At 65.5% G+C, this 57,385-nt stretch carries 49 protein-coding genes and 1 tRNA gene (1 of these 50 cut by a window edge); 29 read left to right on the top strand and 21 right to left on the bottom strand.

The features are described from left to right. Positions 1–1,153 carry the 5' portion of an amidase gene (locus FJU11_RS08370; protein ID WP_141166588.1) on the bottom strand. Its footprint begins 221 nt before the window's first position, so the window shows 1,153 of its 1,374 coding nt (coding positions 1–1,153); the start codon lies at positions 1,151–1,153; its stop codon lies off the left edge, out of view. Beyond that, entirely contained in the window at positions 1,146–1,310 is a 165-nt protein-coding gene (locus FJU11_RS18270) for a hypothetical protein (protein ID WP_181408100.1), read from the bottom strand. Before FJU11_RS18270 ends, FJU11_RS08370 begins: the two co-directional genes overlap by 8 nt. Before the next feature lie 407 nt (positions 1,311–1,717). Between FJU11_RS18270 and FJU11_RS08365 the strand changes: the two genes are divergently transcribed. The 10 genes from FJU11_RS08365 (at position 1,718) to FJU11_RS08320 (ending at position 12,955) form a co-directional block, all read left to right on the top strand. Then, on the top strand, positions 1,718–2,905 hold the full coding sequence (locus FJU11_RS08365) for a nuclear transport factor 2 family protein (RefSeq protein WP_141166587.1): 1,188 nt from the start codon (positions 1,718–1,720) through the stop codon (positions 2,903–2,905). 80 nt (positions 2,906–2,985) lie between these two features. Beyond that, complete coding sequence (locus tag FJU11_RS08360; RefSeq protein ID WP_235890917.1) at positions 2,986–4,227, top strand: extracellular solute-binding protein; 1,242 nt, start codon at positions 2,986–2,988, stop codon at positions 4,225–4,227. A 56-nt stretch (positions 4,228–4,283) separates the two neighbouring features. Further along, positions 4,284–5,315, top strand: a complete 1,032-nt coding sequence (locus FJU11_RS08355) for a carbohydrate ABC transporter permease (protein ID WP_141166586.1) — start codon at positions 4,284–4,286, stop codon at positions 5,313–5,315. Further along, the gene (locus tag FJU11_RS08350; protein WP_141166585.1) at positions 5,315–6,196 is read left to right on the top strand and encodes a carbohydrate ABC transporter permease; all 882 of its coding nucleotides are present in this window, start codon (positions 5,315–5,317) and stop codon (positions 6,194–6,196) included. The genes FJU11_RS08355 and FJU11_RS08350 overlap by 1 nt, the downstream gene beginning before the upstream one ends. A 4-nt stretch (positions 6,197–6,200) precedes the next feature. Next, positions 6,201–7,259: an ABC transporter ATP-binding protein gene (locus FJU11_RS08345; protein ID WP_141166584.1), complete on the top strand. Its 1,059-nt coding sequence runs from the start codon at positions 6,201–6,203 to the stop codon at positions 7,257–7,259. Between the two features lie 116 nt (positions 7,260–7,375). Further along, entirely contained in the window at positions 7,376–8,386 is a 1,011-nt protein-coding gene (locus FJU11_RS08340; RefSeq protein ID WP_141166583.1) for a LacI family DNA-binding transcriptional regulator, read from the top strand. Between the two features lie 220 nt (positions 8,387–8,606). Continuing rightward, a complete protein-coding gene (locus tag FJU11_RS08335) occupies positions 8,607–9,266 on the top strand; it encodes a paraquat-inducible protein A (RefSeq protein WP_141166582.1) in 660 nt (219 codons plus the stop codon). Further along, positions 9,236–9,877, top strand: coding sequence for a paraquat-inducible protein A (locus tag FJU11_RS08330; protein ID WP_210242861.1), 642 nt, complete (start codon positions 9,236–9,238; stop codon positions 9,875–9,877). Before FJU11_RS08335 ends, FJU11_RS08330 begins: the two co-directional genes overlap by 31 nt. Further along, complete coding sequence (locus FJU11_RS08325) at positions 9,874–12,348, top strand: MlaD family protein (protein WP_141166580.1); 2,475 nt, start codon at positions 9,874–9,876, stop codon at positions 12,346–12,348. Before FJU11_RS08330 ends, FJU11_RS08325 begins: the two co-directional genes overlap by 4 nt. Before the next feature lies 1 nt (position 12,349). After that, positions 12,350–12,955, top strand: a complete 606-nt coding sequence (locus tag FJU11_RS08320; RefSeq protein ID WP_181408099.1) for a PqiC family protein — start codon at positions 12,350–12,352, stop codon at positions 12,953–12,955. A gap of 57 nt (positions 12,956–13,012) precedes the next feature. On the opposite strand, the gene FJU11_RS08315 is transcribed toward FJU11_RS08320, so the two are convergent. The 12 genes from FJU11_RS08315 to FJU11_RS08260 form a co-directional block, all read right to left on the bottom strand. Then, positions 13,013–14,023, bottom strand: coding sequence for an ABC transporter substrate-binding protein (locus tag FJU11_RS08315; RefSeq protein ID WP_141166578.1), 1,011 nt, complete (start codon positions 14,021–14,023; stop codon positions 13,013–13,015). Positions 14,024–14,066: 43 nt separating this feature from the next. After that, positions 14,067–14,927, bottom strand: a complete 861-nt coding sequence (locus FJU11_RS08310; protein WP_141166577.1) for an ABC transporter permease — start codon at positions 14,925–14,927, stop codon at positions 14,067–14,069. Then, on the bottom strand, positions 14,924–15,853 hold the full coding sequence (locus FJU11_RS08305) for an ABC transporter permease (protein ID WP_141166576.1): 930 nt from the start codon (positions 15,851–15,853) through the stop codon (positions 14,924–14,926). The genes FJU11_RS08310 and FJU11_RS08305 overlap by 4 nt, the downstream gene beginning before the upstream one ends. Positions 15,854–15,940: 87 nt before the next feature. Continuing rightward, the gene (locus FJU11_RS08300) at positions 15,941–16,807 is read right to left on the bottom strand and encodes an ABC transporter ATP-binding protein (RefSeq protein WP_141166575.1); all 867 of its coding nucleotides are present in this window, start codon (positions 16,805–16,807) and stop codon (positions 15,941–15,943) included. Positions 16,808–16,868: 61 nt separating this feature from the next. Next, positions 16,869–18,326 carry a dihydropyrimidinase gene (hydA, locus tag FJU11_RS08295; RefSeq protein ID WP_141166574.1) on the bottom strand — a complete coding sequence of 486 codons (1,458 nt, stop codon included), beginning with the start codon at positions 18,324–18,326 and terminating at the stop codon, positions 16,869–16,871. 25 nt (positions 18,327–18,351) lie between these two features. Further along, positions 18,352–18,807: an endonuclease domain-containing protein gene (locus FJU11_RS08290; RefSeq protein ID WP_141166573.1), complete on the bottom strand. Its 456-nt coding sequence runs from the start codon at positions 18,805–18,807 to the stop codon at positions 18,352–18,354. A gap of 213 nt (positions 18,808–19,020) precedes the next feature. Beyond that, positions 19,021–20,271 (bottom strand): Zn-dependent hydrolase, encoded by a 1,251-nt coding sequence (locus FJU11_RS08285; RefSeq protein ID WP_141166572.1) that lies wholly within the window; start codon positions 20,269–20,271, stop codon positions 19,021–19,023. Positions 20,272–20,281: 10 nt separating this feature from the next. Continuing rightward, positions 20,282–20,566 (bottom strand): cupin domain-containing protein, encoded by a 285-nt coding sequence (locus FJU11_RS08280; RefSeq protein WP_141166571.1) that lies wholly within the window; start codon positions 20,564–20,566, stop codon positions 20,282–20,284. Positions 20,567–20,599: 33 nt separating this feature from the next. After that, on the bottom strand, positions 20,600–22,090 hold the full coding sequence (locus tag FJU11_RS08275; protein WP_141166570.1) for a CoA-acylating methylmalonate-semialdehyde dehydrogenase: 1,491 nt from the start codon (positions 22,088–22,090) through the stop codon (positions 20,600–20,602). Beyond that, positions 22,091–23,419, bottom strand: coding sequence for an aspartate aminotransferase family protein (locus tag FJU11_RS08270; protein WP_141166569.1), 1,329 nt, complete (start codon positions 23,417–23,419; stop codon positions 22,091–22,093). 192 nt (positions 23,420–23,611) lie between these two features. After that, complete coding sequence (preA, locus tag FJU11_RS08265; protein WP_141166568.1) at positions 23,612–24,922, bottom strand: NAD-dependent dihydropyrimidine dehydrogenase subunit PreA; 1,311 nt, start codon at positions 24,920–24,922, stop codon at positions 23,612–23,614. A 17-nt stretch (positions 24,923–24,939) separates the two neighbouring features. Beyond that, positions 24,940–26,292 (bottom strand): NAD(P)-dependent oxidoreductase, encoded by a 1,353-nt coding sequence (locus FJU11_RS08260; RefSeq protein WP_141166567.1) that lies wholly within the window; start codon positions 26,290–26,292, stop codon positions 24,940–24,942. Between the two features lie 296 nt (positions 26,293–26,588). On the opposite strand from FJU11_RS08260, the gene FJU11_RS08255 reads away from it, so the two are divergent. The 4 genes from FJU11_RS08255 to FJU11_RS08240 all read left to right on the top strand — a co-directional run bounded on the left by FJU11_RS08255 (position 26,589) and on the right by FJU11_RS08240 (position 30,506). After that, positions 26,589–27,272 carry a fumarylacetoacetate hydrolase family protein gene (locus FJU11_RS08255; RefSeq protein ID WP_141166566.1) on the top strand — a complete coding sequence of 228 codons (684 nt, stop codon included), beginning with the start codon at positions 26,589–26,591 and terminating at the stop codon, positions 27,270–27,272. Positions 27,273–27,336: 64 nt separating this feature from the next. Continuing rightward, positions 27,337–28,761 carry a dihydrolipoyl dehydrogenase family protein gene (locus FJU11_RS08250; protein ID WP_141166565.1) on the top strand — a complete coding sequence of 475 codons (1,425 nt, stop codon included), beginning with the start codon at positions 27,337–27,339 and terminating at the stop codon, positions 28,759–28,761. A 98-nt stretch (positions 28,762–28,859) separates the two neighbouring features. Next, complete coding sequence (locus FJU11_RS08245) at positions 28,860–30,341, top strand: sensor histidine kinase (RefSeq protein WP_141166564.1); 1,482 nt, start codon at positions 28,860–28,862, stop codon at positions 30,339–30,341. A gap of 88 nt (positions 30,342–30,429) precedes the next feature. Beyond that, positions 30,430–30,506 (top strand) — tRNA-Arg (locus FJU11_RS08240). Positions 30,507–30,628: 122 nt separating this feature from the next. Here FJU11_RS08240 and FJU11_RS08235 read toward each other — a convergent pair. Next, positions 30,629–31,912, bottom strand: coding sequence for an ATP-binding protein (locus tag FJU11_RS08235; protein ID WP_141166563.1), 1,284 nt, complete (start codon positions 31,910–31,912; stop codon positions 30,629–30,631). Next, positions 31,909–32,634, bottom strand: coding sequence for a response regulator (locus FJU11_RS08230; protein WP_141166562.1), 726 nt, complete (start codon positions 32,632–32,634; stop codon positions 31,909–31,911). Before FJU11_RS08230 ends, FJU11_RS08235 begins: the two co-directional genes overlap by 4 nt. Before the next feature lie 596 nt (positions 32,635–33,230). On the opposite strand from FJU11_RS08230, the gene FJU11_RS18265 reads away from it, so the two are divergent. The 8 genes from FJU11_RS18265 (at position 33,231) to FJU11_RS08190 (ending at position 43,790) form a co-directional block, all read left to right on the top strand. Continuing rightward, a complete protein-coding gene (locus FJU11_RS18265; RefSeq protein WP_181408098.1) occupies positions 33,231–34,142 on the top strand; it encodes a helix-turn-helix transcriptional regulator in 912 nt (303 codons plus the stop codon). 126 nt (positions 34,143–34,268) lie between these two features. Further along, complete coding sequence (locus FJU11_RS08220) at positions 34,269–36,449, top strand: TonB-dependent siderophore receptor (RefSeq protein ID WP_181408097.1); 2,181 nt, start codon at positions 34,269–34,271, stop codon at positions 36,447–36,449. After that, complete coding sequence (locus FJU11_RS08215; RefSeq protein ID WP_141166559.1) at positions 36,443–37,636, top strand: ABC transporter substrate-binding protein; 1,194 nt, start codon at positions 36,443–36,445, stop codon at positions 37,634–37,636. The genes FJU11_RS08220 and FJU11_RS08215 overlap by 7 nt, the downstream gene beginning before the upstream one ends. Beyond that, a complete protein-coding gene (locus FJU11_RS08210) occupies positions 37,633–38,694 on the top strand; it encodes a FecCD family ABC transporter permease (RefSeq protein ID WP_141166558.1) in 1,062 nt (353 codons plus the stop codon). Before FJU11_RS08215 ends, FJU11_RS08210 begins: the two co-directional genes overlap by 4 nt. After that, complete coding sequence (locus tag FJU11_RS08205; protein WP_141166557.1) at positions 38,691–39,482, top strand: ABC transporter ATP-binding protein; 792 nt, start codon at positions 38,691–38,693, stop codon at positions 39,480–39,482. The genes FJU11_RS08210 and FJU11_RS08205 overlap by 4 nt, the downstream gene beginning before the upstream one ends. A gap of 7 nt (positions 39,483–39,489) precedes the next feature. After that, positions 39,490–40,539 (top strand): siderophore-interacting protein, encoded by a 1,050-nt coding sequence (locus tag FJU11_RS08200; protein ID WP_181408096.1) that lies wholly within the window; start codon positions 39,490–39,492, stop codon positions 40,537–40,539. A gap of 41 nt (positions 40,540–40,580) precedes the next feature. Beyond that, positions 40,581–42,329: an ABC transporter ATP-binding protein gene (locus tag FJU11_RS08195; RefSeq protein ID WP_141166643.1), complete on the top strand. Its 1,749-nt coding sequence runs from the start codon at positions 40,581–40,583 to the stop codon at positions 42,327–42,329. Between the two features lie 177 nt (positions 42,330–42,506). Continuing rightward, on the top strand, positions 42,507–43,790 hold the full coding sequence (locus tag FJU11_RS08190; protein ID WP_141166555.1) for a D-tagatose-bisphosphate aldolase, class II, non-catalytic subunit: 1,284 nt from the start codon (positions 42,507–42,509) through the stop codon (positions 43,788–43,790). A gap of 100 nt (positions 43,791–43,890) precedes the next feature. Here the strand turns inward: FJU11_RS08190 and FJU11_RS08185 are convergent, their stop codons facing one another. Then, positions 43,891–44,826, bottom strand: a complete 936-nt coding sequence (locus tag FJU11_RS08185; protein ID WP_141166554.1) for a LysR family transcriptional regulator — start codon at positions 44,824–44,826, stop codon at positions 43,891–43,893. 102 nt (positions 44,827–44,928) lie between these two features. Here FJU11_RS08185 and hglS point away from each other — a divergent pair, with 102 nt between their 5' ends. The 3 genes from hglS (at position 44,929) to FJU11_RS08170 (ending at position 49,342) form a co-directional block, all read left to right on the top strand. Beyond that, positions 44,929–46,323: a 2-oxoadipate dioxygenase/decarboxylase HglS gene (hglS, locus tag FJU11_RS08180; protein WP_141166553.1), complete on the top strand. Its 1,395-nt coding sequence runs from the start codon at positions 44,929–44,931 to the stop codon at positions 46,321–46,323. Positions 46,324–46,433: 110 nt separating this feature from the next. Next, the gene (amaB, locus tag FJU11_RS08175; protein ID WP_141166552.1) at positions 46,434–47,960 is read left to right on the top strand and encodes an L-piperidine-6-carboxylate dehydrogenase; all 1,527 of its coding nucleotides are present in this window, start codon (positions 46,434–46,436) and stop codon (positions 47,958–47,960) included. A 101-nt stretch (positions 47,961–48,061) separates the two neighbouring features. Then, the gene (locus FJU11_RS08170) at positions 48,062–49,342 is read left to right on the top strand and encodes an NAD(P)/FAD-dependent oxidoreductase (RefSeq protein WP_141166551.1); all 1,281 of its coding nucleotides are present in this window, start codon (positions 48,062–48,064) and stop codon (positions 49,340–49,342) included. Between the two features lie 124 nt (positions 49,343–49,466). Here FJU11_RS08170 and FJU11_RS08165 read toward each other — a convergent pair whose 3' ends face one another. Continuing rightward, the gene (locus FJU11_RS08165; protein ID WP_141166550.1) at positions 49,467–50,357 is read right to left on the bottom strand and encodes a PfkB family carbohydrate kinase; all 891 of its coding nucleotides are present in this window, start codon (positions 50,355–50,357) and stop codon (positions 49,467–49,469) included. A 144-nt stretch (positions 50,358–50,501) separates the two neighbouring features. Between FJU11_RS08165 and FJU11_RS08160 the strand changes: the two genes are divergently transcribed. From FJU11_RS08160 to FJU11_RS08150, 3 genes are all read left to right on the top strand, one after another. Further along, positions 50,502–51,503, top strand: a complete 1,002-nt coding sequence (locus FJU11_RS08160) for an SIS domain-containing protein (RefSeq protein WP_141166549.1) — start codon at positions 50,502–50,504, stop codon at positions 51,501–51,503. Between the two features lie 107 nt (positions 51,504–51,610). Continuing rightward, positions 51,611–52,309 (top strand): GntR family transcriptional regulator, encoded by a 699-nt coding sequence (locus FJU11_RS08155; protein ID WP_235890915.1) that lies wholly within the window; start codon positions 51,611–51,613, stop codon positions 52,307–52,309. Positions 52,310–52,313: 4 nt separating this feature from the next. Further along, positions 52,314–53,252, top strand: coding sequence for an ornithine cyclodeaminase (locus tag FJU11_RS08150; RefSeq protein ID WP_141166548.1), 939 nt, complete (start codon positions 52,314–52,316; stop codon positions 53,250–53,252). A 24-nt stretch (positions 53,253–53,276) separates the two neighbouring features. Here FJU11_RS08150 and FJU11_RS08145 read toward each other — a convergent pair whose 3' ends face one another. From FJU11_RS08145 to FJU11_RS08135, 3 genes are read right to left on the bottom strand one after another with little or no spacing between them, the layout of a single operon-like run. Continuing rightward, entirely contained in the window at positions 53,277–54,050 is a 774-nt protein-coding gene (locus FJU11_RS08145; protein WP_141166547.1) for an amino acid ABC transporter ATP-binding protein, read from the bottom strand. Then, positions 54,050–55,012 (bottom strand): amino acid ABC transporter permease, encoded by a 963-nt coding sequence (locus FJU11_RS08140; protein ID WP_141166546.1) that lies wholly within the window; start codon positions 55,010–55,012, stop codon positions 54,050–54,052. The genes FJU11_RS08145 and FJU11_RS08140 overlap by 1 nt, the downstream gene beginning before the upstream one ends. A 35-nt stretch (positions 55,013–55,047) precedes the next feature. Next, a complete protein-coding gene (locus FJU11_RS08135) occupies positions 55,048–55,896 on the bottom strand; it encodes an ABC transporter substrate-binding protein (RefSeq protein ID WP_235890913.1) in 849 nt (282 codons plus the stop codon). A 225-nt stretch (positions 55,897–56,121) separates the two neighbouring features. On the opposite strand from FJU11_RS08135, the gene FJU11_RS08130 reads away from it, so the two are divergent. Beyond that, complete coding sequence (locus FJU11_RS08130) at positions 56,122–57,210, top strand: LacI family DNA-binding transcriptional regulator (protein WP_141166545.1); 1,089 nt, start codon at positions 56,122–56,124, stop codon at positions 57,208–57,210. Positions 57,211–57,385: the final 175 nt, after the last annotated feature.

Genomic DNA, 57,385 nt, shown 5'->3' with positions numbered 1-57,385 from the left:
TGAAATCCGAGAAGCAGGGCGCCGGCCCGAGCGTCGTCGCGGTGATCAGGACGTCCGCCTTCGCGAAGAGCGCATCGACGCGTGCGGCAAGTCCGGCGGAGGCCTCGCGGGCAGCCTCGAGATCGTCTTCGCCGAGGATCGCACCGGTCAGGAGGTTGCCTCGCGCGGCCCGCCCATAGTCGGCAAAGCGGGTCTTCAACCGCTCGCGATGCGAGGCGAAGGCTTCGTGCTGGAGGATGACGCTGCCTGCGGCCTCGAACAGGTCGTAGTCCGGCATGGACACGAGATCGATCGCCGTGCCGAGGCGCGAAAGCGTGCCGGCGGCGTCGTCGAGCGCCGGAAGGAGGGCTCCGTCCGTGGCGGGGTCGCTTTCGACCCATTCGCGCGCGAAGGCGACGCGCAGCCCGCCGATGCTCGTTCCAAGAAGGCTCGACGCCCCGTCGGTCCGTCCCGGTTCGCCCATTGCATCGAGGATCATCGCCGCTTCGGCGACGGAGGCTGCGATCGGGCCGGGCGTGTCGAGGCTTCCAGCGAGTGGGAACACCCCCCTCGACGAAATCCGCCCGCGCGAGGGTTTGAGGCCGACGACGCCGCAATAGGAAGCGGGGCTTCGCACCGATCCGCCGGTGTCGGTGCCGATCGCGAAGCGCACGAGGCCGCCGGCGACGGCGGCCGCCGAGCCCGAGGACGAGCCGCCGGTGATATGGCTCGTATTCCACGGATTGCGCGCCGGCGGATAGGGCTGGTCGAAGGCCGGTCCGGTCAGCGCGAACTCGTAGGTCGCGACCTTGCCGATCGGGATGGCACCGGCTGCACGCAGACGACCGATGGTTTCGGCGTCCGCCTTCGCGATTGCCGGGTCGATGGCGTGCGATCCGCAAAAGCCCGGTTGCCCTGCGACGTCGAAGAGATCCTTCACGGCGAAGGGAATGCCCGTAAGTGGAGGCGTCGGTTCGTCGGCGTGGAGCGTGCGCTGCGCGCAGCCGGCCGCGCTCAGCGCGGCCTGCGTATCGAGATGGACGAAAGCGTCGAGGTCGGGGTCCCGCTTGGCGATCCGGGCAAGGGTCGCCTGCATCAGTTCGACGCACCCGATTTCGCCGGCCCGGAGCATCGCCGCCTGATCGGCGATCGAACGGTCGAGCACCTCATCCATCCTCGTGCTCCACGTAGCGGCGAACGCGTCGCGCATGATCACGAAGTCGTTTCGCCTCGTGCCATGCCGCCTCCAGATCGTCGCGCGGTATCGTGATGCCGTTTGCGGCGAGCGTCTCGATGAACGCTTCCCGGCCGCCTTTCCGTTCGTCCGTCATGGGTGGTCGGTGCCGTCGATATCGGTGGAGGCTGCGTAGCCGGTCCGATCGGCGCATCCATACTCGAAGGACATGTGCATCTTCTTTTCCTCGTGGAAACCATCCGGAAACGGCCGGAACGGTCCCTTTGCCATATCGATACCAGTAGGCGAACGAATTCCAGCTGCCATATCGCAGCATGCTTCGCGTTGAATTCGTATGCAATAGCGCGATGGGTTCGCATGGTCGGATCGGCCGATACGGAGATCCCTTTCGAATGGCGTCGGGATTTATACCGGTATTTCAGCGGGTTGAACAGAACATGCGCATATGTGTGAAGATTCAGCTTGAATACGTATGCAGGTGTGCCATGATCCGAAAAATACCGGGATCGATCGAACCGATACGATACATCAGGGATAGCAAGCATGGCCAAGCAGGACGAGACGTCCGCCTCCGCCGCACCGACGGAAACCGCCTCGAAATCCCGGTCGCGGCCGGGCGGGGACGACGTCCTGCAGAGCGAGCGCCTCGACTTCACGGATCTTGTGCCGGAAAACCGCCCGCGCGCCCAGTCGATGCAGGGCTTCGACGATTGTTACACCGATATCGTCGACTATATCGTGCGCTGCACCCACAAGATCTGGGACGAGCGCGACGTCGGGCTGATCTATACCCATTACACCCATAATTGCGTGCTCTACGGCACGATGGGAACGATGTACAACCGCGAGGACGTGGTGCGCGACACCATCCAGCGGCTCGTCAGCCTGCCCGAACGCCGCGGCATGGCTACCCAGGTGATCTGGAGCGGCGACGACCGCGAGGGGTTCTACACCTCGCATCTCGTCACCGGTTCCGGCCGCCACAGCCAGAACGGGCATTACGGCCCGGCGACCGGGCGGCGATACGCCTCGCGCACCGTCGCCGACTGCATGATCTACGCCAACAAGATCTACCGCGAATGGGTCGTTGCCGACCAGATGGCGATCATCCGCCAGTTGGGCATCGACGTCGACGCGTATGCGACGAAGCTGGCGACTGCGAAGCTTTCCCAAGGGCTTTCCGCGCTCGACATCGGCGAGACCGGCCTGATGCTCGGCCAGTATCCGCCGGCCGAAACCGCCGATACCTCGATCGCCTCGAACGACATCGAACGCACCACGCTCGAATGGCTGCACGCGGTATGGAACCGCAAGATGTTCGGGAGGCTTCGTTCGGTCTATGCGCCGACGGTGATGTATCACGGGCCGCTGATGAAGGAGCTTTACGGCGTGACGTCCGTGACCCATCAGGTCATCGGCCTGATCGGCGCGCTGCCCGACGCCGTCTTCGCGCCGCAGCACATCTGCTCGGTGCCGTGCACGGAAGGCGGCACCAAGGTTGCCGTGCGCTGGATTCTGGAAGGCCATCACCTCGGCTACGGTGGCGTGGAATCGTTCGGCGATCCGACCGGCAAGCAGGTTCAGGTGATGGGCATGTCGCACTTCCACTACAAGGACGGCCGGATCGTCGACGAGTGGACGGTCTACGACGAGCTTTCCATGCTGGTGCAGATCAAGCTGGCGCAGCTTGCCGACGTATCTGCGGCGATGGATCTGACGGACGACTTTTGACGAGGCGCCGGTGTGCGCCGGCGCGTGGCGGACGAAATGCACCGGATAACGGGTGCGGAAAAAACCGACGGAGGGTAACCATGAGACATATGCGTGCTGCGGCCCTTGCCGCATTCGGGTTCATCGCCACTGCCGGCACGGCGTATGCCGGCTGCGGCATCGACCAGGGATCGGTGCGGATCCTTTCGAACGATTTCGACGCGCTCGGCATCATCATCGACGCGGCGAAGGAGTGCGCTGGCGACGGCGTCACCGTCAGCGCCAACATGACGACCGAGCACAAGTCGCTGCAGGTACCCGCGCTGTCCGTCAATCCGGCGCGCTATACCGTCGCGACGATCGCCAACAACTCGATCGCGCCGCTTCTGACCAAGGATCTCATCCGCCCGCTCGACGAATACGTCAAGAAATGGGGCGGCGAACTCGACGACCGCCAGCTGATCCGCGTCGACGGCAAGGTCGTCGCCATCGCGTTCATGATCAACAGCCAGCACCTGTTCATGCGCAAGGACGTGCTGGAGGAGGCGAGCATCAAGGAACCGCCGAAGACCTACGCCGAGATCCTCGCCGCGGCGAAGAAGATCCGCGACAAGGGGATCATGAAGTATCCGCTCGCTGCGACAGATCAGGCCGGATGGTACCTGGCGACCGAATTCGTGAACATCTATCTCGCCACCGGCGGCGATTTCTTCAAGCCCGGCAGCGCCGAGCCCGCGATCGACAACAAGGACGGTCTTGAGACGCTGAAGACGATGAAGGCGCTGACGCAATACATGGCGCCGAACTACATGAGCGTCTCGGCGGACGAGATGAAGAACATGTATCTTTCGGGCAATGTCGCGATCATGAACCAGTGGGGCTCGATGGTTGAGGCGCATACCGACCCGAAAGGTCCGGCGCCGAAGATCGCGGCGAACACCATTCTCGATCCGGCGCCCACGCTGAAGGGTCACGACATTCCGGCCTCCGCGCTCTGGTGGGACGGCTTCGCGATCGCGAAGAACATTTCCGACAAGGACGCCGAAGCTTCGTTCCAGGCGATGATGCATGCGCTGCGCCCTCAGGTGGCGGAGGACCATCCGAAGGCGTCCGTCTGGCTCGCCAAGGGGTTCAACGCGCCGAAATCGGCTCAGGGCATCCTGAAGACGGCGAGCGGCGGCGCGCGGCCTTACCCGATGTCGCCCTATATGGGCCTCATGCATACCGCGCTCGGCAACGAGCTGAGCGACTTCATGCAGGGCAACGAATCTGCGGAAAAGGCACTGAAGGACGTCTCGGCGGCCTATCGGACCGCCGCGCGGGAAACCGGCTTCCTCCAATAGGAAGCCGGCGTTGCGGCCACGCGGGGTGAAGCTCTCGATCCAGGCGGAGGCGTTCGGTGCGACATCGTGATTTCGCAGCCTTCATCGCGCCTTCGCTGATCGCGATGTTCCTGTTCATCGTTCTCCCGGTGGGCTCGATCATGGTCCAGTCGCTCTTCGTCGAGCACGACCAGGTGCTCGTGACGACGAAGAACTGCGGCCCCTTCGGCTGCAAGGAGGAAACCCGCGTCGATACGCAGGCGACCGAAAAGCTGCGCCGGGAAGAGCCGCTCGGCAAGTTCAACGGGCTCGGCACCTATTTCAACCGCGCGCATCTGGCGATCGCCCAGGTCGGACAGATCTTCTCCGGCAATCACGGCTTCGGGGACATCGTCAGCCGGCTCTACGACCTGCCCTTCTACAAAGCGCTGTCCTTCACGCTGGTCTATACCTTCCTGGTCACGCCGCTGTGCATGGTCTCGGGCTTCCTCGTGGCGCTCGGCGTCAACGCGATCCCGCGGATGATCAAGGGGCCGGTGATCTTCCTGTCGCTGCTGCCCTACATCATCACGCCGCTTCTCGGATCGCTCATCCTCTTCTGGATGATCAACACGGACGGCGTCATCGGCGCCACCCTGCAGCTGATCTTCAACGATCCCGAACTTTCGCTGAAGGCTTCGCCGGTGCTCACCTGGGTGACGCTGATCGTCTACGGCGTGTGGCACATGACGCCGTTCGCTTTCGTCGTCTTCTATGCCGGCCTGCAGACGCTGCCGCGCGATACGATCGAAAGCGCGATGATCGACGGCGCGAGCCGGTGGGAGCGCATCCGCAACGTCGTCATTCCGCACCTCCTGCCTCTGGCGACCTTCGTCGCGCTGATCCTGATGATGGACAATTTCCGGGTGTTCGAGCCGATCGTCGGCTTCTCCGCGGCGGCGAACGCGACCTCGCTCTCCTTCGCGATCTACAACGACCTGAACGGGCAGACCGACCAGCTCTTCGGGTCCGCCTCGGCGACGTCCGTGCTGACCATGATCGGCGTCATCATCCTGCTTCTTCCCGTGCTCGTGCGGACCTGGCGGGACTTCAAGGGGAGGGCACGCTGATGGCCGACGCCGTCATGCGCCGCAACACCACGCAGGCGATCGTCGCCACATCGCTTCTTGCGATATGGCTGGTGCTCGCCGCCTTTCCCTTCTTCTGGACGCTGTGGGGCTCGTTCAAGGTCGAGGCGGACTTCTTCAGCCGGCAGAGCTGGTGGAACGCGATCAGCGGTCCGGCGACCATGCTGCAGACCGGCGGCCACTTCACCCTCGACGGCTATCGTGGTGCCTGGATCCAGCGCGAGTTCTGGCGCGCGGCGCTCAACACCGGCATCGTCACCGTCTGCGTGACGACGATCTCGCTCGTCTTCGGCACGCTCGGCGGCTACGCGCTGTCGCGCTCGACGCGGCGATACACGTTCTGGATCCTGATCGCCGCACTCGTCTTCCGCGCCATGCCCCACATCACCCTGGTCGCGGGCTACCTGCTGCCCTTCTTCAAGCTCAACATATGGGGCGTGCTGCCGACGGCGATCGTCGTGCTCGTGGCGATCAACCAGCCCTTCACGATCTGGATGCTGCACAGCTTCTTCATGTCCATCCCGAAGGACCTCGACGAGAGCGCCATGGTCGATGGCTGCACGCGGTTCCAGGCGTTTCGCTGGGTGGTCATTCCGGTCATGTGGCCGGGCGTCATCACGACGGGGCTGTTCAGCTTCCTGCTTTCCTATAATGACTTTGCCGTCACCGCGATGCTGCTCAACCAGGACAACCAGACGATGGTGCCCAAGATCAATTCCTTCCTTGGCACCGTCCAGACGGAGGGCACGATCATGTATGCGGTCGCCGCGGTCGTCTCGGCGACGGTGCCGCTGTTCATGCTCGTCATGTTCTTCCAACGCCAGATCGTCAGCGGCCTGACCGCCGGCGCCGTGAAGGGGTAGCGCAATGGCCGGAATCCAGCTCGTCAACGTCTCGAAGCGTTGGGGCAACGTCACGGGCGTCAGGAATTTCGACCTGACGATCGAGGATCGCGAGTTCCTCGTGCTCCTCGGCCCCTCGGGCTGCGGCAAGTCGACGACGATGCGCATGATCGCCGGCCTCGAGGACGTCAGCGAGGGCGAGATCCGCATCGGCGATCGCGTCGTCAACAAGCTCGAGCCGAAGGACCGCGACATCTCGATGGTCTTCCAGAGCTACGGCCTCTACCCGAACATGACGGTCTACGAGAACATCCGGTTTCCGCTGAAGGTCCGCAAGGTTCCCAAGGAGGAGCAGCACGACCGCGTCATGGCGGCGGCCGAGATGGTCGGGCTCACCGATCTCCTGGAGCGCCGGCCGGCAGCCCTTTCGGGCGGGCAGCGCCAGCGTGTCGCGCTCGGCCGGGCGATCGTGCGCGAACCGACCGTCTTCCTCATGGACGAGCCGCTTTCCAACCTCGACGCCAAGCTGCGCGTTTCCACGCGCGCCCAGATCAAGAACCTGCAATACCGGCTGAAGACGACGACGATCTACGTGACCCACGACCAGATCGAGGCGATGACGCTCGCCGACCGCGTGGTCGTCATGAACAGGGGCGTCATCCAGCAGATCGCCACGCCGACGGAAATCTACGACAACCCCGCGAACACCTTCGTCGCCGGCTTCATCGGCTCGCCTGCGATGAACCTCGTGGAGGGCGACATATCGGACGGCGTCTTCACGACGGAAAACATGCGTCTGGAAGGCCTGCCGCACACCGCTTCCGGGCGGGTCATCCTCGGCTTTCGCGCCGAGGACGCGACGGTGACCGAAGGCGAGGGCGCCATTACGGGAAGCATCTACGCGCTCGAACTGCTCGGCGAAGCTTCGATGGCCGCCGTGCATGTCGGCGGCGAACTGGTGAACATCAAGGCCGGCAAGGCATTCCGTGCCGATATCGGCGACAAACTGACGGCGGACATCAGGCCCCGTCTCTGCCACCTCTTCGATCGCGAGACGGGCGAACGCATCTCCGAGCGGACGTGAGCCGTGCCGACCATGCCGCATGAGCGACGGCGGCGCTTCGCAATCGGGACGGCACCCATGCGCGTGAACGGCGGATCCGGGGATCGGCCCGACCACCAAACCGAGGGGCGCGAAGCGTGATCGCCAAGGCAGTGACATCGGTCGACGTGGCGCGCCGGGCCGGCGTCAGCCAGTCGGCCGTCTCGCGCTTCTTCACGCCCGGCGCTTCGGTCTCCACGAAGACGGCCGACAAGATCCGCAAGGCTTCCGAGGAACTCGGCTACCGGCCGAACGTGCTTGCCCGCTCGCTGATCACCGGGCGCAGCCGCATCATCGCGCTCGTCGTCTACTATTTCGAGAACCACTTCTATCCCGAGGCCGTCGAGAAGTTGTCGATCGCGCTCCAGGAAAGCGGCTATCACGTGCTGCTCTTCATGGCGTCGAACACGACCGGCGACGTCGAGCCGGTGGTGCAGGAGATCCTCGACTATCGCGTCGACGGCATCGTCATGGTCTCCGTGTCGATCTCTTCCGTGCTCGCCGAGCGCTGTGCGCAGCTTTCGATCCCGGTGCTTCTCTTCAACCGCGACCAGCCGGACACGGAGCTCAGATCCGTGACTTCGGACAACGTCGAAGGCGGACGGCTCGCCGCGCGCGTCCTGCTTCGTGGCGAGCCGCGCTGCTTCGGTCATCTGGCCGGCTTCGAGGGCGCCTCGACGCAGATCGATCGCGAGCGCGGCTTCTGTCAGGCTCTGGAGGCCGCCGGACGGCAGGTCGAAAGCCGCGCCGTCGGCAATTATCACTACGCCGAGGCCGCCGACGCCACGCGCGAACTCTTCGACCGTGAGGAGCGTCCGGATGCGCTCTTCGTCGCCGACGACCACATGGCGTTCGCAGCGCTCGACGTCATCCGCCACGAGTTCCGCCTTCGCGTGCCGCAGGACGTCGCCGTCGTCGGCTTCGACGACGTGCCGCAGGCCGCCTGGCCGAGTTTCGACCTGACGAGCGTGCGCCAGCACATCAATCTGCTCGTTTCGGAAGCCGTTTCGGAACTCGTCGCCACCATCGAGGAGCCCGGACGCATCACGCGCAAGGTGCGCGTTCCGCCGACGGTGATCGAGCGGAACACGACGCTGCGATCCGGCTGAAGCGTTGCCGATCGATGGAAGAGTACCGCTGCCACCGAAGCGAAACCCGCATGTGCGAATGGCCGACATAGCGAGAAGTTGAAGCGCGATTGCGGGCGAACGCCGATAAAGATTGCGTCTTCACCTTGGCGCATGCTTGTCTGCGCGGTACTACCGAAGCGTGTTCTGGTCGTCGGCGCAGGGACGGCCGTCGTTCATTCAGCTCGTCGTATCGGAGTTCATGATCGCGAATCGAACCGTCGAGGCATCAGCAGCTTCCGGCATTCGTTCCACGGAGGCCCTGATCGCATGCCCCCATTGCGATGCACTCTACGCTCTGCGCGAGCCGGCGGTCGGCGAACGCGCCGTGTGCGGACGATGCCACACGGTGCTGATCGCGCCGAAGCGCAAGGCCGGCCGAAAGATCATCGCGCTGACGCTGGCGATCCTCATCCTTCTGGTCGCGGCCCTCTTCTTTCCGTTCCTGAAGATCAGCATCTACGGGCTTGCCAACCAGTCGTCGATCCTCGATTCGGCGCTGGCGTTCCGCTCGGGCATCATGGCGTTCCTTTCGCTCGTCACCGGCGGCATGATCGTCTTCATCCCGGTCCTGCAAACGCTGCTCATCATGTATGTCCTGGTGCCGGTGGTGTTCGATCGCGCGCCGTTTTCGCATGCCAAGGCGGCGTTTCGTCTTTCTCAGGCGCTCAAACCCTGGGCGATGGCCGAAATCTTCGCGATCGGCTGTGCCGTGGCACTCGTGAAGGTCGCCGATCTGGCGCAGATCGGCTTCGGTCCGGCCTTCTGGATGTTCGCCGTTCTGGTGATCATCGTCTTGATCAACGACAATTATCTCTGCACATGGTCGGTATGGCGATCTCTGGAACGCATGAAGTCCTGACGGCACGCGAGGCCGGGCTCGTGGCCTGCCGGCGCTGCATGCATGTCTGGCCGGCGGACGTGCAGCGCTGCGCGCGCTGCGGCGGCCGGCTGCGCTCGCGCGACACGCATGCGCTGCAAAAGGTCTGGGCGTTCTGGATCGCCGGCCTCGTGTGCTACATCCCGGCCAACCTCAACCCGATGCTGATCACCCGCACGCTGCTCGACAGTTCGAAGAACACGATCGTCGGCGGCGCGATCGAACTCCTGCGCCACGGCGCGATCGGCGTCGCGCTCATCATTCTCGTCGCCAGCATGCTGATCCCCATCGGCAAGTTCTTTGCCGTCGCCTATCTGGCGATCTCGGTGCATCGCGGCACGTCGGTCTCGGCGAACCGGCGCCACCGTCTCTACGAGATCGTCGAATTCATCGGCCGCTGGTCGATGATCGACGTCTTCGTGGTCGCGATCCTCAGTTCTCTGGTGCAGTTTTCGAGCGTCGCGTCGATCAGTCCCGGACCGGCGGCCCTGACCTTCGCCCTTTCCGTCATCTTCACCATGCTTTCCGCGCAGGCCTTCGATACCCGGCTTCTGTGGGACGGCGAACGCGCACGACGATTGGCCGGCGAATGAGCGAGGACGACCCGCAGGGCCGCGGCGACGAGCCGTCCGACGTGCCGATCCGCAAGGAGCGCAAGTCCTTCTGGGACAGCGCCTATCTCATATGGGCGATCCCGGTCATCGCGCTTGCGATCGCGCTCGGCGCAGCCTGGCACAGCTACAGCGACCGCGGCCCCGTCATCGAGGTTTCGTTTTCGGAAGCGGCCGGCATCCAGGCCGACAAGACGCAGCTTCGCTATCGCGACATTCCCGTCGGCACCGTTCAGGACGTGCGCTTCAGCAGCGACCTGCAACGGGTCGTCGTCGCGATCCGCGTCGACAAGGATCTCGCGCCCTACATCGATTCCGACGCACGCTTCTGGGTCGTGCGTCCGCAGGTCAGCGCACGCGGCGTATCCGGCCTCGATACGGTGCTTTCGGGCGTCTACATCCAGGGCACCTGGGACAATTCGGCGGGCGGCATGAAGACCGCCTTCAAGGGGCTCGACCATCCGCCGCTGCTGACGACCGGCCAGAAAGGCATCAAGTTCAAGCTGAAGTCGACGAGCGGACTGCCGGCGGCCGGCACGCCGATCCTCTACAAGAACGTCGACGTCGGGGCGATCGGCGATTCGACCGTCGCCAAGGACGGCAGCAGCGTCACCGCGGACGCCGTGATCTACGAGCCGCACACCAACTACGTGACGACGTCCACGCGCTTCTGGGACATCTCCGGCTTCAGCTTCTCGCTCGGCGCAGGCGGCGCGAAGCTGAACTTCAATTCGCTGGCTTCGCTCGTCTCTGGCGGCGTAACGTTCGATACGCTCGGTTCTGGCGGAACCCCGCTCAAGGAAGGCGCGGTCTACACGCTGTTTCCGAGCGAGGACGCCGCACGCCAGGATTTCCTCGTCGAAGGGGAAAACCAGGTCGTCAACGTCGCCATGGTGTTCGACCAGAACATCTCCGGGCTTTCCGCCGGTGCCGGCGTCGAACTCGGCGGTCTGCGCGTCGGCGAAGTCACGAGCATCAACGGCCTCGTCGATCAGAAGCGCTTCGGCAACAACCACGTCCATCTGATCGCTTCGGTCAAGATGAACCCGAGTCGTCTCGGGCTTTCGCAAGGGACGGGCCGGGACGCTTTTCTCGACTACCTCCAGGAACGCGTGAAGAGCGGGCTTCGTGCCCGGCTCGTCAACGCGTCGCTGTTTACCGGCGGTCTCAAGATCGAACTCGTCGAGATCCCGAACGCCGCCCCCGCAACGCTCGACCGGAATGCCGAGCCGCTGCCGACGATCCCGACCGCACCGGCCAAGGTTTCCGACGTCGGCGCCACCGCGCAGGGTGTTCTGCAGCGGGTGAACGACCTGCCGATCGAGGAGCTGATGCATTCCGTCATCGGCTTCCTCGACAATGCGAAGGCATTCATCGGCAACAAGGACCTGCAACAGGCGCCGGCACAGCTTACCGGCCTTCTCGCCGCCGTGCGCACGGTTGCCGAAAGCGACGGCGTCCAGAAGCTGCCCGAACAGGTCAACGGGCTGTTGAGCGAGCTTCGAAGGACGAGCGCGACGCTGAACCAGGTCGTCGCGCAGCTGCAGCAGGAAAAGACCGTCGGCAAGCTGACCCGGACGATCGAGAACGCCAATGCCGCGACGGAGAAGCTGCCGGACCTCATCGCCGACCTTCGCGGCGTGCTCGCCAAGGCGCGGGCCGTGCCGCTCGGCGACATCTCGCAGAACGTCAACGACCTTCTCGCAGCCGGGCAGGCACTGCTGAACCAGACGGATACGCTCGTCGCCAGCGACGACGTCAAGGCCGTACCGCAGGAGTTGCGCCGCATCCTCACCTCGGTGCGCACGGTGACGGAAAATCAGGACGTGCAGCAATTGCCCGACAAGGCGAACGCGCTGATCGCACGGCTGCAGAATACCGCGGACACGATCGACAGGCTCGCCACCGATCTCGAGCAGCGTGACGTCGTCGGCAAGGTGACGTCCGCCGTCAACAACGTCGCGGATGCGGCGAACGGCCTGCCGCAGCTCGTCGACGAGGCGCGTGGCATCGTCAAGAATGCCGGTAACGTGCCCCTCGACAAGCTCACGCAGCAGGCTTCCGGGCTGCTGGCCTCGGCGAACCGCGTGCTCGACCAGGATTCCACGCGGCAGCTTCCGGACGAGCTCAACAAGTCGCTGACCTCGCTGCGCGAGATCCTGGCGCAGCTTCAAAAGGGCGGCCTCGTCGAAAACGCCAACCGGACGCTCGCTTCCGCGCGCGATGCGGCGGACCAGATCGCCAAGGTCTCCTCGACATTGCCGGAGCTCGCCGATAGCCTGCGCGCGGTGGCCAAGCAGGCCGGCAACACGCTGTCGGCCTATTCCGGAGACTCTCCCTTCACGCGCGACACCAGGGCGGCGATCCGCCAGATCCAGGACGCGGCGAAGGCGGTCGAGCGCCTTGCCCGGACCATCGAGCGCAAACCGAACTCTCTCATCCTTGGACGTTAATATGCCGCGTAACCGATCCGTTTTCCCGCCGACGATGAAGACCCTTGCCCCCTTAGCCCTCGTCCCGCTGGCCCTGGCCACGCTGGCGCTCGGCGGCTGTGCGAGCAAGGAGGTGCGTTTTGCGAGCCTTGCGCTGGCGCCGTCGCAGCACATCGCCTCGCACTATGCGAGCGCCGTCGTCGCCGCGGTGACGCTGCCGAGCTACGCGGATTCGCAGGATATCTACGAACAGAAGGCCGATGGGTCGATCGTCGCACTCGGGCCGCTGTGGGCCGACGATCCGTCGCGCGCCATGACCCTGCAGCTTTCGCGCGACCTTTCCGCCGTCACCGGCGCGAAGATCGCGCCGGAGCCTTGGCCGTTCCGCGCCGAGCCGGATGCCAGGATCGACGTGCGCATGGACGAGATGCTCGCCACGGCGACGGGTGGATTTCGCATCGCCGGCCAGTATTTCGTCGCGCCTGAAAACGACGGCGGGGATCGGGCGCGCTCGTTCTCGATTTCGGTGCCGCTGTCCGATCCGGGTTCTGCAGCCGCGATTGCCGCGGCACGCGCCGCGGCGGTCTCCAGGCTGGCCGAACAGATCGTCCGCAAGGGACTGCGATAGGGTGCACTCGCCCGATCGCGACCGGATGCCCCGGCCGCGATCGGGCTTGCGAGTCGCTCAGAGCTGCGGCTTGTCGTCGACCTTGTCGGTGACCTTGTGCGTCCATGCGCCTTCCGGCTTCTTGGTGATCGCCGGGTTGTCCGAGCCCTTGTCGGCCGAAAGGAGCGTGTTGACCGTCTCCTTGTAGTTTTCGGGATCGAGCACGCCGTTCGAACCCTTCAGGAGCTTGTCGACCTCCTTCATCATGTATTCCTGATGGTCGAGCGTCTGCGCACCGGAAGAGTCGTTGTCGACGACGATCTGGGCCGCCTCGTCGGGGTGTTCCTCGGCGTATTTCCAGCCCTTCATCGAGGCCTTCACGAAGCGGGCCATCTTGTCGACGAACTTCGGATCGTCGAGCTTCGGGCCCATGACGTAGAGGCCGTCTTCCAACATGCCGACGCCCTGGTCGCGGTAGTTGAAGACGGTCAGGTCGTCCGGCTTGAAGCCCGCGTCGAGGATCTGGCCGTATTCGTTGTAGGTCATGGCCGAGATGCAGGCGGCCTGCTTCTGGACGAGCGGGTCGACGTTGAAGCCCTGCTTGAGCACCTTCACGCCGTTGTCGCCGCCATCGGTCGGAATGCCGAGCTTGGCCATCCAGGCGAAGAAGGGATACTCGTTGCCGTAGTACCAGACGCCGAGCGTATGGTCCTTGAAGTCGGCCGGCTTGGTGATACCGGAATCCTTGCGGCAGACGAGAAGCAGGCCCGAATGCTTGAAGGGCTGGGCGATGTTGACGAGCGGCACGCCGCGTTCGCGCGCGGCAAGTGCGGCAGCCATCCAGTCGACGATGACGTCGGCGCCGCCGCCGGCGATCACCTGTTCGGGCGCGATGTCCGGCCCGCCGGGCTTGATCGTGACGTCGAGATCGGCGTCCTTGTAGTAGCCCTTGTCCTGCGCGACGTAATAGCCGGCGAACTGCGCCTGCGTCACCCATTTGAGCTGAAGCGTAACGTCGTCCGCCGCGTTCGCCACGCCGGCCGACAGGCCGAGTGCCAGAACCAGCGTTGCTCCGATCAGTTTGTTCATGCCGTTCTCCTCTGGTTGAAGGCTCCGCCTTTATGGTTGCCGGTCAGCGCCGGTAGGACGGATGCCAGAAAGTGACGCCGCGCTCGATGAGCGCGAGCACGCCGTAGAAGGCCGAGCCCGCAAGGGCGGCGACGAAGATCTCCGCCCACACCATGTCGATGTTCATGCGGCCGACCTCGGTGGAGATGCGAAAGCCCATGCCGACGATCGGCGTGCCGAAGAATTCCGCCACGATCGCGCCGATCAGCGCGAGCGTGGAATTGATCTTGAGCGCGTTGAAGACGAAGGGCATCGCCGCCGGCAGGCGCAGCTTCAAGAGCGCCTGCCAGTAGCCCGATGCGTAGGTATCCATCAGGTCGCGCTCCATGCGTCCGGCCACTTCGAGGCCGGCGACGGTGTTCACGAGCATCGGGAAGAACGTCATCACCAGGACGACGGCAGCCTTCGATTGCCAGTCGAAGCCGAACCACATGACCATGATCGGCGCGACGCCGACGATCGGCAGCGCGGCCATGAGGTTTGCAACCGGCAGCATGCCGCGGCGCAGGAAGCCGACGCGATCGACGAGGATCGCGACGAGGAAGCCAGAGCCGCAGCCGAGTGCGAAGCCGGCGAGCACGGCCTTGAGGAAAGTCTGCCGGAAATCGGCCCAGAGCGTACCTGTCGACGTGACGATCCGCTCCCAGATCATCGAGGGCGGAGGCAGAAGCACCGGCGGTACGTCGAAGCCGCGCACGAGCCCTTCCCAGAGCGCCAGAAGGGCTGCGCCGAAGAGCAGCGGCACGACGAGATCGATCACCCGGGCGAGCGCACCGCCTTCGGGACGGGCGCGCAAGAGCGCGATGTTGACTGCCCACGCGGCGATCCAGAAGGCGAGGGCTGCGACGAGGATCCCGACGTTCATGGCTGCACACCCATGCGCCGTGTGACGACCTTGCCGACCGCATCGACGATGACGACGAGGAGTGCCGCACAGATCGACGCCATGATGAGCGCCGACCAGATCTGCACCGTCTGGCCGTAATAGGAGCCCGCCAGCAGCCGCGCGCCGAGACCCGCAACCGCGCCGGTCGGCAGTTCGGCGACGATGGCGCCGACGAGCGCGATGGCGATCGCGACCTTCATCGAGGTGAAGAGGAAGGGAACCGCCGAGGGCCCTCTGAGCTTCCAGAAGGTCTGTGCGCGCGAGGCCGAATAGGTGTGCATCAGGTCGAGATGCATGATTTCGGGCGAGCGCAGCCCCTTCACCATGCCGACGGCGACGGGAAAGAAGGCGAGATACATCGAGATCAGCGCCTTCGGCAGCAGCCCGGTGATGTCGATCGCGTTCAGGACCACGATGACCATGGGCGCGAGCGCGATGATCGGGATGGTCTGCGAGGTGATGATCCACGGCATCAGCGACTTGTCGAGCGCCTTCGAATGGACGATGCCGATCGCGAGCAGAATGCCGAGCGCCGTGCCGAGCGCGAAGCCGAGAAGGGTGGAGGAAAGCGTCACTCCGGCGTGGTAGATCAGGCTGCGCTTGGAGGTGACCGGTGTCGCGACGGTCGTCTTCCAGAGTTCCGCGACGACCTGGTGGGGGGCTGGAAGCACCGGCCGGCGCGCATCCATCGTGGCGGTGATCGTCTGCGTGAAGCTCAGCGGATGGCCGACACGCTCGGCCCGGTCGATCTCGCCGGGTGCGTTGAGGATGACGGCGAAGACGTACCACAGCACGAGGATGGCCAGCACGACGGTGAGGATCGGCACGAGCCTGTCGAACCGGCCACCGGCGCGGAAGACTGGGCGGCGTTGGGCGAGTTCGGAAGGGGTCGTCAGCGTTGCCATCAGCGGATTGCCCATGGACGGAAGGCACGGTGGCTGCGGGAAAGGACAGAGGGAGGTAAACACCCCACGACGGACGCTTCGACGACGCTACTCCTCATAGGAATGTCCCGCGCGAAGACCCTCGCGTACCCGATGGGCGATCTCCAGAAACTTCTCGCTCTCGCGGATGTCGAGCGGGCGGTCCTCGCCGAGGTCGCAGTCGATGATCTCGTGGACGCGGCCGGGGCGCGGGCTCATGACGACGATCTTCGTCGACAGGAAGACGGCCTCGGGGATGGAGTGCGTGACGAAGACGACGGTCTTCTTCGTCTTGGCCCAGAGCCTCAGAAGCTGTTCGTTCAGATGGTCGCGAACGATCTCGTCGAGTGCGCCGAACGGCTCGTCCATCAACAGCATGTCGGGATCGAAGGACAACGCGCGGGCGATCGAGGCGCGCTGCTGCATGCCGCCGGAAAGCTGCCAGGGAAACTTCTTCTCGAAGCCCGCGAGATTGACGAGTTCGAGGTTCTCGCGCACCCGCTGCTTCCGATCCGCCCGGCCGAACCCCATGATCTCCAGCGGCAGCGCGATGTTGTTGGCGATGGTGCGCCAGGGAAAGAGCGCGGACGACTGGAAGACGTAGCCATAGGCGCGGGCAAGCCGTGCCTGCGCCGGCGAAACGCCGTTGACGGCGATCGTTCCTCCCGTCGGCCGTTCGAGATCGGCGATCACGCGAAGAAGCGTGGTCTTGCCGCAGCCGGACGGTCCGATCAGCGAGACGAACTCGCCGCGTTCGACGGACAGGTGAATGTCTGAAAGCGCATGAACGGCTCCGTCGCCGGTCTGGAAGGTGAGGTCGAGGCCCTTCGCCTCGATCACCTTTTCGCTTCGATGCGGCGGATGGGGCCGGGCTCCATGTCCGGCGGCTGCGAACGGATCGCTTATCGCGTCGGTGGAATCGATCGTGTTCACCATCGGCGGTTCCCTTGCACCAAGAGTACCTCCCGCGAAAAAACCGGTTCGAACACGGGGGTCCTCAAACGCCGCTCGCCGGAATGCCGGTGCGTTCGACCTTGCGCGGATGCATCAGTTCCTTCCATTGCGACAGTGCCCTGTTCACCGACTGGAAGGGCTCGCGCTTGACGAAGCGACCGTGACCCTCGCGGCTCTTCATCGTGCCTTCCTCGACGGCGACATGGCCGCGCGTCAGCGTGAAGCGGGGCAGGCCGGTGACTTCCATGCCCTCGAAGACGTTGTAGTCGATCGCCGATTGCTGGGTTTTCGCGCTGATCGTCTTCGTCGCTTCTGGATCCCACACCACGAGGTCGGCATCGGCGCCTGCGAGCACGGCCCCCTTCTTCGGGTACATATTGAGGATCTTCGCCGAATTGGTGGAGGTGACCGCGACGAACTCGTTCATCGTCAGCCGACCGGTGCGCACGCCGTGCGTCCATAGAAGCGGCAGGCGGTCTTCCAGGCCACCGGTCCCGTTCGGGATCTTGGTGAAGTCGCCGACGCCGAAGCGCTTCTGTTCGGTCGTGAAGGCGCAGTGGTCCGTTGCGACGCACTGCAGCGAACCGGCGGCAAGGCCGGCCCAGAGCGAATCCTGATGCTGCTTGTTCCTGAAGGGCGGGCTCATCACGCGACGGGCGGAATGGTCCCAGTCCTTGTCGAAATATTCGCTCTCGTCGAGGACGAGGTGCTGGATCAGCGGTTCGCCATAGACGCGCATGCCCTTCTGGCGCGCCCGCCGGATCGCCTCGTGCGCCTGCTCGCAGGAGGTGTGGACGACGTAGAGCGGAACGCCCGCCATGTCGGCGAGCATGATGGCGCGGTTGACGGCCTCGCCCTCGACCTCCGGCGGGCGGGAATAGGCGTGCCCCTCCGGCCCGTCATTGCCTTCGGCCATGAGCTTGGCCTGCATCTGCGCGACGACGTCACCGTTTTCGGCGTGGACGAGGGGAAGCGCGCCGAGTTCGGCGCAGCGCTGGAACGAGGCGTACATCTCGTCGTCGTCCACCATCATGGCGCCCTTGTAGGCCATGAAGTGCTTGAAGGAGTTGATGCCTTTTTCCTGCACCACGGTCTTCATGTCGTCGAAGACCTGCTCGTCCCAGCCCGTGATCGCCATGTGGAACGAGAAGTCGCAATGCGCGCGGCCGGACTTGTTGTCCCACATCTGCAGGGCTTCGATGAGCGTCTGGCCGGGCTGCTGGATGGCGAAGTCGACGACCATCGTCGTGCCGCCGGCAAGCGCCGCCTGCGTCCCGGAATGGAAATCGTCGGTCGAATACGTGCCCATGAACGGCATTTCGAGATGGGTATGCGGGTCGATGCCGCCCGGCATCACGTAACAGCCGGTCGCGTCGAGCGTCGTGTCGCCGGAAAGGTTCGTGCCGATCTCCGTGATCGTCTCGCCCTCGATCTTCACGTCCGCCGTGTAGGTCAGGTCCGCGGTGACGATCGTGCCGTTCTTGATGACTGTGCTTGGCATGGCTGTTCCCTTTTGCTTTACGCTTTCATCCGGCCGGCTGGGCCATCGCCGTTACGGACGAGATACCCGGATCGTGCATTTGGTTCGCAGTCGGTGTGAAGCCCGGTGTTCCACTCCGTAGCCGGCCTTCGAGTGCAGCGAGGATGGTGTTCAGGACCGCTTCGCGTTCGGAACGCAGATCGTCGTTCCAGAAGCGAAGAACGGCATAGCCCTGGCTCGCGAGGTATCGGCTCCGGTGCATGTCGCGCACACTGTTCGCATGTTGCGAGCCATCGAGTTCGATGATCAGGTGCTGCGATCGGCAGACGAAGTCGGCGATGTAGGGGCCGAGCGGGACCTGTCGTGTGAACTTGTAGCCGTTGAGATGGCGATTGCGGAGCTCCTGCCAGAGGCGCGCTTCCGGTTCCGTTTCGTTTCGACGCAGGTGCCGCGCTTGAGCGGTCTTGCCGGGACGGCGGTTGGTAACGGGTGTTCCGGTCAATGGATCATCCCCTCATCCGACCCTTCGGGCCACCTTCTCCCCAGTGGGGCGAAGGGGTGTTCGCTGCGGTTCCCTGCTTCCGAGCAACGTTCCGAATTACCACGTTCGTGATGCGAACGATTTCGCCGCTTACACCCCTCTTCTCCCCATGGGGGAGAAGGTGGCCCGAAGGGCCGGATGAGGGGAAGTTTACCAAGCATTCGCACGTCGACGTCACTCCACGATCCCCGCCGTCTCCACGACGGCATGGAAAAGCACGTCGGCGCCAGCCTTCGCCCACTCTTTCGAGATCTCCTCCGCCTCGTTGTGCGACAGGCCGTCGACGCAGGGGCACATGATCATCGCCGTCGGTGCGACGCGGGCGATCCAGCAGGCGTCGTGGCCGGCGCCGGAAACGATGTTCTGGTGCGAATACCCGAGCCGGTCGGCTGCATTACGCACGGCCGTCACGCAGGTCTCGTCGAAAGCCACGGGGTCGAAGCCGCCGACCTTTTCCAGTTCGATCCCGAGCCCCATCTCCTCGCAGATCTCGCGTGCGCCCTTGTCCAGGCGCTGTTCCATATCGGTGATGACAGCCAGATCCGGCGAACGGAAATCGACGGTGAAGACAGTCTTGCCGGGAATGACGTTGCGCGAGTTCGGGTAGACGTCGATATGGCCGGCCGCACCCACGGCATGGGGTTTGTGCGACCAGGCGATCTCGTCGACGAGTTCGAGGATCCTCGCCATGCCCAATCCGGCGTTCTTGCGCATCGGCATCGGCGTCGAACCGGTATGGCTGTCCTTCCCGGTCACGGTCACCTGCGTCCAGGAAAGGCCCTGGCCGTTGGTGACGACACCGATCTCCTTGCCTTCGGCTTCGAGGATCGGACCCTGCTCGATGTGCAGCTCGAACATGGCGTGCATCTTGCGATCGCCGACCTTTTCGTCGCCCTTCCACCCGATGCGTTCCAGCTCGTCGCCGAAGCGCGCCCCCCTCGCGTCCGTCTTGTCATAGGCCCAGTCGCGTTCGTGGATGCCGGCGAAGACGCCGGAGGACAGCATCGCCGGCGCGAAGCGCGTGCCTTCCTCGTTCGTCCAGTTGGTGACGACGATCGGATGCTTCGTCTTGATGTCGAGATCGTTCAGCGTGCGAACGAGTTCGAGGCCGCCGAGCACGCCGAGCACGCCGTCGTACTTGCCGCCGGTCGGCTGCGTGTCGAGGTGAGAGCCGACATAGACGGGCAGGGCGTCCGGATCGGTCCCTTCGCGACGGGCGAACATGTTGCCCATCTCGTCGACACCGGTCGTGAGCCCGGCCTCGTCGCACCAGCGCTTGAAAAGGTGCCGGCCCTCGCTGTCGGCATCGGTCAGCGTCTGGCGGTTGTTGCCGCCGGCGACGCCGGGGCCGATTTTCGCCATCTCCATGATGGCGTCCCAGAGCCGGTCGCCGTTCGTCGTCATGTTCGCTGCCGGTGCGGCCATCGGGGTTCCCTTATTTCAGCTCGGTTTCGACGAAGGTCATCGGACGCTCGCCGTCGTTGACGACGTTGTGCTCGACGCCCTTGTCTCGACGGTAAGCCTCGCCGGCTGCCATCGTCACGGTGCGCGAAGAACCGTCCGGCGCCTCGATGAGCATGGCGCAATCGGTCACGGGCGTGACGACATAGTCGTGTTCGTGGACGTGATGGCCGGTTTCGGCACCGGGCGCGAAGGCGAACCGCGTGACGCGGACGCGTTCGTCGTCGACCAGAACGGTTGCCTCGGCTTTTTCTCTCATCGACGAGTCTCTTTCGCTGGTCTTGGGTGACGCTCAGCTCGGGAAATTGAAGACCGCGCCTTCCTTGATGCCCTTCGGCCAGCGGCTGGTGATGGTCTTGAGGCGCGTATAGAAGTGCACGCCCTCCGGCCCGTAGATCGCGTGATCGCCGAACAGAGAACGCTTCCAGCCACCGAACGAATGGAACGCGACGGGCACCGGGATCGGCACGTTGACGCCGACCATGCCCGCCTCGATCTCCTCGCAGAAATCGCGGGCCGCATCGCCGTCGCGGGTAAAGATCGCCGTGCCGTTGCCGAATTCGTGTTCGTTGATCATCTTCACGGCGTCGGCGTATTCGGCGGCGCGCACGACCGAGAGAACAGGGCCGAAGATCTCCTCGCGGTAGATCGACATGTCGGTCGTCACGTGGTCGAAGAGGGTGCCGCCGACGAAATAGCCGTTCTCGTAGCCCTGCAGCGAGAAGCCGCGGCCGTCGACGACGAGCTCGGCACCTTCCTTCTCACCGGCGTCGATGTAGCCGACCACCTTGTCGCGGTGCTGGCTGGTGACGAGCGGGCCCATCTCGCTGTCGGAGTCCGTCGCCGGGCCGATCTTCAGCTTCTCGACGCGCGGCTTGAGTTTCTCGACCAGCGCATCGGCCGTCTTCTCGCCGACGGGAACGGCGACGGAGACTGCCATGCAGCGCTCGCCGGCCGAGCCGTAGCCGGCCCCCATCAGGGCGTCGGCGGCCTGGTCCATGTCGGCGTCGGGCATGACGACCATGTGGTTCTTCGCGCCGCCGAGCGCCTGCACGCGCTTTCCGGCTTTTGTGCCGCGCGCATAGACGTATTCGGCGATCGGCGTGGAGCCTACGAAGGATAGCGCCTTCACGTCCGGATGGTCGAGCAGCGTGTCGACGGCCGTCTTGTCGCCGTGGACGACGTTGAGCACGCCCTCGGGAAAGCCCGCTTCGGTGAACAGGTCCCAGATGACCATCGGCGCGGAAGGATCGCGCTCGGAGGGTTTCAGCACGAAGGTGTTGCCGCAGGCGACCGCGATCGGAAACATCCACATCGGCACCATGGCCGGGAAGTTGAACGGCGTGATGCCGGCGACGACCCCGAGCGGCTGGCGGTCCGACGTCACGTCGATCGAACTGCCGGCATTGCGGGAAAACTCGCCCTTGAGCAGATGCGGGATGCCGCAGGCGAACTCGACGACCTCGACGCCGCGCGCGACCTCGCCGAGCGCGTCGTCATGCGTCTTGCCGTGTTCGGCAGAGATCGCCTCGGCGATACGGTCGGCATTCTCGTCGAGAAGCTGCTTGAACTTGAACATGAAGCGCGCGCGCTTGAGCGGCGGCGTACGCCCCCAGGCCGGCTGGGCAGCCTGCGCGGCGGCGATCGCGGCCTCGACCTCCTCGACGGTCGAAAGCGGCAGATCCGCGGACTGCTCGCCCGTCGCGGGATTGAAGACGGGCTGGCGGCGGTCCGACTTCGAGGTGCTGCGCGTGCCGTTTATCGCGTTCTCGATCACGTTCATCTATTCGACCTCGTTCAGCACGGTACGCAGGCAATCGACGAGTTCGTCGATATGGTTCTTCTCGATGATGAGCGGCGGCGACAGCGCGATGATGTCGCCCGTCGTGCGGATCAGGCAGCCCTTTTCGAACGCCTTCAGGAAGGCGGAGAAGGCGCGCTTGGTCGGCTCGCCCTTCATCGGCTCCAGCTCGATCGCGCCGATGAGCCCGATGTTGCGGATGTCGACGACGTGCGGCGCATCCTTCAGCGAGTGCAGGGCGTCTTCCCAATAAGGCGCAAGCTCGGCGCCACGCGTCAGCAGGCCTTCTTCCTTGTAGGTCTCGAGCGTGGCGAGACCGGCCGCCGAAGCCATGGGATTGCCGGAATAGGTGTAGCCGTGGAAGAACTCGATGAGGTGTTCCGGGCCGTTCATGAAGGTGTCGTGGATTGCGTCCGTGACGAAGACGGCGCCCATCGGAATGACGCCGTTCGTCAGCCCCTTGGCCGTGGTGATCATGTCCGGCGTCACGTCAAAATAGTCCGCCGCGAAGGGGGTGCCGAGACGGCCAAAGCCGGTGATGACCTCGTCGAAGATCAGGAGGATGCCGTGCTTCGTGCAGATGTCGCGCAGCTTCTTCAGATACCCCTTCGGCGGAATGAGCACGCCCGTCGAGCCTGCGACCGGCTCGACGATCACGGCGGCGACCGTGGAGGCGTCGTGCAGCGTGACGATGCGCTCCAGTTCGCTCGCGATGTCGCCGCCATGCTCCGGCTCGCCGCGCGTGAAGGCGTTCTTGTCCGGCATGTGCGTGTGCGACAGGTGGTCGACGCCGGTCAGCAGCGTGCCGAACATCTTGCGGTTGGAGACGATTCCGCCGACGGAGATGCCACCGAAATTGACGCCGTGATAGCCACGCTCGCGGCCGATCAGCCGGAAGCGCGAGCCGTCGCCCTTCGCCCGATGGTAGGCGAGGGCGACCTTCAGCGCGGTCTCGACCGATTCCGAACCCGAATTCGTGTAGAGGACGTGGTTCATGCCCTCCGGCGCGAGCGAGACGAGCTGGTTGGCCAGTTCGAACGCCTTCGGATGGCCCATCTGGAAGGCCGGTGCGTAGTCCATCTCGCCGACCTGCTCGCGCACCGCCTCGGTGATCTTCGGCCGACAGTGGCCGGCATTCACGCACCAGAGGCCCGCCGTCCCGTCGAGCACGCTGCGCCCGTCGCTCGTCGTGTAGTGCATGTCCTTCGCGCCGGTGAGCATGCGCGGCGCCTTCTTGAATTGCCGGTTCGCCGTGAACGGCATCCAGAAGGCTTCGAGATCGTTGGGGGCTGCATTCAGGCGGTTGGACATGATTTCAGGCATTTCCCGTTCGTTTGGCGTCGGCCTCGTCGGCAATCCGGACGGGCCGTTCCTGTCGTTTTTCGCGCCCGGCGGCCGTGCTCGACTTGGCGAAGCCGTCCGTCGCGAACGGCCTGTCGAGACCGCTCGAAAATCATTGTGCGGCGGCTCTCAGCCGTGCGCAAGCGTCCTTCCGTCCCGTCGCTATTCGGCGGCTTCCATCGCGGCCGGATTGTTGGGGTGGGTGGTCCAGTTGGCGTAATCGTGGCGGATCGGCTTGCCGGTTCGCGGATCGGTGCCCTCGACCATCTCTTCCATGGTGATGCAGTCCGTCACGGGGCAGACCTCGACGCACAGATTGCAGCCGACGCATTCCTCGTTCATCACCTCGAAATGGCGCACGCCATCGACCATTGAAGTGATCGCCTGGTGGGACGTGTCCTCACAGGCGATGTGGCAGCGGCCGCATTTGATGCACAGATCCTGGTCGATATGCGCTTTCGTGACGTAGTTCAGGTTCAGATACTGCCAGTCCGTGACGTTCGGCACGGCGAGCCCCATGAAGTTGTCGAGCGTCTCGTAGCCCTTCGTCTCCATCCATTCTGCAAGTCCCGCCGTCATCTCCTGGACAATCTTGAACCCGTAGGTCATCGCCGCCGTGCAGACCTGGACGCTGCCGCAGCCGAGCGCAATGAATTCCGCGGCGTCGCGCCACGTCGTCACGCCGCCGATGCCGGAGATCGGCAGGCCGCGCGTATCCGGATCACGCGCGATCTCCGAGACCATCGATAGCGCGATCGGCTTGACCGCCGGGCCGCAATAGCCGCCATGCGAGCCCTTGCCGTCGATCGTCGGCTCGGGCGCGAAGAAGTCGAGATTGACGCTGGTGATCGAATTGATGGTGTTGATGAGCGAGACGGCATCCGCGCCACCGGCCTTCGCGGCACGAGCGGGCTTGCGAATGTCGGTGATGTTCGGCGTCAGCTTCACGATGACGGGCTGGCTGGAGTAGGTCTTGCACCAGCGCGTTACCATTTCGATGTATTCCGGCACCTGGCCGACGGCCGAGCCCATGCCGCGCTCGCTCATGCCGTGCGGGCAGCCGAAATTGAGTTCGATGCCGTCGGCGCCGGTCTCTTCCACGCGCGGCAGGATCGCCTTCCACGCCTCCTCCTCGCAGGGAACCATGATCGATACGACGATCGCGCGGTCCGGCCAGCGCTTCTTCACCTCGGCGATCTCGCGCAGGTTGGTTTCGAGATCGCGATCGGTGATCAGCTCTATGTTGTTAAGGCCGAGAAGGCGGCGGTCCGCGCCGTGGATCGCGCCGTAGCGCGGACCGTTGACGTTGACGACCGGCGGCCCTTCCGAGCCGAGCGTCTTCCACACGACGCCGCCCCAGCCGGCCTCGAAGGCGCGCTCGACATTGTAGGCCTTGTCGGTCGGCGGCGCCGAGGCGAGCCAGAACGGATTGGGCGATTTGATGCCGCAGAAGTCGCTCGAAAGATCAACCATGCCCATTCCTTTCCCTCTCAGCGCGACAGCGCCGCGTGAATGGATTGCGCCGCGCGCTGTCCGTGATCGACGGCGACGACGGTCAGGTCGTCGTCGCGACGCACGCAGTCGCCGCCCGCCCAGATCTTCGGATGGCTCGTGCGGCCCTCGTCGGAAACCTTGATGCGATGGGCCTCGAGTTCGATGCCGGCGTTCGAAAGGGTCTCGGTGACCGGCGACTGTCCGATCGCCTTGAACACCTGATCGGCGGGCAGGGCGAGCGTCTCGCCCGTGCCGACGAGCTTTCCGTCGGGGCCCGCCTCGCCATATTCGAGGACGATGCCGGTGATCGCGCCGTCCGCCCCGCGTTCGAGAAGCTTCGGCATGAGGTGGGGACGGATCGTGACCCCGTTCGTCTGGGCGAGTTCCTGCTCGTATTCGCTGGCGTTCATCGCCTCGCGTCCGCGGCGATAGCAGATCGTCACGTCCTCGGCACCGAGCAGCCGGCTCTGGATGGCGATATCGACCGCCGTCATGCCGCCGCCGATCACGACGACGCGCCGGCCGATCGAAAGCGCAGCCTTGTCCTTCGCCTGCCGCAGATCGGCGATGTACTTCACGGCGTCGATGCAGCCTTCCGCATCATCGCCTTCGAGGCCGAGATCGTTGACCCCGCCGAGCCCCATGCCGAGGAAGATCGCGTCGAATTCGTCGCTCAGCGCCTCGAGCGTGACGTCGCGTCCGAGCGCCGTCTCGTTCTTCACCGTGATCCCGCCGATCTCGAGGATGAAGTCGAGTTCGCGCTGGGCGAAGTCGCCCGGCGTCTTGTAGGCGGCGATGCCGTATTCGTTGAGCCCTCCGGCTTTTGGGCGCGCCTCGAAGATCGTGACGTCGTGGCCGAAGCGGGCAAGCCGGTGCGCGCAGGCCATGCCGGCCGGACCGGCACCCACGACCGCGACGCGTTTGCCGGTCTGCGCCGCGCGCTTGAACGGGTGCGCCGTGTGCCGCTCCATCAGATGGTCGGTCGCGTAGCGCTGAAGTTCGCCGATACGAACCGGCTTGCCTTCGGCGGTCTCGCGAACGCAGACCTCCTCGCACAGCGTCTCCGTCGGGCAGACCCGGGCGCACATGCCGCCCATGATGTTTTGCGAAAGAATGGTCTTCGCCGCGCCGTCGGCATTGCCGGCCGCGATCTCGCGGATGAACAGCGGAATGTCGATCGTCGTCGGACAGGCGTTCATGCACGGCGCGTCGTAGCAGAAATAGCACCGGTCGGCCTCGACGATCGCCTCGTGCGGCGTCATCGGCGCGTGCAGGTCGGCAAAGTTCGCCAGATAATCGGCGGATTGAAGCCGCCCGGCCGCGACATCGCGCACGGATTCCGTCGTCATCGAGCCTCCTGGACCATCGGGTCCTTCGAGCGGCCGGTTGTTCCCATCGGATGTCTTCTTAGAACGACCGCTTCGATCGGATCATGCTGCGGTTTGATCAAGAGGTCAAATCTTCTCGTACGTCTTCGCACACGTCCGCGGAATGCTTCTTCCGTCCGCTTGTCGGTCAGCAAGAGGCGACAGGCTCGCGGCCTGTTGTTCGGGCAAGGGCTTGCCACGGTGCGACCGCGGCGCCGATACTCATCGGCGAACGGCGGCCGAAGCATCGGGCCGCGTCGTTTAAGAGGGATTTTGATATGACCTATGCCTTCGAACCCGCCGCGGTGACGGCCTTGCCGATCCGCGGGACGAGCGAGACGTTTCCCGTGCGACGGGTCTATTGCGTCGGCCGGAACTATGCCGACCATGCGCGCGAGATGGGGCACGACCCCGACCGCGAGCCACCTTTCTTCTTTCAGAAGAATCCCGACAACCTTTCGACCGAACGGACCTTCGCCTATCCGCCCGGCACGAACGACGTCCATCACGAGATCGAACTCGTCGCCTGTCTCGGCAGGGGCGGCACGGACATCGCGGTCGACGACGCAATGGCCTGCGTCTTCGGCTATGCGCTCGGCCTCGACATGACGCGCCGCGACCTTCAGGGGGAGGCGAAGAAGCTCGGCCGTCCATGGGAGATCGGCAAGGCGTTCGAGGGATCCGCGCCCGTCACTGCGATCGTGCGTGCGGCGGAGTTCGGAACGCCCGATGCCGGTGCGATCCGCCTCGACGTCAACGGCGAGACCCGCCAGTCGGGCGATCTAACGCAGATGATCTGGAAGCTTCCGGAGACGATCGCCTATCTCTCCGGCCTGTTCCGGCTTGCCCCCGGTGACGTCATCATGACCGGCACGCCGTCCGGCGTCGGTCCGGTCGTGCGCGGCGACCGTCTCGAAGGCCATGTGGATGGGCTCGATCCGCTCACCGTCGAGGTCGTCTGACGCCGCTCACCCCCAGCATCGCCCCGCCGAAACGCCTGCCGTCAACTCACGCGAAAGCCCGTTCATGGCCGAAACGCTGACACCGGACATCTGCATCATCGGCGCCGGCTCCGCTGGGCTGACCGCCGCTGCCGCCGCAGCCGCCTTCGGCGTCGAGGTCGTGCTCGTCGAGCGCGGCGCCATGGGCGGCGATTGCCTCAACCATGGGTGCGTTCCGTCGAAGGCACTGATCGCCGCCGCGCACCACGCCCATGCGATCGCCGAAGCGGGTGCCTTCGGGATTCACGCCGGAGTGCCGCAGATCGATTTTGCGGCGGTCATGGCGCATGTGCGCTCGGTCATCGAGACGATCGCGCCGAACGATTCCGTCGAGCGTTTCGAAGGGCTCGGCGTTCGGGTGCTGCGCGAATCCGCCCGCTTCGTCGACGAACGAACCGTTCAGGCCGGCAGCTACGCCATCCGTGCGCGCCGGTTCATTCTCGCGTCCGGTTCGCGTCCCGCGATGCCGCCCGTTCCGGGGCTCGATCAAGTTCCGGTCCTGACCAACGAAACGCTCTTCGAACAGACGAGCAGGCCCGGCCATCTGCTCGTGCTCGGTGCCGGACCGATCGGACTGGAAATGGCGCAGGCGCACCGTCGCCTCGGTGCCGAAGTGACGGTGCTCGACGCTGCCCGGGCGCTCGGTCGCGACGACCGCGAACTCGTGGCCGTCGTGCTTGCGCGGCTACGTGCCGAGGGCGTGACCGTTCACGAGGAGATCGCCGTGAACCGGGCGGAACGGGCGGGTGAGGGCATTCGCCTGACCTTCACGAGCGACGGGCAGGAGATGTCCGTGACGGGCGACCGCCTTCTCGTTGCGATAGGCAGACGCGCGAACATCGAGGATCTGGGGCTCGATGCCGCCGGGATCGTCCGGGATGAAAAGGGGATCGTGCTCGAACCGGGCCTGCGCACCTCGAACCGGCGCGTCTACGCGATCGGCGACGTCGCGGGGCATCAGCAGTTCACCCATGTCGCCGGCTACCAGGCGGGGCTGGCGATCCAGCAGATCCTCTTTCGCCTGCCGGCGCGCGAAAAGCCCGACCTCGTTCCCCGGGTCACCTATACCGATCCGGAACTGGCCGAGGTCGGCCTTGGCGAGGAGGCGGCGAGAGAGCGTCACGGCACCGTGCACATCCTGCGTTCGCCCTTCGCCGACAACGACCGGGCGCAGACCGAGCGACGCACCGAGGGCTCGATCAAGCTCGTCACCACGAAGCGCGGACGCCTGGTCGGGGTCGGCATCGTCGGGGCGGGTGCGGGCGAGATGATCAACCTCTACGCGCTCGCATTGACGAAGAAACTCTCCGTTGCCGATCTGCGCGGGCTGATTGCCGCCTATCCCACGCGTGGCGAAGCTGGAAAACGCGCCGCCCTTTCCTATTATGACGGGATGACGCGCAAACCGGCCGTGCGCGCGCTGGTTCGCTTCCTGCGCGGCTTCGGCTAGGCGCGTTCGGACGGCGCGCGTGCCCGGGGTGCACGCAGGTTCGTCCGCCCGGACGCGATCACGCGGTTCGGGTCGAGGATCGATCGAGAGCGGGGATCATGGCCGAGGGGCAGAACGAGGAACGCGCCGGCATGCCAGCCGAGCTCGCGCAGCGGCCGCGACGCAGCCTTTCGCGCAAGCTGCTCGTGCTGACGATCCTGTTCGTCATGCTGGCCGAAGTGCTGATCTTCGTGCCTTCGGTCGCCAACATGCGCCTGCGCTGGCTGCACGACCAGGTCAACCGCGCCGCCGGAACGAGCGTCATCATCGACGGGTTGAAGAACGTCGAACTGCCCGACGCGCTGCAGCGACAGGCGCTGATGGCGACCGGCACGAAGGCGATCGCACTCAAGATGGGCGATGCGACGCGCCTGATCGCCTCCGTCGACGACATGCCGTCGGCGATCGCCCAGACCACCGATCTCGCGGACATCGGGCCGCTGACGGCGATCGGCCAGGCCTTCGATACGCTCATTCTCGGGGGACACCGTCCCGTGCGCGTCTACGGCCCCGTCGCACACGGGAAGATGGTCGTCGACATGGTGCTCGACGACACCGCGCTTCGCAACGACATGCTCGTCTACGTGCGCAACGTGCTTCTCCTGTCGCTGCTCATCTCGCTGATCACGGCAGGGCTCGTCTTCTTCTCCATCAACCGCATGATGATCCGGCCGATCCAGGACCTCATCGACAACATGCGCAGCTTTTCCGAAGCGCCCGAGGATCCCGAACGCATCATCGCGCCGGGGTCCGGCGACGACGAGATCGGTCTGGCGCGCCGCCATCTCGCCGCGCTCGAGGAAGAGATCCGCCACATGCTCAAGCAGCAGGCGAACCTTGCGAGCCTGGGGCTCGCCGTCTCCAAGATCAACCACGACATGCGCAACATCCTGTCGTCGGCGCAGCTGATGTCGGACCGGCTCTCGACGGTCGACGACCCCGTCGTCAAGCGGCTGGCGCCGAAGCTGCTGCGCACGATCGATCGGGCGGTCGGCTATTCCCGCGCGGTGATGGCCTACGGCCAGGCGCGCGAGGCAGCACCGACGCGCCGGCGCCTGGCGCTCGCAGCCCTCGTCGAGGACGTGCGGGACCTGCTCGACGTCGACGGGGACCTCGACATCGCCTTCGTCATCGACGTGCCGGACGACCTCATGGTCGATGCCGACAGCGAACAGCTTTTCCGCATCGTCCACAATCTTGCGCGCAACGCCTGCGAGGCGATGCAGGACGACGACCGCAGCGATGCCGCACTCGTGCGCCGCATCAAGGTGGCGGCGTGCCGCGAGGCCGACGTCGTGCACATTCGCGTCGAGGACACGGGGCCGGGCCTGCCGGCGACCACGCGCGAAAACCTCTTCGCCCCCTTCCGCGGTTCGTCGCGCAGCGGCGGCACCGGGCTCGGCCTCGCGATCGTGCGCGAACTCGTCACCGCCCATGGCGGCACGATCGCGCTGGAGGAACCGGCAACGCCCGGCACCCGCTTCCACATCGCCTTGCCCGATCGCCGGCAGGAAGCAGCAGCGCAGGCACGTGCCGTTTGAAACGATCCCGAGAGAACTTTCCTCCACCGCTTGCATTCCCCGCCACGACCGATTAGAGACTGCGGCCGGCGCTCGAACGCAGCGCCAGGCGCCCGTAGCTCAGCTGGATAGAGCACCAGACTACGAATCTGGGGGTCGGGAGTTCGAATCTTCCCGGGCGCGCCATCTCCGATGGAAATGTACGACCTGATTTAGGAAATAAGTTCGGACTTCGTTCGAACGGGGCGCCATTTCTTCAAGACATTCCGGCCGATTTCTTCTGCTTCGTGTACGACGAAGGCAGGCGGTTATCGGTCGTTTTCGGGCGAACGCGCCGTTGGGGCGGAATTCGTCGATCGCGGGAACGAGATTTCCTGGTGCAGGCCCCCGGTCGCGGCGTTTTCGATGGTGATCGTTCCGCCGTAGCGCTCAATGATCTGGCGGGCGATCGCCATGCCGAGGCCGGCGCCGGGGATCGTGTGGTTGCGGGCGGGATCGGCACGGAAGAACGGTTCGAAGGCCTTGTCGAGGAGGGTGTCGGGAATGCCGGGGCCTTCGTCGGTGATGACGATGCGGGCGGTATCCGCCGTGCAGGCGAGGGCGACGTGGGCGCTTCTGCCGTGCGTGGCGGCGTTCAGGACGAGGTTGCGCAGCGCCCGACGGAGCGAAAGCGGATCGGCGACGATGCGGCAGGCATCGAGCTCCTCCATTCCGACGGGATAGCCCATCCGGCCGAGCTCGTGGCACACATGGGCGACCTCGCCGTCGAGATCGAAAGCCTTCGTTTCGGTCGTCGCCGCTTCCTCGCGCACCAGCGTGATCGCGCTTTCGGCGATGCGCTCCAGCTCGTTCGTGTCGTTCAGCCACTTGCCGCGCTGCGGTTCGTCGAGAAACTCGGCGCGAAGCCGCATGCGGGTGATCGGCGTGCGCAAATCGTGGCCGGCGGCCGCGACGAGGCGCATGCGGCTTTCCGTGGCCGCCTTCAGCCGGCTCGATAGCTGGTTCAGGGCATGGGCCGTCGCCCGTACGTCGGCGGATCCCTTCTCTTCTATGTGCGGCAGCGTACCGTCGGGACCGATGCGTTCTGCCGCTTCCTGAAGCAGGCGAAGGGGGCGGGTGAGCACCGTCGCGAGGAGGAGCGCGGCCGCCACGGCGCTGACGAGAAGCACCGCCATCCAGATGAGGAAGACGCGGCGCCGGTCGCCGGGCGGGGCGAAATTCGGGATCGCCATTACGGCCCATTGCCCACTCGGCAGCGCGATCGAGGCGATATGCAGATCGGCCGGTTCGCCTCCACTCACCCGCACCGGCCGATCGACGCCGACGCGGCGCAGCGCCGTGCGCAGAAGCCTCGATCCCCGTGGATCGTACCGGCCTTCGGCGGGTTTGGGACCGAGCGTGATCCCGGTGTCGGCGTCGGGATAACGTGCCTGCAGGCGCAAGAGGGCGGCGAGCTGGCGCGCCTCGGGCAGAAGCGTCGCTTCCATCCTCGGCGGCTGCATGGTGGCGATCGCGGCGAACGAGGCGAGCGCGACGACGCCGCCGATCGTCGCGACGATGAGAAGCGCGATGCGGGCTCGCAGCGATCTCACGCTTCCTCGCTCCGGAATTCGACGCGGCAGACGAGCTGGTAGCCGCCGTTGCGCACCGTGCGAAAGAGCGTGTCCGGGCTATGCTCGCCGAGCTTGCGGCGAAGGCGGCTCATCAGGATGTCGATGGAGCGGTCGAAGGGCTGGTGTTCGCGTCCCTGCGTGGCGTCGAGGAGCTGGTCGCGCGAAAGGAGCCTGCCCGCATGGCGCACGAAGACCTCGAGAAGGGCAAACTCCGCCGGTGTCAGCTCGACGGGCTCGCCATCGGGCGCCAGAAGCACGTATCGGCCGGGATCGAGTGTGAAGCCCACAAAGCGATAATGTCCCTCGGTCTCGCTCCCCGGCAGCGATACGGCCTGGGCCCGGCGCAGCACGGCGCGGATGCGCGCGACGAGCTCGCGTGGATTGAACGGTTTGCCCATATAGTCGTCTGCGCCGATCTCGAGACCGATGATGCGGTCGATATCCTCGCGCAGCGCGGTCAGCAGGATGACGGGCAGGTTCGGGCGGTCGAGCCTCAGGCCCCGGCAGATGTCGAGACCCGAGCCGTCCGGCAGCATTACGTCCAGCACGACGAGGTCGAAGCGCTCCGCCGCGATCCGCGCGCTGAAGGAGGCGCGGTCGCCGGCGAACGAAGCGCGAAAGCCCTGTCCGCGCAGGTAGGTGACGAGGAGGTCGCGGATCTCTGGATCGTCGTCGACGACGAGGATGTGGGGCTCTTGCATTGTCGCGTGTCCGTGCGTTCGTCCGATGTTCCATCGCATGGAGGATGGTGCGATGCCATCACGGCAAAGGGCAATTTTGTATCCGTTCGTTTCCGGCGGGCGAGGGAGCAACTTCGCGAAGCAATTTCCCCGTCGTGGATACGAAGGCGAAACCCGAAAGACCTAATGGGGAAACAAGCCACCTGCATTTCTGGCGGCGTCGAAGGCGGACGGGGCATCGTTCATCCGACCCCTTCATCGGCGCCCCTGCCGCCTTCGACGCGATCGCCGCACGCCGGCCCCCTTCGCCTTCCGTGCGAGCCATCCCCCATGGCGAGCACGATCGAAACGGGATCGGCATCGGCGGACGGCCGCTCCCCACGGCATGCTTCCGGGCGCCCACAACCTCCCCTCGGAAGTCCGTTCGCCGATCCCCGTTCCGGGTCGTCTCCCGAAAAAGGCGTCCCGGTGCATGCCGACCGGCGTGCGGCCGGTCTCCCTTGCCATGCCAGGCAATCCCATCCGGCTTCCATGTTGCGAGAATAAACATGACAAACGTTGTCATGTTTATGGTAGGGCGTCTCCGACGATCGAGACGAAGTGGAGACCGGACGGCCGTGGGGCATGGGACGTTTGTCGAGCGACGGGAAAGCGGCGGGCCTACCGCCGATGTCTCGCGGCATCTCGGCGGGGCACTGGAAGTCGCGACGGTCGACACGATTTACGCAGCGCCCCATCGCGTCGTCGAGCCGATCCGCGACGGTTTGCGGCTGCTCGTCGTTCTATCCGGCGAAATGTGCCTGAGGGTCGGAAAGGTACCGGCACTCGAAATCGGCGTGCCGACCTGCATCGTTGTGCTCGCCGAAGGCGAGCATGCGTGCGAACGGATTTTCGCAGAGCATGTGCCCTTCCGTTCCGTCCTGCTGACGCTCGACCCCGATCTGGTGCGTCGCGAGCTCGGCGGGGAGCCGTGGCGATGGCTCGCCAACGCCGAGATCTCCCCGGAATATCCGCTCTTGCGCTCGGGGTCCCTCGATGCTTCCGCCCGAGCCGTCGCCGCTCAACTTCTCGCGCTCGGAAGGCACGCGGACCCCTTCTATCGCTGTGCCAAGGCACTGGAACTCGCCGCGCTCGTCCTCGGCCGGTTCGCCGTTAAAGGGCCGTCCGTGGCCCGTGGCGCCATGTCGCCGGGCGAACGGGAGATGGTTCGCCGCGCGCGCGACATGCTGGTCGATGCCATGCACGCGCCGCCGGACATCGCGACGCTCGCGCGGGCCTGCGGCACGAACCCGCTCAAGCTCAATCGCGGTTTTCACATGCTCTACGGAACCACGCCCTACGCCTATCTTCAGGAACATCGCCTGCAGACAGCGCTGCGCCTTCTTTCCGGCGGAGCGCGTTCCGTCGGGCAGGTGGCGGAGGAAACCGGCTACAGCCGGACGCATTTCGCCAATCTCTTTCGCCGTCGCTTCGGCATGATGCCGCGCGACCTGCTTCGGCGCGCGGAAGGTCACGCGGACGACGCTTAGAACCGTTCGAAATCCACGCGTACATATTCGGTAGGATCGCGCATGTCGGCGTCGTTGCCCTTCATGCCGCCGCCGACTATGAACCCTAAAGATGAGTATAAATGTCATGTTTTTGGGGGCCATGTCGTGAACCGAACCAAGCAGTCGCCGAACGTGCCGTTGAAGGCCGTTCTTCTCGCCACCTGTACCCTGAGTTGGGCCATGGGTTGGACCATGGCGGCGCACGCTCAGGAGGCGAGCTCGGACGCAACGACGCTCGAGCGCCTTTCCGTCGAGGCCGGCACCGGTGCGCTCGAAGACGCGACGGGACCGGTCGGTGGCATCGTCGCCGAACGATCGGCGACCGGCACCAAGACCGACACGGCGATCGTCGACACGCCGCAGTCGATCGCCGTCGTCTCGGCAGAGCAGATGCAAGAGCAAGCGGTTCAGTCGAATTCCGAAGCGCTTCGCTACGTGCCGGGCATCTCCAGCGAAAGCTTCGGCGCGGATCCGCGCGCGGACTGGATCCGCTCGCGCGGCTTTCAGGTCCCGGAATATCTCGACGGCCTGCGCCTGCCGCGCGGCGTCTTCGCATGGCAACAGATCGATCCGTGGCTTCTCGAACGCATCGAGGTGCTGAAGGGGCCGTCTTCCGGGCTTTACGGCCAGACGCCGCCCGGCGGCCTCGTCAACATGGTGAGCAAGCGGCCGACGGACGAACCGCTGCACGAGGTGCAGATCCAGACCGGTTCGCCCGAGCGCTACCAGGGTGCCTTCGATTTCGGTGGTCCGCTCGATCCGGCCGGCGTCTTTTCCTATCGGTTGGCGGGTCTTGCCCGTTCGGCCGAGACGAATGTCGACTACGTGCAGGACGACCGCCTCGAGATCGCGCCGGCGTTGAAGTGGAGCCCGGATGAGGCCACCTCGCTGACGGTGCTCGGCCACTACGTCACCAAGGACAGCGAGTCGCTTCAGTTCCTGCCCGCACTCGGCACGCTCTACGACAACCCCAACGGCAACATCTCGCGGGACTTCTTCGTCGGCGAGCCGGGTTTCGACGATTTCGACTTCGAGCAGTACGGGATCGGCTACCTCTTCGAGCATACCTTCGACAGCGGCGTGACGGTGCGCCAGAACCTTCGCTACGGCACGATCGATTACGATCTCGACGTCGTGCGCACGCATCCCGTCTTCGGCCTGCGCGCGGACGGTCGGAGCCTGGCACGCATCGCCGCCGGCATCCACGACGAGACCTCCGCGCTTACCGTCGACACCAACGCGACCGGTGATTTCGATACGGGGCCCGTGCGGCATACATGGCTTGCCGGCATTGATTTCATCGACCAGGACACGGACTATTCCTATACCAGTGGCGACGTCGCGGATCTCGACATCTACGATCCGCAATACGGCGCGTCCGTCGGGCCGCTCGCGACGCTCGTGGACCAGGACCAGTCGCTCGACCAGCTCGGCCTCTACCTTCAGGACCAGATGGTGTTCGATCGCTGGCACCTGACGCTCGCCGGCCGCCACGACTGGAGCGAGTCCGTCACCGACGACCGGCTGAGCGGGTCGAACGCCGCCGTCGACGACAGCCAGTTCACGGGGCGCGCCGGGCTGCTCTACGCCTTCGACAGCGGTGTTTCGCCCTATGTCAGCTATTCGACCTCGTTCGAGCCGCAGACCGGATCGGACGCCGACGGGGATGCCTACGTTCCCACCGAAGGCGAGCAGGTGGAGGTCGGCATCAAGTACCAGCCGCCTGGCACCCGCAGCCTCTTCACGCTCGCGGCCTACGATCTTGGTCAGGACAACGTCCTCGTTTCCAACGTGATCACCAATGTGCGCGAACAGGTCGGCGAGGTCCGCGTGCGCGGTATAGAGGCGGAAGCCAAGATCGACATGTCGAACGGCTTCGAAATTATCGCTTCCTACGCCTATCAGGACTCCGAGATCGTCGAGGCGACGGACGGAACGCAGGGCAACCGCGTTCCCTACGTGCCCGAGCATCAGGCTTCCGCCTGGGTGAACTACAGTTTCGAAACCGGTCCGCTCGCCGGCCTCGGCCTCGGCGGCGGGGTGCGCGCCGCCGGTGCGTCCTACGGCGACACCGGCAATTCGATCGAGGCGGACGGCTACACGCTCTTCGACGCAGCGGTGCGCTACGACTTCGGCGCCCGCCAGGAAAAGCTCGAAGGGCTGAAGCTCGCGGTCAACGCCTCGAACCTCTTCGACAAGGAATACGTCGCCTCCTGCAACAGCACGAACGCCTGCTACTACGGGAACGGGCGGGCGGTCCGCGGAACGCTGAGTTACGAATGGTAGACGGCGTGCACCGAAAGGGCGAACGGGCGGCAGGCGTCCCGCTTCGCCGCCGTTCGCTGTTGAAGGGCTTTGCCGGTGTCGCAGGTGCTGCGCTCGCGGGTTCGCTCGTTACGCCTGCGAAGGCGGATACGGCACGCGTTTCGGCCGATGTCGCGCCGTTCGACGGCGATCTGACGAGGCGCGTGCTTCTCGGCGACGGGCATGCGCTTCTGGCGCTGGCGCTTATCCATCCCGATCCGGTGAGCCTGCTCGCCGGCTGGCAGGGCGACCTGAAGCGCCACAGCACGGTGATCTACGCGCAGTACGCCGAGCGCTTTCCCGCGATCGCCGACGTACCGGTCGTCGGCGAGGCGAGCCCGGACACCTTTTCGATCGAGGCGGCGCTCGCCACCGATCCGGCGGTCGCGATCCTCGCGGGAAGCTACGGGCCCGGCCCCGAGGACACGCATGTCGTCGAGCGGCTCGAAGCCGCCGGCATTCGCGTCGTCTTCGTCGATTTCTACGCCAAGCCGCTCGAGAACACCGCGCCGAGCATGCGCGCGCTCGGGCGGCTCTTCGGCGGCGAGGTCGAGGAGAAGGCCGAGGCGTTCGCCGCCTTCCACGAAGAGCGACTTGCGCGTGTGAGGAAGCGGCTGGCTGCCGAGGCCCCGGCGCGCCCGAGCGTGCTATTGCAGGCGCATAGCGGGGCGCAAGGCTGGGATTGCTGCTACGTGCCGGGCAGGGCGGGCCTCGGAGAATTCATCGATGCCGCCGGCGGCGCGAATATCGGCGACGCGCTCTCCGACAACCGGCCATGGGTGCGCACGGGCCTCGAATACGTGCTCGCGCAGGATCCGGACCTCGTCGTCGCGACCGGCGGCCCCTATCTCGCCGGCACCGGCGGACCGGTGATCGGCCCGGGCGTTTCGCAGGATGAAGCGCGCGCCTCGCTTGCCGCGGCGTTGCAATCGGCCGAGATCGGCGTTCTGCCGGCCGTGCGCGACGGTCGCGCCTTCGGCCTGTGGCATCTCCTGCAGGCCACACCGCTGAACGCGATCGCGCTGGAAGCGCTCGCAAGGTGGCAGCATCCGGCACTCTTCGCCGACATCGATCCGCAGGCGACGATGGCCGAAATCAACACGCGTTTCCTCGCGGTGCCGCTCGAAGGCTGTTTCGCCGTTTCGCTCGAGGGAGTGCGCAAGCGGTGACGATCACGCTATCCCACGAGGGCGAAACGGTCGTCGACCGGCACCGGCGTATCGCGACGCGGCGCACGGTGCTCGTTATCGTGCTTGCGATCGCCGCCCTTCTTCTGGCACTCGCGGACGTTGTGACCGGCCCTTCGGATCTCGGCGTGTGGCAGGTCGTGCGCGGCATCGTGCTTCCCGACACGCTTTCGCGCATCGAACACGTGATCGTCTGGGACGTGCGCCTGCCGGCCGCCGCCATGGCCGCGCTCGTCGGTGCGGCGCTCTCGGTCGCCGGCGTCGAGATGCAGACGGTGCTCGACAATCCGCTCTCCTCGCCCTTCACGCTCGGCGTGTCTTCGGCGGCCGCCCTCGGCGCGGCGATCGCGATCGTGCTGAACCTGTCGGCTCCGGGCATCGGCGCGAACTGGATCGTGCCGGCGAACGCCTTCGTCTTCGCGCTTGCCTCCGTCTTCCTGCTGCAGCTTCTCGCCAGGGCCGCCGGCAACGCCACGCATACGCTCATCCTCTTCGGCATCGCGCTTCAGTTCTCCTTCAACGCGCTCGTCGCGCTCGTCCAGTTCTACGCCTCGCAGCAATCTCTCCAGCAGGTCGTCTTCTGGATGATGGGTAGCCTGCAGCGGGTGGGCTGGACCGAAGCCGGAATCCTCGCGGCCGTTCTCGCGCTTCTCCTCCCGTTCACGCTTGCCGCCGCACGGCACATGACGCTGCTTCGCCTCGGCGAGGAACGGGCTCTGAGCTTCGGCGTCGACGTGCGCCGGCTGCGCTTCTTCGCGCTCGTGCGCATCAGCCTGCTCACCGGCACGGCCGTCGCCTTCGTCGGCACGATCGGCTTCGTCGGCCTCGTCGGCCCGCACATCGCGCGCCTCCTGATCGGCGAGGACCACCGCCTGCTCGTTCCGGCGAGCGCACTGACGGGAGCGCTTCTGATGGCCGTCGCATCGATCCTCAGCAAGCTTCTGGTGCCGGGTGTCGCGCTGCCGATCGGCATCGTCACCGCGATCGCCGGCGTGCCGGTCTTCGTCGCGCTGATCCTCCACCGGAGCCGTGCGGCATGAGCGCCCTCGCGATCGAACACCTGACGGCGGGCTACCGGCGGCGACCGGTGATCCACGACGTGTCGATCGACGGCATCGCGGCGGGGTCGCTGACGGCGCTCGTCGGCCCGAACGCCGCGGGCAAGTCGACGCTTCTGCGCGCCATCGCCGGTATCGTTCCGGCGAGCGGGTGCGTGCGGTTCGACGGTGCGGATCTCCTTCGCGAGCCGATCGCAAGGCGTGCACAGCAGCTCGCCTTCATGCCGCAATCCCTGCCGCAGGGCGTCGGCCTGAGCGTCCTCGAATCGATCGTCGCCGGGCTTTCGGTTTCCGCGCCCGAGCACGTGCGCTCGGGCCGCGATGCGCGCCGTGCCGCCGTTTCGGTGCTCGAAAGCCTCGGCATCGTCGACCTCGCGATGGGCCGGCTCGACACGCTTTCCGGCGGCCAGCGCCAGATGGCGGCACTCGCCCAGGCGCTGGCGCGCGAGCCGCGCATCCTGCTTCTGGACGAGCCGACCAGCGCGCTCGACCTGAAGCACCAGGAACGCGTGATGGGGGCCGCCCGCCGACTGGCCGAAACGGGATGCATCGTTCTCGTCGTCCTGCACGATCTGTCCCTTGCGGCGCGCTGGGCCGATCGTGTGGTTCTCCTTCACCATGGCCGCGTCGTCGCCGATGCACCGCCCGAAGAGGCTCTGACCGGAGACCGGATCGGTGTGATCTATGGCGTTACGGCGCGTGTCGAACGCAACCGGGCGGGCCGTCTTCACATCGATGTCGGCGGCCTTGCGGAAAGCGAATTGGGATGAGGCCGGCATGAGCATGCTCGTATCGAAGACGTCCGTTCGGCTCGCCGAAAGCGGGCATTACATGACCGCGCTTGCCGATCATCTCGGAGAACACGGCCTCGAGGTCACGCGCGAGGCGGACGCGATCCACCTTTCGAACGGGCAAGCCGCCGCACGCCTTACGGCCGGTCGTGGCAACCTCGACATGACCGCGCGGGCCGGTGAGGAGAGTTCGCTGGAGGCGCTGAAATACATGCTCGCCAGCCATCTCGGACCGATGGCACGCGACGAAGGGCCGGAGATCGTCTGGCACGGCGCGGGTGCAGCGCTGCCGGACCTTCCGAACTTCCGTGCGCTGACGGTGCGCGCCATCCGTGACGTGACGCCGCGCATGCGCCGTATCACTCTGTCAGGGAACGACCTCTTTCGGTTCGATACGACGGCTTCCCTGCACGTAAAGCTTCTCCTGCCGCAGGCGGGCGGAACGGTGCGCTGGCCGAGGCTCGGTGCGGACGGGCTCGTCGATTGGGGCCCGCCGGAGACGAGCGCCGTCATCCGGCGATACACGCTGCGCCGGGTCGATCCGATGGTTGGCGAGATCGACATCGATTTCGTGCGTCATGCGGATGCAGGGCCCGGTTCTCGCTTCGCGGAAGAGGCGAGGCCGGGTGATACGCTCGGTCTCATGGGACCGGGTGGCGGAAGCGCGCCGCGCGCCGGATGGAACCTCTTTGTCGGCGACGAGACGGCGCTGCCGGCGATCGCCCGACTTGTGGAGGCGATGCCGGACGACGCGAAGGGACATGCGCTGATCGAGGTCGAGGATCCCGGCGAACGCCAGACGCTTCGCGCACCCGCAGGGGTGAAGCTCGAATGGCTGTGCCGTTCGGATCGTGCCGGATCTCTCCTGGAACGCAGTGCCCAGATCGACTTTCCCGATCGTCCCGATATCTTCGCATGGGCGGCTGCCGAGTTCGCCGAGTTCCGTTCGATCCGTGTCGACTGGCGCCGGCGCCGCGGGCTTTCGAAGGACCGGCATCAGGCCGTCGCGTACTGGCGAAGGGGTTGGGACAAGTAGTGACAGCGCAGGCGGGTGAACACGAGATGGGCGGCATGGCGATGCTTCGCCGGTTCGCGACCTATTACGCACCACACCGCCGGCTCTTCATGCTCGATTTCGGCTGCGCGGTGCTTTCAGGCCTGCTTTCGCTCGGCTTTCCGTTGGCCGTGTCGGTGTTCGTCGATCAATTGCTGCCACGCGGCGACTGGGTGCTGATCGCGCTCGCCGCCATCGTCCTGCTCGTCGTCTATCTGGTCAATACGGGGCTGATGGTCGTCGTGACCTATTGGGGCCACGTCCTCGGCATCGCCATCGAGACGGAGATGCGGCGCGAGGGGTTCGACCATCTGCAGAAGCAGTCGCTCAGCTTCTTCGACGAGCGTCGGAGCGGCCATCTCGTCGCCCGCCTGACGAAGGATCTGGAGGACATCGGCGAGGTCGCCCATCACGGGCCTGAAGACGTCTTCGTCGCGGTGATGACCTTCGTCGGCGCGCTGGTGCTGATGTTCCTCGTCCACCCGCCGCTGGCGCTGATCGCGGCGGCGATCGCGCCGCTCGTCATGTGGCTCGTCATTCGCTACGGCGGCGCCATGACGAACAATTGGCGCAACCAGCTCGGCCGCATCGGCGCCTTTAACGCACGCATCGAAGAGACGATCGGCGGTGCGCGCGTGGTGCGCGCCTTCGCAAACGAGGATCACGAGCGGGCGCTCTTCGCAAAGGACAATGCGGGCTACCGCGCGGTCAAGCACGAAGCCTACCGCATCATGGCCGCGACGCTCGCCACGAACTATCTCGGCATGCGCGTCGTCCAGGTGCTCATCCTGATCTCCGGCGCCTATTTCGTGACGACCGGCAGCCTGAGTGTCGGCGGCTTCGTCGGCTTCCTGCTGCTCATCAACGTCTTCTACCAGCCGCTCGAAAAGATCGCCGCTGTGCTGGAGACCTATCCGCGCGGCATCGCCGGTTTCCGCCGCTTCCGCGAACTGATGGACAGCGAGCCGACGATCGTCGATCGGCCGGGCGCGCACGATATCGACGCGGCGCAAGGGGCGATCGCGTTCGAACGGGTGGCGTTCGGCTACGCGCCGGGCCGGCCGGTCCTGAAGGAGGTGAGCCTGACCGTGAAGCCCGGCGAGACGATCGCCTTCGTCGGCGAGTCCGGCGCGGGCAAGAGCACGCTGCTTTCGCTCCTGCCGCGCTTCTACGAGGTTACGGATGGTCGCGTGACGCTCGACGGGCAGGACGTGCGCGACCTGACCATGGCCTCGCTGCGCCGCCAGATCGCCGTCGTGCAGCAGGACGTGTTCCTGTTCGCCGGCACGCTGCGCGAGAACATCGGCTATGGCCGCCTCGGTGCGTGCGACGCAGAGATCCTCGAAGCCGCCCGTCGCGCGCGGCTTTCGACAATGATCGACGGCCTGCCGGAGGGTCTCGATACCGTCGTCGGGGAACGCGGACTGAAGCTTTCCGGCGGCCAGAAGCAGCGCGTGGCGATCGCGCGCATCTTCCTGAAGGATCCCGCCGTCCTCATCCTCGACGAGGCGACCTCCGCGCTCGATACGCAGACGGAGCAGATGATCCAGCAATCGCTGGACGAACTGTCGCGAGGGCGAACCGTGCTCGTCATCGCCCACCGTCTGGCGACCATTCGAAACGCCGACCGCATCATCGTCATGCACGAGGGGCGGATCATCGAGGAGGGCGGGCACCACGAGCTTATCGCTCGCAACGGCGCCTATAGCCGCCTTCGCAACACGCAGGCGCTCACCACCGAGGCGTTCCAAAGTGCTTCGCGACACGATTGAATCGGGTCCGGCGCTCTATCTCCTTGCTCGGCGCATCGTTCGCATCGAAGAGCCTGGGCTTGCCGAAATGCGCCCTCGAGCGATCGCCCGGCGAGCGGCCCGGATCCGATCGCTTATCCGATTGAAAAAGTTCGTCCGGCACGTATCCTTTCCGCGAAATAGGAAGAGGAGGGCGTAATGGCGTCGAGAACCCTGCGCGATCTCGCTTCGCAAAACCGTAAGCGGAAACGCGGCATTCCGTCGGTATGTTCGGCGCACCCGGTGGTGCTCGAAGCAGCGCTCGCCGAGGCCCGCGATCTGGGCACGGAATTGCTCGTCGAAGCGACCTGCAACCAGGTGAACCAGGAAGGCGGCTATACCGGCATGAAGCCGGCCGACTTCAAGCGCCGGGTGGAGGATCTCGCCGACGCGGCCGGCTTTCCCCGGGAGAAATTGATCCTCGGCGGCGACCACCTCGGCCCGAATCCATGGAAGACGCTCGACGCCGACGAGGCGATGGATCGCGCCGAGGCGATGGTCGAGGCCTATGTGCGCGCCGGCTTCGAGAAGATCCACCTCGATGCGAGCATGGGCTGTGCCGGCGAGCCGGCTGCACTCGCCGACGAGATTGTGGCCCGACGCGCGGCGCGGCTCGCGAAGGTGGCGGAGAGGGCGGCAGACGAAACCGGCACCGTGCCCGTCTATGTCATCGGGACCGAGGTGCCGGTGCCGGGCGGGGCGCAGGAGGCGGTCGAAACGGTGGAGCCGACGCGCCCCGAAGCCGTGCGTCTCACGCTCGACGCGCATCGACGGGCCTTCGCGGACGCCGGTGTCGACGATGCCTTCGCGCGGGCGATCGCCATCGTCGTGCAGCCGGGCGTGGAATTCGGCAGCGAGGACGTCGCCGTCTACGACCGGGCCCGCGCCGGAGCGCTGAGCAGCGTGCTCGCCGACAGGCCGGACCTCGTCTTCGAAGCCCATTCCACCGACTACCAGCCGGAACATGCGCTGCGCGAACTCGTCGAAGACGGCTACGCGATCCTCAAGGTCGGGCCGGCGCTGACATTCGCATTGCGGGAGGTCTATTACGGCCTCGCGATGATCGACGCCTTTCTCGACGAAGTGCCCGAAAGTGAAAGGCTGCCTTCGGTCATGGAACGTGTCATGACGGACGATCCGCGCTTCTGGCAGAGCCACTATGCGGGAAATGCGCAGGCGCAACGCCGCCAGCGCCATTTCAGCTACAGCGACCGCATCCGCTATTACTGGCCGAAGCCGGAAGCCTCCACCGCGGTCGCGGCGCTGCTGGCCCGGCTCGAAGGCGTACGCGTTCCTCAGACCATGATCGGCCAGTACCTCGGCGAACTCTATCCGGCCGTCCGCGAAGGCCGGTGCGAACCGACCGCCGAAGCGCTGGTGGCCGAAGCCGTGAAACGCGTGCTTCGATCCTATATGAGAGCCTGCGCGCCGAGCGAGGGTTGAGGTGACCGCAATCTCGCCGGGGCCGTTCGAGCGCGCTTTGGCCTATCGTGCGGTGCCACGAAACGCGCGACGGCGCCATGCGAGGAAAGGCCGCTGGGCGTCACCGTGCCGGTGAAGGCTCTGTCGGTTCGGCCGAAGGCGCTTTCGGTACCTGTGTCAGGATCCAGCTCCTGAAGGCGGTGGCGGCGGCGTCCTGCGTCTTTCCTTCCGGCGAAACGAGATAGTAGCCGTTTCGCGTGCGCATCGGCCGGTCGACGAGTACGTGGAGGCGGCCCGCTTCGAGTTCCTCCTCGATGAGGTAGACGGGCAGGAGGGCGATGCCGAGGCCTGCCAGCGCCGCCTCGATGATGGTGCCGAACTGGTCGAAACGGTGGCCGCGATGGGGTGCGGCGACCGCCGCGTCGTTCTGGGCGAACCAGTCCGCCCATTGCTGCGGGCGGGTGGCGAGATGGAGAAGCGGCATGCCGGCGAGGTCGTTTGCGCACGCGATGTCGCCGGCGGCGGCGAAGCGCGGGCTTGCAACCGGCAGGATGATCTCGCTGCACAGATAGGTGCACGAGGCGTGCGCCCAGACCGGCTGGCCGTAATGGATGGCGAGATCGACTTCTTCGGCGATCAGGTCGAAGGGCTGCGAACGCGAGACGACGTCGAGCAGGATATCGGGGTGTCGTTCGGCAAAGCCGGACAGGCGCGGCATCAGCCAGCGATTGCAGAAGGTCGGCAGGGCCGCGAGACGAAGCACCGTCTTGCTGTCGGCCGAGACGAGGGCGCGGTGCATGACGTCGTCGACGCGTTCGAGAAGGTCGAGGATCGGCGGCATCAGCGCGCGGCCCGCCGCCGAAAGCACGACGCGCCGGCGCACGCGTTCGAAGAGGAGCACGCCGAACTGTTCCTCGAGCGCCCTGATCTGCCGGCTGACCGCACTTTGCGTCAGGTTCAGCTCTTCGGCCGCCCGCGTGAAGCTGCCGTGGCGCGCGGCACATTCGAAGGCTTGCAGCACGGCGATGTCCGGCACGGCATTCCGGGTCAAGGTCATTCGTCCTTCGCATGGATTAGGACCGAAAAATCGCATGAAATCCGCTTTTTGTCGGGTTACGATGCCGGGTGAGAATGGCAGGTCCGGCGATGGAGGTCCACGATGTCCGATTCACGGTTCGTCTCCCGCGATACGCTTCGCGCCGAATTCTCGGCGGCGATGTCGGCGATGTATCGGGAGGAAGTTCCAGCCTACGGGACGCTGATCGAACTGGTCGAAGACGTCAACGCGGCGACGCTCGACGGCGACCCGGGGCTTGCGGATTCGCTTGCGGCGACGGGATCGCTCGATCGGATCTCCGAGGAGCGACACGGCGCGATCCGTCTCGGCACCGGCCGGGAACTCGCCATGATGCGCCGGGTATTCGCCGTGATGGGCATGGTTCCCGTCGGCTATTACGATCTCTCGGTCGCGGGCGTGCCGGTTCATTCCACCGCCTTCCGCGCCCTTTCGAAGACCGATCTCGATCGTAACCCCTTTCGCGTCTTCACCTCGCTGCTCCGCCGCGACCTGATCGCCGACGAGGCGCTTCGCGCGGAAGTGGACGCGATCCTTGCCGCGCGCGACATCTTCACGGAGAAGGCGAGGGAACTCGTCGAACGAGCCGAGGCGCAGGGCGGCCTTTCGCCCGGGGACGGCACGCTCTTCGTTCGGGAAGTGCTCGAGACCTTTCGCTGGCACGACAGGGCCGTCGTCGATGCCGAGACCTATGAGCGGCTGCATCGGGCGCACCGGCTGATCGCCGACATCGTCTCCTTCCGGGGGCCGCACATCAATCATCTGACGCCGCGCACCCTCGATATCGATGCGGTGCAACGGCTCATGCCCGAAAGGGGCATCGTGCCGAAGGCCGTCATCGAGGGACCGCCGGCGCGGCATTGCCCGATCCTGCTTCGGCAGACCTCGTTCAAGGCGCTCGAAGAGCCCGTTGCCCTCCAGGGCCCGGGCGAGGAGAGCTGGCAGACCGGTTCGCACACAGCGCGCTTCGGCGAGATCGAGCAGCGCGGCATCGCGCTGACGCCGAAGGGCAGCGCCCTCTACGATTCGCTTCTGGCCGAAACGCGTGCGCGCGTCACGCCGGCGGGCGACGGATCCAATGCGCGCGAATACGCCGAAATCCTGCAGGAGGTGTTCTGCGCCTTTCCCGATAGCTGGGACGAAATCCGAAAGGGCGGCCTCGGCTATTTCATCTATTCGCGCACGCAGGCCGGAGACGCTGCGCCACCATCGCCCGACGAGGATCTGGAGAGCCTGATCGCCGCCGGCCTCGTCCGCGCTGATCCGATCGTCTACGAGGATTTCCTGCCTGTCAGTGCCGCCGGCATCTTCCAGTCTAACCTCGGCGACGGGCCGGTCGGGATCCTTGAAGGCGGTGCGAGCCGGGCGACCTTCGAGAACGAACTCGGGACGGGTGTCCGCGACGCGTTCGCCTACTATGGCGAGATCGAGAGCGCTTCGATCGAGCGCTGCCTTCGTCAACCGGCCCTTTATGAATGAACGGACGCTTACTGGTACGAATTGCGTCCGCCCGCCACCATGCCTCTTTCTTCGCCAGGCCGCTCGCGGCGTAATTGGCGGACTGTTTTTCCGAATACGGAGTTTGCAAGATGACCTCGAAGGTTGACGTCAAGAACGAGACGACCAGCATCCTCGAACGGCTCGGCGTGCCGGCCACGCGCTGGAACGACGGCGATCTTCCGGTCCATTCGCCGGTCGACGGCGGACGGATCGCCGACGTGGCGACGACATCGGCGCAGGAGGCTGCGACGGTCGTCGACGCGGCGCGGACCGCATTCGATGCTTGGCGGCGGGTCCCGGCGCCCCGTCGCGGCGAACTGGTGCGTCTGCTTGGGGAGGAATTGCGCGCCGCGAAGGCGGATCTCGGCCGGCTGGTCTCGATCGAGGCCGGCAAGATCCCGTCCGAGGGTGCCGGCGAAGTCCAGGAGATGATCGACATCTGCGATTTCGCCGTCGGGCTTTCCAGGCAGCTCTACGGCCTGACGATCGCCACGGAACGGCCCGGACACCGGATGATGGAAACCTGGCATCCGCTCGGCGTCGTCGGCGTCATCACCGCATTCAACTTTCCCGTCGCGGTCTGGTCGTGGAACACGGCGCTGGCGATCGTCTGCGGCAATCCCGTCATATGGAAGCCTTCGGAAAAGACGCCGCTGACGGCGCTTGCCTGCGAGGCGATCTTCCGGCGCGCCGTCGAGCGGTTCGCCGATGCGCCGGAAAACCTCCTGCAGGTCGTCGTCGGCGAACGTGCGCTCGGCGAGGCGATCGTCGACAACCCCGCGGTCGCGCTCGTTTCGGCGACCGGATCGACGCGCATGGGGCGCGAGGTCGGCCCGCGCCTTGCCGCACGGTTCGCACGCTCGATCCTCGAACTGGGCGGCAACAATGGCGGGATCGTCTGTCCTTCCGCCGACCTCGACATGACGCTTCGCGCCGTCGCCTTCGGGGCGATGGGCACGGCCGGGCAGCGCTGCACGACGTTGCGCCGTCTGTTCGTGCACGAAAGCATCTACGACACGCTCGTTGCGCGCCTGAAGAAGGCCTATGAGAGTGTTTCGATCGGCAATCCGCTCGAAACGTCGGCCCTCGTCGGCCCGCTGATCGACCGCGGGGCATTCGAGGCGATGGGCGAAGCGCTCGATGCGGCGCGCGCCGAAGGCGGGACCGTGACCGGCGGCGAGCGCGACGAGGCGGCCGGCGATAGTGCCGCCTACTATGTCCGCCCCGCCGTGGTCGAGATGCCGAGCCAGTGCGGGCCGGTGCTGGAGGAAACCTTCGCGCCGATCCTCTACGTCATGAAATATTCGGACTTCGACGCCGCCATCCGCGACCACAATGCGGTGGCCGCCGGCCTGTCCTCGTCGATCTTCACCCGCGACATGCAGGAAGCCGAGCTGTTCCTCTCCGCCGAGGGCTCCGATTGCGGTATCGCCAACGTCAATATCGGCACTTCGGGCGCGGAAATCGGCGGGGCATTCGGTGGCGAGAAGGAAACGGGTGGCGGCCGCGAATCCGGCTCAGATGCCTGGAAGGCCTATATGCGGCGCGCAACCAACACGGTGAATTTCTCCACCGAACTGCCGCTCGCCCAAGGCGTCTCCTTCGACATCGAATGACCGCGACACGCGTGTTTACGCCGGACACATGAAGTCGAAGGCAGTCCGATGCGCAATGCGACGCCGATCGCGCGACCTTCGACGGGAGACAGGCAACGACGATGCCGAAGACGGAATTCTCGGTTCTCTGGCGTGCGAGTTCGCAGGAACGCGCCGCCTACCCCGCGCTTGGCGACGATCTCGTCGTCGACATCGCCATCGTCGGCGGCGGCTTCACGGGGTCGGCCGCAGCGCTCGAAGCCGCGCGTAGCGGGGCGTCGGTCTGCCTTCTCGAAGCCGAGACGATCGGCCATGGCGGATCCGGACGCAATGTCGGCCTCGTCAACGCCGGCCTCTGGCTGCCGCCGGATGCCGTCATTCACGAAATGGGGGAGGAAGCCGGAACCCGGCTGGTCGCGGCGCTCGGCGAAGGGCCGCAGACGGTGTTCTCGTCGATCGAACGCGAAGGCATCGAATGCGAAGCGACGCGCAGGGGCACGTTGCATCTCGCCCATTCGAAGGCCGGTCTCGAGGACCTCGAAGAACGTTTTCGCCAAGGCAACCGGTTCGGGGTTCCCCTCGAACTTCTCGACCGCGACGAGACGGCACGGCGAACCGGTACGCAGGCTTTCGAAGGCGCGCTCTTCGATCCCCGTGCGGGCACGATCCAGCCGCTTGCCTATTGCCGCGGCCTCGCACGCGCGGCCGCCGCGCACGGTGCGCACGTCTTCGAGCACTCGCCCGTCGCCAGCGCTGCGCGGGAAGGCGATACCTGGCTGATCGAAGCGAACGGGCGAAGGGTGCGCGCCGGATACCTGCTGATGGCGACGAACGCCTATCATTCGGGCCTTGCCGCATCGTTCCGCCCGACCTTCGTGCGCCTCAACTACTGCCAGTTCGCCACACGGCCGATCCCGGCGGAACTGCGCGCGGCAATCCTGCCGGGAGGCGAGGGCTGCTGGGATACGGCGATGGTCATGTCCTCGCTTCGCCTCGACGATGCGGGACGGCTGATCGTCGGCGGCGTCGGCAGCTTCGAGGGCGCCGGCAGAGCCGTCCACGAGCGTTGGGCGCGACGGAAGGTGGCGCATCTCTTCCCGGCATTGAAGGACATCGCATTCGAGCATGGCTGGAGCGGCGCGATCGCAATGACCGGCGATCATATCCCGAAGATCGTCGCCTTCGATCGCAACGCCTATGCGAGCTTCGGCTATTCGGGCAGAGGCATCGCGCCCGGCACGGTGTTCGGGACTGCGGCGGCGAAAGCGTTGCTGAACGGCACGCCCGAAGCCCTGCCGATGGCGCCGGTCGAAACCTACCGCGAACGCTACACCGCCGCCCGATCCGGCTATTACGCGTTCGGCGCAGCCTTCGTCCACGCGGTTTCGGCCCGCCGCGACTGATCAGTCCCCAAGGAGGCCGAGCGCAGGCCGGCGATCATCGAGCCCATCCGGCTGATCCGTCGACTTGCGGCAAACGCGTCGCGAAAGCGATCGCGGCAAAAGCCGAACGCCGGTCGGCAGCGGTTCAGGTCAGTTCGTCCCTGTTCTGGCGGATCGCCTCCATCGAGGCGTAGATCTCGGAGATCGGCTTCATCCGGCTCCGGTCGATCTCGATCGGCCGGCCGTGACCGATCGCTCCGCTGTGCAGGCACGTCCGTCCGGCTTCCCGCGCGGCTTCGCGCAAGAGCATCGTGATCTGCTCTCCACGCAGGAGCCCGGCAAGCGTGCGGGCGATGAACGTGTCCCCGGCGCCCAACGTGTCGAGCGGGGAGATGGCGTCGGCGTCGGTCTCGTACGTGCCGTACGGTCCCGACAGGAGAGCGCCCGCGGCACCGCGCGTCGTCAGCACCCACTGCGCTCCGGCCGAACGGGCTTTCCTGCTCAGGGCGAGCGCATCGTGCGCCGAGAGATCACCTCCGGACAGGCTGAGGAGAAAGCAGTGCGGAGCTGCGCTTTCGATTTCTCCGATATCGCGAACGGTCGCCATGTCGAAAGAAAGGCGCGTGCGTTCGGCGATCGCACCGAGCCATCGGTCGACCTGGCTGGAGCGACCGGTATGCACGGCGTCGACCCCCGTCATCCGCTTGAGGTCGTATGGCGTGGGCGCGACGATGGAGACACCGAGATCGGCGCCGACGAAGGTACGCTCGCCGTCGATCGTCTTGATGACGCAGAATGCAGTGTGTCCAGCCTCGCGTCTCAGGCTCGCGATTTCCACGCGTTCTTCTTCCAGCGACCGCACGATAAGCGTGCCGGCGGGGTCGTCGGCGACCGCCCCCGCATAGGCGCTGTCGCAGCCGAAACGCCGGGCGAAGACCGCGACGTTGAGGCAATTGCCGCCGGGATACATCAGATCCTGTTCGGCGTAGCAGTCGACGACGTTGTCGCCGAAAGCGAGAATGGATGGACGCTTCATGGAAAAGAGCTGCTGCAGACCCCGAATATATGAGAACGTTCGCACAGCGAAGCGCTCTCGTCAAGACAGCCGGATTTACGTTGCAGAATGCCCAGGAATAGACTAATACGTCTTATGACGTTATAATTTTAATAGGAGACGACTATGTCGAACCGTATCGCGCTGGACGAGGGCGTGGCAGCGGCCATCGAAGGCCTTGGTGGCGAGCGGCCCGGCCACGTGTTCTTCGTCGCCTGCGGCGGATCGTTCTCGATCATGCACCCGGCGAAGTTCATGCTCGACCAGCACTCCTCGCTCGCCTCCGACCTCTACAACGCGGCGGAGTTCACGAGCCGTGCGCCGCGTACGCTCGATGCGCGCTCGCTCGTCATCCTGTGCTCCATGACCGGGACGACGAAGGAGACGACGGCGGCGGCCGAGTTTGCGCGGAGCAGGGGTGCGCGCACCATCGGTATGACGGTCGAGGCCGGCTCGCCGCTTGCCCGCGCCTGCGACCACGTCGTCGCGTTCGAAGCGCCGTATACGACCGGCGTGCCGATCGACGCAGCCAACAGCAACTATGCGCGCATCTACCAGATCGTCACGGAGCTGGTTCGCCTGTTCGACGGCGAAGACCTGACCGACCGGCTGCTCGCAAGCCTCGGTTCGCTTCAGGAGGCGATCGACCGCGCCGACCGCAGCTTCGCACCGCTCTTCGACGACTACGCCTCCCGCTTCGCCAGTCAGGATGTCGTCTACACGGTGGCGAGCGGGGCCAGTTACGGCGCGGCCTATTCCTTCGCGATCTGCGTGCTGATGGAGATGCAATGGATCAACAGCCAGGCGATCCATGCCAACGAGTTCTTCCACGGCCCGTTCGAGGTGCTCGACGAGGAACGCTGCTTCATCCTCCTCAAGGGGATGGACAGCACGCGAGCGCTCGAGGAGCGCGCCGATACCTTCCTGCACCGTTTCGGCAAGCAGGAAAACATCCTCGTGCTCGACGCCAAGACGCTGGATCTCGAAGGCATCGATCCCCTGTTCGCCGGAAATCTGGTTCCGCTGATCTTCTTCGATACGCTGTGGCGCTTCGCCCACCGCATCGCCGACCTGCGCCAGCACGAAATGCTGACGGCGCGTCGTTACATGAAGAAGATCGAATACTAGGGTGCACGTGGGAAGTGCATTCGGAAACGTCTTCTTGGCAGGGCGGATGTTCCGCATGCTCCACGGCCGTTCGGCCCGTTTCGTATCGAGGAGAGGGAGCCATCCTCTTGGATCAGCCGACGCCCCTTTATGAGCAGGTTCGCCGGCAGCTGCTGGCGGAGATCGAGGCGGGAACGCTTCCCGAGGGGAGCTTCCTTCCGCCCGAGCCCGAACTGTGCCGCCGCTTCGACGTCAGCCGCATCACGCTGCGAAGGGCGGTCTCGGAGTTGTGCGCGGTCAACGTACTGATCCGTCAGCAGGGCCGGGGCACGATGGTCGGAAGGCGACGCGTGCGCCAGGCCCTCGTTTCCCTTTCCGGTTTCTCCGAGACGATGCAGGAACTTGGTCTCGAAAGCCGGCACCGGGTCCTGTCGCGCAAGGACGTCGATAGCCCCGAAATCGCCATGCGGCTATCTGCTGCGAAGCTCGTTCGGGTGCAACGCCTGTTCGAGGTCGACGACCGGCCGATGACGCACGAGTTCCTCTATTTCGACCTCGCCCGCTTTGCTGCCGTTCTGCCGGACCTCGAAGCCGGCGGTTCGTTCTATGCGGCTCTGGAACGCCATTTCGGTGTCGTGCCCGGCGGCGCGGAACGCACGATCGACGTCGTCTTTCCCGAAGCGGATATCAGGAAGCATCTGGACGTCCAGGGCTTCCAGCCCTGCTACCGCACGGAAAAGCTGGTGACGAAAGGCGGGGGCGAACCGCTTGCCTTCTCGGTCCTCCTGACGCCGTGCCACTGCGTCACCTACACGCTGAAGGTCTGATGTCATGACACGTATATTCACCGCCGACGCCGTTCATCGCGCGCTTGCCTTTCCCTTCCTGATCGACCATCTCGCGCAGGCTCACCTCGGGGCGATGCCGCAGGTGCATGTGGCCGTCCATGCCGATCCGGGCGCGACCGGGAACCAGTTCGTCGTGCTGACGGCATGGCTTTCCGCAGAGATGATCGCCGTTAAGACGGTCGGCGTATTCCCCGAAAACCGCGATCTTTCGCCGCCGCAGGCTTCCGTCCAGGGTCTCGTCACCGCTTTCGACGGCAAGACCGGTGCGCCGCTGATGGCAGCCGACGGGGAAGCGATGACGTTCCGCAAGACCGCGGCCGATTCCGGCCTCGGCAGCAGGCTGCTCGCCCGCGAGGACGCCGAGACACTTCTCGTCGTCGGTGCGGGCGGCCTTGCGCCGTATGTGGCCGAGGCGCACATGGCTGCGAGACCCGGGATAGCGAACCTGCTCGTCTGGAACCGTACGCCCGCACGCGCGGAAGCGCTGGCCGCGCGCCTCGCCCGCCCGGGCCTGTCGGCAACGCCCGTATCCGACCTTGCGCAAGCGGTTCGCAGGGCCGATATCGTCAGTTGCGTGACGATGTCCGATACGCCGCTCGTCAAGGGTGAATGGCTGAAGCCCGGCGCGCATCTCGATCTCGTCGGCGCATACCGTCCGGACCTGCGCGAGGCCGACGATGCCGCCATGGCCCGCGGCACCGTTTTCGTCGATACGAGAAGCGGTATGGAGAACGCCGGGGACCTCACGCAGCCCGTCGACAACGGAACGATCGGCTGGAACGCGGTGCGGGCGGACCTCTTCGATCTCGTTCGTGGGAGGATCGCCGGACGCAGCGGCGACGAAGAGATCACGATCTTCAAGAACGTCGGCGGCGGCCACCTCGACCTCTTCACGGCACAGGCGCTGATCGCGGCCAGTTGAGAAGCTTCCGCCGGTTCAGGCTGCTCAGGCTTCTTCGCGCATGCGGGCGAGGAAGGTCTGCGTGCGCTCGTGCTGCGGGTTCAACAGCACATCGGCCGGCTTGCCCTGTTCGACGATCACGCCTTCGTCCATGAAGACGAGTTCGTCGGCCACTTCGCGAGCGAAACCCATCTCGTGCGTGACGACGACCATCGTCATGCCTTCGTCGGCAAGCTGGTGCATCGTCGCCAGGACCTCACCGACCAGCTCCGGGTCAAGGGCCGAGGTCGGTTCGTCGAAGAGCATCAGTTCGGGACGCATGGCGAGCGAGCGGGCGATCGCGGTGCGCTGTTGCTGTCCGCCGGAAAGCTGCGCGGGGTGGTAATGCGCCCGGTCCTTCATGCCGACCTTCTCGAGCAACGCCATCGCCTCCTCCACCGCCTTCCTGCGCGGCGTCCGGTTGACGATGATCGGTGCCTCGATAACGTTTTCGAGCACCGTCTTGTGCGGAAAAAGGTGAAACCCCTGGAAGACCATGCCCATGCGCCGGCGTTGCCGCGCGAGCTGGTCGAACGTCATTTCGTAGAGACGGTCGCCCTGCCAGCGCACGCCGATGGGTTCGTCCTTGAGGAAGACGGCACCGCTCTTCGGCTTCTCCAGATAGTTCAGGCAACGCAGGAGCGTCGACTTACCCGAGCCGCTCGGCCCGACGATGCACATGACTTCGCCCTCGTCGATTTCGAGGTCGATGCCGCGTAGCACCTCGTGGGTTCCGAAGGCCTTGTGCAGCCGTTCGACCTTCAGGAGCGGCCCGGCCATCAGGCGGCCTGCTCGCGCTGTCGGGCGAAGGGCCTGCGGAAGAGCCGCTGCCACCACGGCGTGTGCGCCCTGCGCGATGTCTCGCCGACGGAGAAGGATCGCTCGACGGCATGTTCGAGGACCGTCAGAACGGTCGTCAACACGAGATACCAGAGCGTGGCGACGACGAGCAGGGGGATCGTCTGGTAGGTGCGTGCGTAGATCATCTGCGCCGAATAGAGCAGATCCGGCAGTGCGAGCACCGAGACCAGCGACGTGAATTTCAGCATCGAGATGGTGTCGTTGCCGATCGGCGGGATGACGATGCGCAGGGCCTGCGGAAGAACGATGCGCCGCAAGGTCTGCAGCTGCGTCATTCCGAGCGTCGCCGCCGCTTCGGTTTGTCCGCCGCTCACGGCCTGGATACCGGCGCGCAGCATCTCCGCCGCATAGGCGCTTTCGGTGAAGGCAAGGCCGAGGATCGCCGCGCTGAATGGCGAAATGAGCGTGTTCGTGTCCCACGCGGCAAGCTTCGGCCCGCCGAACGGAATGCCGATCGAGACTTCGGGCATGAGCAGCGCGAAATTGTACCAGAAGATCATCTGCACGAGGGGCGGCACGCCGCGGAAGAACCAGATCCACCCCCAACTGACGACACGGAAGAGACGGTTTGCCGAAAGCCGCATGATGGCAAGCACCACGCCGACCGCGAGGCCTATGACCATGGAAAGCAGCGTCAGGAGGATCGTCCTGCCGAGCCCTTCCAGAATATCGGGGGAGAACAGGTAGGACGCCACCACCGGCCATTGCAGGTTCTGGTTGGTGACGAGGATCTCCAGGAAGACCGCCGCACAGATGAAGAGCACCACCGCACCGATCCAGTGGCCGGGATGGCGCACCGGTACCGGCGCGACATCGTGGATCGACCGGCTGCGCTCTCGCGACGCAGCGTTCGTGCCGGTACTGGTCTCTCGAAATGCCACCGCGTGCCGTGCCCGATCGTCTTCAGTCCGGTCGATCAGCTGTCGTTACCGGTGATCACGGTGATCTTCTTGAGCATGCGATCATCGGCGATGCCCCACTTCTTCATGATCTTTTCATAGGTGCCGTCGTCGACGAGCGACTGGAGGGCGTCGGCGAGCACCTTGCCGAGCGGATCTCCCTTGCGCACGCCGATGCAGCTGTCGACCGGCGCAAGGACGAGGCTCGTGAGCTTGAGCGCGCCGGTCTGCTTGGCGGCGTAGGCAAGCTTGACGTCGGCAGCGATCGTCGCCTGCGCGCGACCCGAACGGACCGCCAGTTCGGCAGAAGCCTGATCCTTCTGCCGCTCGAACTTGACCGCCGGACGGCCCTTGGCGACGCATTCCTCCTTGTCGAGGCGCGTCAGTGTCTGGTCGTCCCAAGAACCCGCCTGCACGGCGAAGGTGACGCCGCAGATATCCCTGACATCGTCGATCTTGAGATCGCTCGAGGCCGGTACGGCGAAACCGGTGCCGATCTTCCTCTGGGGAACAAAATCCAGCACCTTCAGGCGTTCGGGCGTCGAGCCGAAGGACGCGAAGCCGGCATCGAACCGCTTGGCCACGAGGCCCGGGATCACGGCGTCGAAGCTCGTCGCCTGGTAGTGGAACGGTACGCCGAGACGGTCCTGGATCGCGCGGGCCAGATCGACGCTCCACCCTTCGAGCTTGCCGTCCTTGTCGACGAACTCGTCGGGCGCCCAGTCGTTGAAGACCGCAACGTTGACGCCGTTCTCCTGATAGTGGGCCGGCAGGGCGTCGTACAGCTTCGCGATCTCGGCTGCCTGGGCCATTCCCGTCCAAAGTGCGGCGCATACCGTCGCCGCCGCAAAGACTGCCTTCAACATCGTCTTTCTCCCTGAAGCGGCTCGCCGAACCTCGAAAAAGCATTGGAATGTGCGAACGTTCTCAGTACTTGACATCATGCGCGCCAGCCCGTCAAGGCGGGAGTTGGGTAGACCGTACGATCGGAGCGGCACGAGGACGGCGAGGCGTCGTTCCCGTGTGTGCTATGTGCACCGTGGCGATCGCCTGTGCGCCGGCCGGCGCCGAACCGTCGGGAAGAAGTGCATATGGCAACGAGAAGCAAGGTGACGATCGCCGACGTGGCGCAGGCAGCCGGCGTTTCGACGGCGACCGCCGGGCGCGTGCTCGGAAGCTACGGCTACGCCGCGAAATCCACGCGCGATCAGGTCACGGCCGTTGCACGCAAGCTCGGATACCGCCCGAACGGCCTCGCGCGAAGTCTCATAACCGGCGAGACGCGCACGATCGGCGTGGTCGCAGGCGACATTCGCACCCAGTTCTACGCGTCGATCCTGCGCGGCATATCCGATGTCGCCGACGAGCACGGTTTCGGTCTGCTCATCACCAACAGCGACGAGCGGCTCGACCACGAGATGCGCGCGCTGGATCTCTTGATGGAAAAACAGGTCGACGGACTGATCGTCTCTCCCTGCGATACGCGAAAGGCCAGGCACCTGCACAGGATCAGCGAGACGCAACTGCCGATCGTCCTCATCGACCGCGCGGTGGAAGGACTGGCCGTGGATCAGGTGACCGCGCTGAACGCGGAAGGCGCGGAGGCAGCCGTGGGCGAACTGATCCGTGCCGGCCATACGCGCATCGGCGTGGTCGCAGAACTCCTCGAACCCGAGCCGGGCGGCATCGAACGGTTCATCGAGGATGCGCATGCCGGCCTCGTTCGGACCGCGAAGTCCATGTATCCGAGCTGGCAGCGGCTGCTTGGCTACATCAACGCCCATCGCGCCGCCGGGCTTGCGATCGACAGCAGCCTCATACGCCCCGCCGGATCGTACTCGAGCGAGGCCGCGCACCGCGAGGCGAGGGATCTCCTTTCGCATGCGGAGCGGCCGAGCGCGCTCTTCACCACCGATGGAACGATGTCGGAAGGCGTCATGCGGGCGATCGCCGAGGCGGGTCTCGTCATCCCGCGCGACGTCTCGCTCGTCGGCTTCGACGACCTCGACTGGATGGCCTTCACACCGCCCGGCATCTCGGCGATCTCGCAACCGCGCTACGCCATGGGCGCGGCCGCCGCACGCATGCTCCTCGACCGCGTCGCCGGCTCCACCGCACCGACGAGCGGCCTGACGATGACGCCCGAATTCATCAAACGCGGATCCATCGCTAGGCGCTGAAGCCGCCGTCGCGTTCGTCGTAGAAGGCGAAAGCGGTTCGGTGGTCTCTCGTTTCGACCAATCTGGAGCGCGTCCGTATGACCGTGAAAGGCTCTAGCTGTGAGCTTTCATTAGGTTGTCCATCCGGTCCGGACCGGGGATGCTGAGGTTGTGAGACTTCAGAGTCCAGGGAGGG

Origin of the sequence: Pararhizobium mangrovi, from assembly GCF_006516965.1 — a bacterium.
GTDB classification, from domain to species: Bacteria; Pseudomonadota; Alphaproteobacteria; order Rhizobiales; family Rhizobiaceae; genus Pararhizobium_B; species Pararhizobium_B mangrovi.
Note: the sequence above shows the minus strand (reverse complement) of the source record. Positions and strands in the feature narration are given on the sequence as shown.

What these genes read in the sequence shown, in the direction of transcription:
- FJU11_RS08185 (WP_141166554.1), bottom strand. Translation starts at nt 44,826, where the DNA reads ATGACCTTGACCCGGAATGCCGTGCCGGACATCGCCGTGCTGCAAGCC.
- FJU11_RS08275 (WP_141166570.1), bottom strand. Translation starts at nt 22,090, where the DNA reads ATGAACGTGATCGAGAACGCGATAAACGGCACGCGCAGCACCTCGAAG.
- FJU11_RS08135 (WP_235890913.1), bottom strand. Translation starts at nt 55,896, where the DNA reads ATGTTGAAGGCAGTCTTTGCGGCGGCGACGGTATGCGCCGCACTTTGG.
- FJU11_RS08305 (WP_141166576.1), bottom strand. Translation starts at nt 15,853, where the DNA reads ATGGCAACGCTGACGACCCCTTCCGAACTCGCCCAACGCCGCCCAGTC.
- FJU11_RS08205 (WP_141166557.1), top strand. Translation starts at nt 38,691, where the DNA reads ATGAGCGCCCTCGCGATCGAACACCTGACGGCGGGCTACCGGCGGCGA.
- FJU11_RS08325 (WP_141166580.1), top strand. Translation starts at nt 9,874, where the DNA reads ATGAGCGAGGACGACCCGCAGGGCCGCGGCGACGAGCCGTCCGACGTG.
- FJU11_RS08165 (WP_141166550.1), bottom strand. Translation starts at nt 50,357, where the DNA reads ATGAAGCGTCCATCCATTCTCGCTTTCGGCGACAACGTCGTCGACTGC.
- FJU11_RS08150 (WP_141166548.1), top strand. Translation starts at nt 52,314, where the DNA reads ATGACACGTATATTCACCGCCGACGCCGTTCATCGCGCGCTTGCCTTT.
- FJU11_RS08215 (WP_141166559.1), top strand. Translation starts at nt 36,443, where the DNA reads ATGGTAGACGGCGTGCACCGAAAGGGCGAACGGGCGGCAGGCGTCCCG.
- FJU11_RS08345 (WP_141166584.1), top strand. Translation starts at nt 6,201, where the DNA reads ATGGCCGGAATCCAGCTCGTCAACGTCTCGAAGCGTTGGGGCAACGTC.
- FJU11_RS08330 (WP_210242861.1), top strand. Translation starts at nt 9,236, where the DNA reads ATGGCGATCTCTGGAACGCATGAAGTCCTGACGGCACGCGAGGCCGGG.
- FJU11_RS08270 (WP_141166569.1), bottom strand. Translation starts at nt 23,419, where the DNA reads ATGTCCAACCGCCTGAATGCAGCCCCCAACGATCTCGAAGCCTTCTGG.
- FJU11_RS08245 (WP_141166564.1), top strand. Translation starts at nt 28,860, where the DNA reads ATGGCCGAGGGGCAGAACGAGGAACGCGCCGGCATGCCAGCCGAGCTC.
- FJU11_RS08250 (WP_141166565.1), top strand. Translation starts at nt 27,337, where the DNA reads ATGGCCGAAACGCTGACACCGGACATCTGCATCATCGGCGCCGGCTCC.
- FJU11_RS08285 (WP_141166572.1), bottom strand. Translation starts at nt 20,271, where the DNA reads ATGGCCGCACCGGCAGCGAACATGACGACGAACGGCGACCGGCTCTGG.
- FJU11_RS08280 (WP_141166571.1), bottom strand. Translation starts at nt 20,566, where the DNA reads ATGAGAGAAAAAGCCGAGGCAACCGTTCTGGTCGACGACGAACGCGTC.
- FJU11_RS18270 (WP_181408100.1), bottom strand. Translation starts at nt 1,310, where the DNA reads ATGACGGACGAACGGAAAGGCGGCCGGGAAGCGTTCATCGAGACGCTC.
- FJU11_RS08160 (WP_141166549.1), top strand. Translation starts at nt 50,502, where the DNA reads ATGTCGAACCGTATCGCGCTGGACGAGGGCGTGGCAGCGGCCATCGAA.
- FJU11_RS08360 (WP_235890917.1), top strand. Translation starts at nt 2,986, where the DNA reads ATGAGACATATGCGTGCTGCGGCCCTTGCCGCATTCGGGTTCATCGCC.
- preA (WP_141166568.1), bottom strand. Translation starts at nt 24,922, where the DNA reads ATGGTTGATCTTTCGAGCGACTTCTGCGGCATCAAATCGCCCAATCCG.
- FJU11_RS08170 (WP_141166551.1), top strand. Translation starts at nt 48,062, where the DNA reads ATGCCGAAGACGGAATTCTCGGTTCTCTGGCGTGCGAGTTCGCAGGAA.
- FJU11_RS08145 (WP_141166547.1), bottom strand. Translation starts at nt 54,050, where the DNA reads ATGGCCGGGCCGCTCCTGAAGGTCGAACGGCTGCACAAGGCCTTCGGA.
- FJU11_RS08200 (WP_181408096.1), top strand. Translation starts at nt 39,490, where the DNA reads ATGAGCATGCTCGTATCGAAGACGTCCGTTCGGCTCGCCGAAAGCGGG.
- FJU11_RS08255 (WP_141166566.1), top strand. Translation starts at nt 26,589, where the DNA reads ATGACCTATGCCTTCGAACCCGCCGCGGTGACGGCCTTGCCGATCCGC.
- FJU11_RS08195 (WP_141166643.1), top strand. Translation starts at nt 40,581, where the DNA reads ATGCTTCGCCGGTTCGCGACCTATTACGCACCACACCGCCGGCTCTTC.
- FJU11_RS08365 (WP_141166587.1), top strand. Translation starts at nt 1,718, where the DNA reads ATGGCCAAGCAGGACGAGACGTCCGCCTCCGCCGCACCGACGGAAACC.
- FJU11_RS08320 (WP_181408099.1), top strand. Translation starts at nt 12,350, where the DNA reads ATGCCGCGTAACCGATCCGTTTTCCCGCCGACGATGAAGACCCTTGCC.
- FJU11_RS08310 (WP_141166577.1), bottom strand. Translation starts at nt 14,927, where the DNA reads ATGAACGTCGGGATCCTCGTCGCAGCCCTCGCCTTCTGGATCGCCGCG.
- amaB (WP_141166552.1), top strand. Translation starts at nt 46,434, where the DNA reads ATGACCTCGAAGGTTGACGTCAAGAACGAGACGACCAGCATCCTCGAA.
- hydA (WP_141166574.1), bottom strand. Translation starts at nt 18,326, where the DNA reads ATGCCAAGCACAGTCATCAAGAACGGCACGATCGTCACCGCGGACCTG.
- FJU11_RS08130 (WP_141166545.1), top strand. Translation starts at nt 56,122, where the DNA reads ATGGCAACGAGAAGCAAGGTGACGATCGCCGACGTGGCGCAGGCAGCC.
- FJU11_RS08260 (WP_141166567.1), bottom strand. Translation starts at nt 26,292, where the DNA reads ATGACGACGGAATCCGTGCGCGATGTCGCGGCCGGGCGGCTTCAATCC.
- FJU11_RS08230 (WP_141166562.1), bottom strand. Translation starts at nt 32,634, where the DNA reads ATGCAAGAGCCCCACATCCTCGTCGTCGACGACGATCCAGAGATCCGC.
- FJU11_RS08190 (WP_141166555.1), top strand. Translation starts at nt 42,507, where the DNA reads ATGGCGTCGAGAACCCTGCGCGATCTCGCTTCGCAAAACCGTAAGCGG.
- hglS (WP_141166553.1), top strand. Translation starts at nt 44,929, where the DNA reads ATGTCCGATTCACGGTTCGTCTCCCGCGATACGCTTCGCGCCGAATTC.
- FJU11_RS08335 (WP_141166582.1), top strand. Translation starts at nt 8,607, where the DNA reads ATGATCGCGAATCGAACCGTCGAGGCATCAGCAGCTTCCGGCATTCGT.
- FJU11_RS08315 (WP_141166578.1), bottom strand. Translation starts at nt 14,023, where the DNA reads ATGAACAAACTGATCGGAGCAACGCTGGTTCTGGCACTCGGCCTGTCG.
- FJU11_RS08350 (WP_141166585.1), top strand. Translation starts at nt 5,315, where the DNA reads ATGGCCGACGCCGTCATGCGCCGCAACACCACGCAGGCGATCGTCGCC.
- FJU11_RS08300 (WP_141166575.1), bottom strand. Translation starts at nt 16,807, where the DNA reads ATGGTGAACACGATCGATTCCACCGACGCGATAAGCGATCCGTTCGCA.